Source organism: Melioribacteraceae bacterium (genome assembly GCA_030584085.1).
Classification (GTDB): domain Bacteria; phylum Bacteroidota; class Ignavibacteria; order Ignavibacteriales; family Melioribacteraceae; genus SURF-28.
Genome location: CP129490.1, coordinates 2,306,857 through 2,364,527, shown reverse-complemented (window position 1 = coordinate 2,364,527; position 57,671 = coordinate 2,306,857). Strand labels below are relative to the sequence as shown.

Genomic DNA, 57,671 nt, shown 5'->3' with positions numbered 1-57,671 from the left:
GGAGGTGTTGATTGTACTTTACGAGAAATTACATACTTTCAATTTTCAATCTTCTCTATTTACTTGGATATACAGAATTACTTCAACTAGAAGTTTGAATTTTATTAAAAAGAAAAGTATTAAAAAGTTTTTGATGCTTGATGATTCTGATACAACAGATTTAGCTTCGAACAATGATATTATGCAAAATATAGAAGACAAAGAAAAATTAGATAAATTAAATAATGTTCTTCAAAAATTACCGGCTAAACAAAGAGAAATATTTATCATGCGCCAATTTGATCAATTATCGTACGAAGAAATTGCCGAGATAAAAAACAAAAGCATTGGAACACTTAAAGCAAATTATTTCCACGCAATTAAAAAAGTTACGGAGATGATGAACAATGGATAGCGAATTAATTCTAAAATATTTATCCGGTTTGTTGGATGAACGTGAAGTAGAAACTTTTAATGAAAAGATTAAAAATGATTTAGCTTTCTCGGAAGAATTTGAAAAAATAAAATTATCACTCGATACTTTTAATAAGACTTCAGATATCGAAGTAGAGGAAAAGTATTTCATTAATATTACTCCTAGAGTTAGACAAAAAATTCAAAATAGAGCACAAACTCGTTCACTTAGATTTGCACCTGTATTCTCATTTATTATTGCTGTAATATTGATAATCATATTACAAATTCCCAATAATTATTCTCTTCAAGAAAACTTCACATCAAACAATAATAGCTTATCAAACATATTTGAGAATATCGATCTCTCAGAATCCGAAGACTTTTTTGAAACCGGAATGATTGATCAATCTGATTACTATAGTTATGAATTTTCAGCCGAAAACTTGAATGAGTTTATTAATAGTGAAATTTTTAGTGAGATTGAAGATGTAGATGACTTAAGTTACACCGGAGAGATTTATTCACTCTCAAATTATGAAGATTACAGCACGGAAGATGTAGCCTACGTTTACGAAACTTTGATAAATAAAAAAATATTATAGGTATAAATATGAAATCTAGAATTATATTTTCGCTTTTTTTGATCTTGTCGATTTCGGTTTTTGCTCAACCGATGATGAAGCATCAAAGAGGTCCCAAAGAGCGGCTCGAAGAATTGGAAAAAATCAAACTCCTAGAAACCTTACAATTGAGTGAGGAAATAGCAGGGCGATTTTTAGTGAGACAAAAAGAGTTTAGAGATTCTCAGCGTGAAATTATGGATCAAAGAGATGCAGTCTTAATAGAAATGGAGACAGCACTCCAAAAGGGAAAAAATGTTGATGAATATAATTACGGAAAAGCGGTTAATAATCTTTCCGAAATGGAAAATAGTTTATGCACTCATCGTGAAGAATTTATTAAATCGCTATCGGATATTCTAACTGTGGAACAAATTGCAAAGCTTATCGTTTTTGAATCAAAATTTAAGCAGGAATTACGTGAAGCCTTAAGAATGAGGAGAAAAGGGCAATAGGATAAAATTTTACCTTTTATCTTTTGTTTAGCATTCCCTATCTTAACACACAAATTAGAGAAATGTGGTTAGGACTTACTCAAGGTTGCATTTAACTTTGGTTTCAACTATTTTCGGTTCTGTTTTTTGCGGAAGTGGTGGAATTGGTAGACACGCTATCTTGAGGGGGTAGTGCCGTTCGCGGCGTGCGGGTTCAAGTCCCGCTTTCCGCACCACAAATCATTAGCTTTACAAACAAAATCGGGTCAAAAAATGAAAAAACTCTTATCTCTTCTTGGGATCGCTTTATTTTTAATCACACTTAATATAACGGCACAAGATTCTGAAATGGATGCCGAAGCAGCTAAAGCCTATAACGAAGGAAATAAACTGCTTAAAGCCGGTGATTATACCGGTGCTGTCAAACAATACGATACTGCATTGCAAACATCCAAAGATTACAGAATCTTTTATCAAAAAGGTGTTGGTCTCAAGAATCTCAGAAAGTATGATGAAGCTATTGAAGCATATAAAGCCGCGTTAAAAGCTAATTCAAAATTTGGGGCTTCTTACAACGGTCTTGGCGGGATTTATTATGCTCAAGGTAAATTTATTGAAGCAGCAGATAATTTTAAGAAATTCAAAGAATCAACCGACAATAAAAAACAGAAAGAAATGGCTGATAAGTACATTTCATTATCTTACACAAAACTTGGTGTTGAAGCAAAACAAAATGGCAATTTTAAACAGTCTGAATCTTATTTGCTTCAAGCAGTAGAAAATTATAATTATGATGCTGCTTATTTAGCTCTTGCTGAAATTTATGTTGATAATGCCCAATTTGAGAAAGCTTTGGAGGCAGCCGACAAAGCAGTTAATCATAGAGATAAAATTTCTAAAGGAGCTCCCTACTATTATAAGGGAAGAGCTTTCCAAGGTTTGGGTGATATTACCAAAGCCATTGAGAATTATAAACTCTCCGCACAAGATTCACAGTACAGAGAATTAAGCAATCATTACTTGAAACAAATGCAACAGTAAGAATTAGGAAGTGTATTAAGGAAAAACCCCGTTATATAAAATATGGAACGGGGTTTTTTAATTTTAAAATCCAAAAAATACAGAAGCAGAAAGATTTATTGTTGAAAATGTATCCTCACCATCCTCTTTCCCGATTAAATTGTTGATATTATATTTTGCAGAAACATCAATATCAATTAATGGAATAATCCCGATCTTTAATCCGGCACCAAGACCAATACCTGTTCTATTTTCACCGTCAAAGGTTTGTTCGCTGGTTGTTCCCATTGCGGTAGCTGTGTACTTGAAGTCACCGGAATTTGCATAAAAAATATCAAAGGCTGCATATGGAGAGATTGGTCCGGGAACAAAATTATATTCAGCACCTACACCAAAAATTAGTAGCGATGATTCTGTTTCTACGGCAGCGTTAATTCCCATAACAGTTGTATTACCTTCACCTGTAAATTTTGTGTACAAGACTTGCCCGGTTATCGCTAAAGGAATTAGTGGTAAACTAAATCTGCCCTTAACACCAAAATGTGGTGCACTTGAAAAACCCGCTCCACCGTCGCTTATATCATTTGTTAACGCATCTGGACCGGAAACCATCGTTAAACCGCCGGTGGCACCAAATGAAATACCTTGAGCGTTTGATATACCGACAAAAACAAAAAGAATGGTAATTAGAGTTAATGCTTTTTTCATGAATCCTCCTCAATGTAGAGTTGTTTTGTAAATTCAATTTAATAAAAATATTTCATCGATAATACATGCTAATTGCATCTTTATGTTAAAATTACATTTCAGTATATTTGACCCAACAAACCAAAAAAATGCGATTCATAAATTGATAACAGCATTAATCCTTTTCTCAATTGTAGGTGTATCGGCTGTCATTTCCGAATTATTAGGAAGAGATAGGATCCTTGATATTGAAGTCGCTAGAAAATTATTTCACTTTACTGCAAGTATTTGTGCTGCATTTTCTGTTCTATTAGTTGAGACTCAAGAGATTTTATTATTATTTGGTGCAGCTTCAATTCTTATAAGTTTACTGCTCATTAAGTTCGATTTTCTTAAATTACTAAAAAGATCAAAAACAAAAAATTGGGGACTGTTCTTTTTACCTCTCTCTTTTACTGTTCTAGTCTTATTCCTATTCCCGATCAATAAAGAAATAATTTTTTTATCAATGCTATTGCTTGGAGTAGCCGATGCTTCGGCGGCATTATTCGGCTCGTTTTTTTCAGACAGTTATTTCTATCTTACCTCTGATAAAAAATCTTTTATTGGTTCGTTCGCATTCTTCGTCACTTCTATTGTGATCTTTATACTCTTTTTTGCCGGCGTTGTTAATGTTGATAAAATCCCAGATTTCTTTTTTAGTCTTGCCGATATTCTATTGTTTGCTGTAGTTACAACTATACTTTTAACAGTTGTAGAAGCAATGTCCTCCAGAGGATTTGATAACTTCACTATACCAATTTTCACGTCGATAATTTTTTACGTTTTTTCTCTTGGAAATAATTTCCTGTTAATAAATCAGTTTGCATTAGGTGTTTTTTTAGCCGCAGTTGTTGCTCTAGTTTCGATCAAATTTAAATTTCTGACCGCAAATGGAAGTGCCGCTACTTTTATTCTTGCTTCTTTTATATTTGGTCTTGGCGGTTGGAAATGGAGTTTACCGATAATGACATTTTTCATACTTTCTAGCCTTCTTTCAAAAATTAGAAAGAGAGAGAATGAAAGAGTTGAAACTTATTTTGAAAAAACCGGGACAAGAGATTATCTGCAAGTTTTAGCCAATGGCGGGATTGGAGGAATACTTGTTATTTATAATCAAATTAATCCGAATGAATTAAATTATTTTATTTACCTTGCTGCAATGGCGGCAGTATGTGCCGATACATGGGCGACTGAGATAGGAACATTACGTAAACGTCCCACGTATAATGTACTTAACTTCAAAAAAATTGAACAAGGTGTTTCCGGTGGAATTTCGGTTGTAGGAGCTTTAGGTGCCATGCTCGGCAGTTTTGTTATTGCTCTTTCAGGAATTTTGTGGATTGAGTTATACTGGGTTTATTATCTAGTGCTTATAATTGGAACGGGATTGATAGGCAGTTTTTTTGACAGTATCTTAGGGGCGACTATTCAATTACAAAGCAAATGCGAGGTCTGTGAAAAAATTACCGAGAGAGAAATTCATTGTGGTGAAACCACAAACTACTACCGTGGTTTTAAATGGTTAAATAATGATGCAGTGAACTTTTTATCAGGTATCGCGTCTGCTTTATTTTTAATACTTATTTTTTATTTCTAACTTTATAACCTATGCTCAAATTGAGATCATATATAATCATATCAATCATAATTTCCTCGGTGATTATTGCCCGGAACTCACAGCCGGGTGATATTTACAATGATGCATTGCTTGCCTTTAACCAACATGAATATTCAAAAGCACAAAAATTGTTTGAAGTTATTTTGAGTGATCCTAATATTGAAGCAGATTTAAAATCAACAGCTTTTTATTACAAAGGTGAATGTCATTTTAGTCTGAGTGAATATAACGCGGCAGCCTCAACATTCGAAGGATTCATAAGTAAATTTCCATTCTCATCTCTTAAAGATAGAGCATTATATAGATTAGGAACTATTTACGTTAATGATAAAGAATTTGAAAAAGCCAGAACAAAATTAAATGAATTAGTTCAATTTTATTTTGCTAGTGAATTTCTTGGCTCAGCCTATTATCTAATAGGAGAATCATATTCAGCACAACGAAGATATAAGGAAGCCGCTGAAAATTTTAGACTTGCGATCAATTATGCTAGTACAAATTCTTTTGAGGCAAATACAATTTATTCACTCGGTAACGCATATGAACATCTCGGCGACTATACCAAAGCTGTTGAACAATATGATGAAATATTATCCTATTATAGAGATAGTGAACTTGAATCATTAGCTCAGCTTCGAATCGGTGCAACATATTATAACTTGAAAAAGTATGATAATGCCGTCATCGAACTTTCAGATCCCAAGATTAAGCGATTAAATTCTCAAAAAGAAACCGAAGCATTGATGCTGTTAGCAAATTCCTTTTTCAAATTAAAAGAATATAAAAATGCGCAGGATATTTTTAATGAATTAATTGAAAAGAATCCCGAGTTATCTAACGAAGAGCAAATAAAATTTTCGCTGGCAAAAATAAATTTCCAAAGTGGAAATTATGATGATGCTTATGATACTTTTATCGAATTAGTTACCTCTGATGTAGATTCGGTTGTCGCAAATTCAGTATACTGGGCTGCTGAATCAAAAAGATATTCCGGACAAACAAACCAAGCTGCCGAGCTTTATGAAAGATTTTTGGAAAACTTTCCCAATCAAAAACTTGCTGAACAAGTATCCTTCAATCTAGCTTCCATTTATTATCAAGAGAAAAGAGAACTAGAAGCGGAAAAGTTTTTATTGCCATTAAGTAATTCACAAAATCCGAATATTAAAATAAGAACTCTAAATCTACTTGGTGAAATCAATTTTAACAGAAAAAAATATGAAGAATCGAATGAGTATTATAGATCGGCAGTCAATATCGGGGAAGGATTCAATAACGAATATTATCAAGCATTATTAGGAAAAGGTGTTTCTGATTATTACTTGGAAGATTTTAATGAATCAATAAAATCACTTGGAAGATTAATTGAAACGGCTCCAAACTTTGAACGCAGTAAAGCTAATTTTTATTTAGCCGAGGCAAACTTTGCTGCAGGTGAGTTTCAGCGATCAATTACATACTTCAACCGTGTGAATACAGATGATTCGCAAGTTGGACTTCAAACAATTTTTGGAAAAGCATACGCGTATTACAACTCGAAAGATTATGCGAACGCAATATTTTATTTCAACGAATACATCAGTAAGTCAAGAGATCCAAACAAAATTGTTGAAGCAAATTTACGATTGGCAGATAGTTTTTACGGTACTAAAAATTTTGTGAGATCAAGCCAAATTTATGATGAAGTCTTCTCAAAATATAAAAATGCATTAAATAATGATTATGCACTTTATCAATATGGACAGGCTTTGTTCTATGCCGAACGTCCGTCAGATGCGATAGCTAAATTTCGGGAATTGCAGCAAAAATTTCCAAAGTCCCGTTACACGGATGAATCTCAGTATTTAATCGGCTGGATTCAATTCCGAGAAGGGAATTTCAAAAGTGCTGTAAATGAATACAAAATAATGTTAGGTAAATATCCAAATTCGCCGGTTGTTCCAATTGCGTTATATTCTATAGGTGATTCATATTTCAATCTTGCGGAGTATGATAGCTCAATCGCTTACTACAATACAATGATTGACAGATTCAAAAACTCGGAATTTGTACTAGACGCGATCAACGGAATTCAATATTCTTTCATTGCAAAAGATCAACCAGAATATGCAGTTGAATATTTACAAAGGTATGTTTTACTTAATCCCAATAGCAGCATTAGCGATCAAGTAAAATTTAAGCAAGCTGATGTTCATTACAGCCTCGGTGAATACGAAAAAGCAAGGAAAGTATATACTGAATTTGTAAACCAATTCCCTAATAGCTCACTCGTCCCAAATGGTTACTATTGGATTGGGAAATGTTCCGAATTATTAAATCAAGATCTCGATGCCATAACAAATTTTAAATTGATTATCGATAGATTCGTAAAATCTGAGGTAGGAGTAGATGCGGTAATTGAATTGGGTAAAACCTATCAAAGATTGAAAATGAATAAAGAAGCTTTACTTATGTATGATTCGGCATTAGATAAGATAGGAAATAATTCGCGCATTCCGGAAATTTTATTTGAAAAAGCAGATTTACTTTTAGAAGAGGATAACGTTGCCGATGCTTACGAAACTTTAGATTATATAATTAATTATTACGATGGAACATTGTTCGCTGATAAAGCAAAAGTGGAACTCGGCGTACTTGAATTGAAACGCGGGGGATATCAAAACGCTGAATTATTATTCAGTGAACTTGGAGCAAAGAGAACAGATGATATCGGTGCTAAAGCGCAATATCATTACGGACTTACTCTGCTTGAGCAAGAAAAACTTAATCAAGCTATTTCTGCATTTGTTAGAGTACGTTCTGTGTTTGGAACCTATGATGAATGGTTAACAAAGTCATTATTGAAACTCGGTGATATTTATGTAAAACTTAACGATAAAAATAATGCAAGGGATATGTATCGCGCGGTTTTGCAAAAGCATAGCAATGACGAATGGGGAAGAGAAGCCAGAAATAAATTGAACAGCCTATGAAAAGAATAATTTTAATATTATTTATATCGTTACAACTATTTGGTCAGAGTGATAATCAAAGTCAAAGCATAGAATTACCCGACTTTGTAATAACTGGTAAGCAGCGTATTGATTTGCCGGTTATGAAAAAATCGAAAGCAGAACCAATTTCGCTTTTATCTAATGAATTTTTCTTTCCTACTTTTACGCCGGAGCAGTTTTCGCTAGCAACAGTAGCTAAACCTGAACAACTATTACCTGTAATTCTGCCTCAACAGAAAAATTATAATGGTCAATTAATTTTGGGTGCGGGACAATATACATTGCCAGCCGGAGAATTTTATTTCACTCAAAAATTTAGCTCGGGTAAATTTTATTCTGCACTTGCCGGAATTAATAGACGAGATTATGTGGACTACGCTGATTTTAATAAATCCAGTATAAATCTCGGTAGTGAATTTTATGTAAATAGAGAATCTCCATTTTTACCCGGAGCTATTATAAATGTTGATGGAAAGTTTGTAAGGAAAGAATATAATTTTTACGGGATTTACAGAGCTTCTAATTTAACTCCGACTCAAAGAGAAACACAAAACATTATTGGTACCATTTCTCTTGAAAATTATTTGAGTGATGTGGTAAAATATAGAATGAGTCTTGGGACAGATTATATTGACATCAAGGATGCAAGTGCTACAGAGTTGAATTACTATTTCGATGCAAATATAAAAGTAAATTTCGGGGACTTTGGCTTCCTTCTAAATGGAAAGTATCAACGTCAAAATGTTTCGAAGATTGGGGCAGATGACAACTATAATTTTTATAAAGTTATCGGAGGAGTGGAATACAAACCCTCACGAAATATGATTTTTAGAGCAGGCGCATCATACTATTTCACAAATTTAAAAGAATGGCGTGATCAATGGAATCCTAGATTCTATACATCGGAAAATTTAATTGCACCTTGGGGAGAATTTGAGTTTGCCTTCAATAATGCTCTGACTTTTACTGCCTCATATAAACCCGAAATTGAATTCTCAACTTATAGCGATTTCCTGCGATTGAATCCATACATAATAGTAACTCAACCAAATGATTGGAAATCTGTGTATGATAACGGTACGGCAATTCATAATCATAAAATTAATGTAGCTCTCAATTATGGTTACAAAAAATATTACGAATTGACAATCGGTGCAGAGTATTTCCAAGCAGATATGTACCCTTACTTCGATTCTAACTTCAGTTTTGATTGGCCTCAACATATTAGCCAATTTTCAATTAATAGACTTAATAATGTAACATCCTTTTCGATTTATGGAAACGCTCTTTATCATCTTGGTCCGTTTGGCTGGTTTTATGGGGATGCTAAATATCAGATTTTTAATGTTGATTATATGTACCGTTCTGCAAAATCGATCCCATATAAACCGGCGTTCTCAGTTTCTGCTTTATATGGATATAAATTTAATTTCGGTATTTCTGCAGAAATAAAAATTCAGTATCATAAAGAAACTTATGCTGATGTTGAAGAAACAATTTTACTGGATGATTATATTAATCTTAGTGCCAAGTTGCGTTATTCATTAACACAGGACTTTGATTTTACACTTCATCTCAATAATTTACTGAATAGAGATAATTATCTTTGGTTGGGTTTTGTTGAATCACCTTTTGATATAACTGCCGGTATTGATTTTAGATTTTAGCACTTGAGATAAAATAATGAATAAAGAAGAATTACAAAAAGCTTGTTCGAATTTGATCGGAGTATCTTCGAGTGAGAAAGAACTTGCCTTTGAAGTCTTACAACAAAAAATTTTAGAAGTAATACATAAAGACGGCGAAGCAATTCGCATTGATGAATTAGGAGTTTTCCAATATAAAGAGAATCCGGAAACTAAAACTGCCGAGTTAATCTTTTCTCAAATTTCAAATAAACCAAATTCAAAGACATTATTTATCCGATTACCTGTAAAAAAAACAGATTATTCTGAAACTTCCTTGGAAGATGTTTTCAGTTTGAGTGTTGGTAAACCGGTTGTACCAATTAATTCTTCATATCAATCCGGAAGTGATTCGGAAACTTCATTTATTTTTATCCGGAAGAAAATTGAGGAAAGAGTTTCTGAAATTCTTCAACAAAGTGAGATACTCAATGATTTTAATCTATGGGATGATTACCTAAAAACAACAAGTGATAAAAAGGAGTCAAAATCGACAGAAGAAAGTAGTGAATCTGTTCTCAATGAATTAACACAACCGGATGAAGAACCTGAATCAAAGAGTGATGATGAATCATTGCTTGAAGCTTTTGTCAGTGAATCAGAACTTTATTCTTTCCCAACAGATTCTGCTGAACAAGAAACCGAAATAGATGAATTATTTGACGATTTAGAAACATTTAAAAATCTTGAAGCTCAAGAAAGTATATCCACACAAGAGATATTCGATGAAACTATTTCTGAAGTTGGAATTAGTGATGACGAAGTTGATCAAGATATTCAATCTGAAGGTAATCAATCATCATTTAGTGATGATGACGCATCCGAAATTAAATTGAATAAAGATGATGTGTTTGACTTAGATAGAGCAATTTTCAGTGAATCGGATGATTCGAAAAAATTTGATTGGAACTGGGGTGATGAACTAAAAAAGGATATTCCCGATTTTGAGGAGACGAATTCTGAACCTGCAGAAATAAAAAGTAAAAAAGTTACAACTAAAGAAGTAGAACCGATTAGTAAATCGACTCAAGAATCGAGTGAAATTGATAACGATCCATTCGGAACATTAGAACAAACTCTCCAGCTTGATCCGGAATTCAAGAAATTAACCGGTGAACTTACTGACGATATTGATTATGGGAAAATGAGAGATGATGAATATAGAATTACAAATTTAAGTAAACCACGCCCGGTTCCTCCAACTAAAGTCAAGACAAGATTTACTAGACTAACTAGTCCGCTCGAAGAATACAATTCTCCCCAAGAGGAAACTCTTTCTAAAAAGACGACAGAAAAAACAAAAGTTTCCACTAAAAGTTATAGAAGTTTTCGGGATCGAAATTCAACTGCAAATATGTTTGTCATCGGAGGTATTGTAGTCATATTAGCTGCAATTATTTATTTTGCCTTTTCAATGGGTGATGCACCGACTAAGGAAGTTTTGACCCCAACACAAAACAATATAATAAATTCTGAAAGAGAGACTGATGTTGTAACAAGTGAACCAAGGCAAACAGTCACTTCGCAGGAGGAAAAACCTGTTCAACCAACTGATCAACAGAGAACAGCAGCAGCAAGAGATAATACATCGCAGGTTGAAGAAATAAGAATTTCGAACTTAATATTTAGAAGAGGAAATGAATATAACGTACAAGTTTCATCATGGCGAAGTCCGATAAAAGCGGAAGAAGAGATGAAACGATTGAAAGCCCGGGGGTATAATGCATTCATTGTTCAAGCATATTTGCCCAGCAAAAGCGGAACCTGGCACAGAGTAAGAATCGGTGGATTTAAATCCGAGTCGGAAGCCAGGAACTTTCTTAACAATACCCAACTATAATCAAAAATTAATTACGGATATACTATGAATTTACTTTCTGTTTTATTTAAAGGCGGATGGTTGATGCTGCCGATTTTTATTGCATCCATAATAGCAGTTGCAATCATAATTGACAGATATATTGTTCTCAGAAAATCCCGTTTAAATGCACCGGCTTTTTTAGTCAAAATTAGGAGTTTGCTAAAAAGAAATGATATAAATGGTGCTGTAAAATATTGTATGGAAGAAAAATCTCCTGCTGCTAATATTATTCGGAAAGGTTTAAAGAAACATAATTTGGGGCACGAACGTGTAACCGAAGCAATCGATAATGCTGGTAAACAAGAAATTAATAAGTTGGAAAAAGGACTATCAGTTTTAGCAACAATTTCCGGTGTTGCTCCATTGCTTGGTTTTCTTGGAACCGTAACCGGTATGATTTCTGCGTTCATGAATATTGAAAGCCTTCAAGGCGCGGCAAATCCATCCGATTTAGCCGGCGGTATTTGGGAAGCATTATTAACAACGGCATTCGGTCTTGCTGTCGGTATTATAGCATTTACTGCATATAATTATTTGGTCGCAGCTATAAATAAACTTGTTCTTGATATGGAAGTAATTTCAAACGACGTTATTGATATTTTAGAAGAAGTGAGAACTGGTACATCAATAAAAGATGATAATGATATTATAGAGTTGGATAGGTAGGTGAGAATATGAAATTTCAAATGGCAAATAAACCTTTATCCATATTCAATTTTTCATCTCTGACGGATATTGTTCTTCTACTTTTAATTTTCTTCTTGCTCACTTCTCAGTTTGTTGTACAGACGGGAGTTAAAGTGCAATTACCAGGTTCAAAATTTAATGAACAATCTACTCCCTCAAGATTGATTGTCACTATAACATCAAGCGAGAAGTTTTATTTCGGACAGGATGAAACAACAATTCAAGAATTACCGGGTAAACTTACTCAAGCTTTGGATAAAGCACCCGAGAAAAATTTAATCATTCGTGCCGATAAAAATGTTCAGATTGACTATGTTATACAAGTCATTGATGCGGCGAAAGGTGTCGGTATTGACAAGTTTACAATTGAGACCGAAAAAGAAATTATATAATGAAGTACAACAATTCTAAAAATAGCTCATATGTGTTTTCGTTCGGATTGCATGCATTCCTTTTATTGATTTTTTTCTTTGTTAATTTTAATGTCGAATTCAATACCGAAGATTATGTGACAATTGGTTTTGGTGCAATTGGAAGAACAGGTTCTTCAGGTGCAATCGGTAAAGAAGTAACCGAGAAAAAAAATGTTGCAGAAGTTGAAAAGCAAAAGCAACAATCGGAAGTAGAAAATAAAAAAGTCGAACTTCCTCAAGTTGTGAACACCGATGATGAAAATAAAATTATTGCAGCCGATAAGAAAAAAGAAACCGTAGAAGCTCCGCCACAAAAAGTTGAACCAATTAAAGAAACTGAATCTGATAAAAAAGGCAAGGAGTTTGATGGTTCCGGTGAGGGAACCTTCGGGTTTGATATTGATTTCGGAGGAAAAGGACAAAGAAAAATTTACAGCTATTCACTTCCGGCATACCCGGAGGGTGTTTCTAAAGAAATTGATGTGAAACTGAGATTCACAATTTTACCAGACGGTACAGTCGGTAGAATTATTCCCTTGATTAAAGCGGATGGTAGATTAGAATCTGCGGCAATAAATTCATTACGGCAGTGGAGATTCGAACCGTTATCCTCAAATCAAAAACAATTGGAACAAACTGCTGTGATCACCTTTCCTTACCGGCTTCAGTAATTATCTCACCATAATAAAATTTATAGAAGAAATATTCGGCTATTGTTAAAAGAGTAAGACTCATGGCATCCCTGTCGAAATAAATCCCAAAGCCTGCTTGCTCGACAAAAACTTTTAGAACCATCGTAGAAATTGACCAGCCTACCGAAAACAGAAGAACAATTAAACCGGCATTAATAAATGCGGATTGAAGTGAATCCTCCTGCCATTTTTTGGTAAAAATGTATAGAATGAAAAATAAGTGTCCGGCAAATATTAATGCGCTTATCATCTGTTTTTATATTTTGCATTTGTTACTTGTAAACCAATTACACCACCGACAATACCAAAAATTATATCTACTAAGAGATTATTAAACAGCAGTGTTATAGAGTAAAGAAATGAAAAGCCCTTAGTTCGAAGGTCAACTACAACATCGTTCATCATATCAATTACTTGCTGTTTAATTGCATCATCAATCGGGAAAGAGTTGATCATTCCTTGCAAATTTCCAAAAGCTTCAATCAAATCATTTTGTTTAGTAAAAAGTGTTATAATAATCTCAAAGGAAGTTGTAAATAAAGCGGCAAATAATCCTGTAAACAAACCTAAAAAAATTGCTTTGCCTGTTTCAATTCTTTCATCCAAATTATTTGCGCGTTGATAAAGAACTATAGATAAATAGGCTGCCGCTGGAACTATCAGGCAGCATGCAAAACTTTTTAATACCGGGACTACCGATAAAACACCGGCTCCAAAACCAGCGACAAGCGACGGAAGATACTTCTTCATTTATTTATCCTTTTCTCGTACAAAAATATTTCAATTCCATTGTAAAAATAATAAAATGCAGCCGATCCGAAAATAAATCCGGTTAATAATGCAATTAATTTTAAATAGCTATAAACACCTAAGGAAATAAAAATAACATCAAGTAATAGAGGAATTGAGAGTATAAACAAATATTTAATTGGAATTACATTCTTCGGTTCAATAAATAGTAATGCGAACGATGTAATAAATACACCTAAATAAATACCAACACACCTTGCGCAAAGTAACGAGCATGAAATATCTACACAAATTAACTTATCAACATTCTGATGACAAACAGGCGAATATAAGATATAAAGGAATGGTACATACTCAATAAAAATATTTTGTGTGAAAGGAAATAAAGGTAATAAACTTCCTGTTAACCAAAGGAGTGCAATCACAGTTAATAAAACTTTGTAAACAGTTCTCAAATTATTCTTTAGGTAATTTATAGACCGATATATAATTCTCCGTTAACACAAACAATTGATTCCGAAAAACAAAACTATCCATAATGGGAGAATCTTCATCCAATTTATATTTCTCAAAATGGGTTAGACTCTTTTGAGGATCAAGAAGCAGAATTTTCTTTTCATAACTAATTGTTGCCGCATTCATTGAAAGCTGAATATTTTTAGCTCCCTCTTCAATTTTAATTTTGGTCAAACCTCCGCCAAATTGATCGAATATTTTAATTTCACCTTCATCAAGCACAAATAGTCGAAGATCGGAAGAGATATCAAATTTAATTGGATTACTTAAAGAAAAATTCCCGGCATCATAATTTCCAACTTCCAGAGAAAAATTTCCGTTCAAATCAAATTTCAGAATTCTGGAATTATCCGAATCTAGAATAAACAAATCTCCTAAAGGAGAAATTACCGCACTTGTCGGGTACCTGAATTCATATTGATAATTATCGATTCTGTCTGAACCAAATTGAGAAATGTAATTCAGATCTTTATCAAAAAATTGAACGCGATCATTATTTTTGTCTGTCACATAGACATTTAAAGTAGAAGCGAAAATATCAACGGGCGAATCAAATGCTGATTCACTCCATCCGTATCCGCCTAACGACTTAAGCACATTACCGGTAAGATCAAGTTTGTAGATTTCATTTGTCTCAGAATCCGTTACATAAATAAATTGATTCTGTGCTAAAGAAAATGATTCTGCTTTAGAAAAATTTCCAATTTGGTAATCCAATACTAATTGTTGACTGAAAACCATACTTGTTAATAAAATTGCTCCAATAATCAATTTTTCTTTCATAAACTTATTCCGGACAAATATACATGTCATTTTTACCGATTGGAAAAATACGATATAAGAATTTACAAAAATAGGGGTATATTTTTAGCATAATTTTTGACGATACAATCAATTAGCTCGGTTGATTAAAGAAATATCTTAAAATCAATTATTTTGTTATATTTATACGATATAAAACTATCTTAAAAAACTAAGAATGTTTTGAGGATCATATGCAAAGAATTTTAATAGCCCTAATCATATTAATGCTCGCCTTAGTCTCCTGTAAATTAAAAGAAGAAGTTGTTGATCCGGGAGATGATGACGATCAAGAAGAAGAACTTACCATACTTTTCCCAAACGGGAATGATTCTCTTATGGTTGGATCTGATTACGATATATTGTGGGAAAGCAAATTGCAAACCTCTTTAGTTCTTGAGTTTTCCACTGATAATGGGTCAACCTGGACTTCAATTTCCGATAGCGTTTCTAATACAGGTTCATTTACTTGGGGACCCGTTCCGGATAGACGATCGACTCGTTGCCTGATGAGAATCAGAACTGCGAATGGTTCGCATTCCGATCAAAGTGATTCGACTTGGAGTATCATTGAAAATATTAACAAAGTTTTATTTCTCACTTCACCTTCCGGCGGTGAAATTGTTCCTCAAGGGACATCTTTGGATATTACCTGGATCTCAAGCAAAGTTCAGACGGTAAATATTGAGTTCTCTTCGAATAACGGAAATACATGGCAGCCGATAGTAAATAATTTTGATGCAACAAAAGCTAAATATACTTGGGAAAATGTTCCCGCAATTAATTCATCAAATTGTTTAATAAGAATTACAGATGCTGCGTCACCGACTGTAAGTGCGATTATGAATTCCACTTTTTCAATAATCATTGATGTCAATCTTAAGATACTTACACCAAATGGCGGTGAAGAAATTGAGGGTGGGTTGGATTACGAAATTAAATGGTACAGTAAAGATATTGCTTCGGTTAAAATTGAATACTCAATTAACAATGGTCTTAATTGGAATACAATTGTAAATAACTTAACCAACACCGGTGTGTATTTGTGGAATCCGGTTCCATCAACACCATCAAGTCTATCAAAATTGAAAATTACAGACGTAGATAACCCGGCTAATGTAGATGAAAGCGATACTACATTTTCAATTTTACCGGAAGCAAGCATTACAATCTTAAGCCCGACTTCCGAGTCAAAATGGAAATCTGGAACAAGCGAATTTATTCAATGGAATTCTAAGAATGTTGCGAATGTCAAAATTGAATACTCAACAAATAACGGTGCTGAATGGAATGTAATTTCTAACAGTACTCTCAGTGACGGATCATTTGAATGGAATCCAATCCCTACATTAAATTCGTCCTTATGCAATATTCGAATTTCCGACGCCAGCGATGGAAGACCTGTCAATATCATGGATAATCCGTTTACAATTTATACAGGAGAAGATATACTTGAAGTCTATACTCCAAATGGAGGGGAGAGCTGGGAAATTGGTACGGATCAAGAAATTAAATGGTTTGCGCATGGCGTAACGAGTCTTCGAATTGACTATACAACTAACAACGGTCAATCATGGAGCACAATTGCGAACAGTGTTGCAAATACCGGAACTTATGTTTGGAAGGGAATTCCAAATACACCTTCATCTTTAGCTAAAGTTAGAATTAGTGACGCTGCAGATGACAATCCAAAAGATGAAAGTGATGGTACATTTACAATATCTCAAGAATCACAAATAGAAGTTATTGAGCCGAATGGCGGTGAACAACTTCAAGCAGGAAGTTCCGCTAATATTAGGTGGACTTCAACCAATGTTGAAAATGTAAAAATACAATTCACAACTAACAACGGAGCTACTTGGACTACTATCACGGAAAGTACACCTAGTATCGGTTTCTTTGTCTGGGATGGAATACCTGATATAAGTTCACAACAATGCCGTGTTAAAGTTAGTGATGCGATTGATGGAATTCCGAGTGATGTTTCTGATGGTAATTTTACTATAACTAATCAAGTTGTTCAAACACTTACCGTAATATCTCCTAATGGTGGTGAGGTTTGGCAGTCGGGTGTATCCGAACTTATAACATGGCAATCAAGTGGAGTTGATTCTGTTAAAATTGAATATTCACTGAACAATGGCACAACTTGGACAGTCATTGAAGAATCAATTGAAAATGCTGACGCATTTACTTGGAATCCAATTCCAATTGTAGATGATTTTAAGAGATCTTCAAAAATAAGAATAAGTGATGCGGCCGATGGTAAACCAATTGATGAAAGTAACGGTACATTTACCATTAAGCCAATTCCATCAATTACTTTATTAAGTCCGAATGGTGGTGAAGAATTTGTCGCCGGAGAGTCATTTGATATAACTTGGACTTCAATAGGCATTGAGCGGGTTCATATAGAGAAAACATCAAACAACGGATTAAGCTGGGATACAGTTGCGGTTTCTATATTAAATACCGGTACTTATGAAACCGAGTTTGCTATCCCTTCCACAGAATATAAAGTTCGTGTTCGTGACGCAGCTACGGGTTCACCGGTTGATGCATCGGATAATACATTTACTATTTTACCGAAACTTACAAAGACTATAACTGTTACACGACCTAATGGTGGCGAAAATTGGTTAACAAGCAAAGATCCAAACAATCCTAACTATCATGAAATCCGTTGGGAATCAACCAACATAGAACAAGTTGATATACAATATTCGCTAAATGGTGGTGCTACATGGACGAATATTACGACCGGTGTACCAAGCAACGGATTATATAATTGGAGAGTTCCTGAATCTATTCAGTTCAGAACTGATCTCGCAAAAATCAGAATACGGGAATCAAATAACGAAAATTTATTTGATGATACCGATGGTTTCTTTACGATTCACCCACAAGTTAAACTATTGCGGGTTGAGCAGCCATTTGGAGGAGAATATTTCTTCTGTCCGGATGATGATCCGATGCTAACATTAGTCACTTGGACATCAGCTGGAATTTCACATGTTAAAATTGAATACTCTTACAATAATGGAGCAACTTGGGAAGTTCTTGATCCATTCTATGAATCGAGCGGTGCTTATGGAATCCCGGCTAACTTAGTAGGTCAATTTTTCTATGATGAAGACAGTACATTAGTTTTTGTAGCCGATCATCCTACAACCTTGGCGAGAATTAGAATCACTGATGTCACTCCGAACGGAGTTCCTTACGTTCCACCAGCTGATCCGACAATTAGTGATGTAAGTGAAATATTTAATTTAGGTATATGTGAAGGTTCAAGCGCAACCGGATTGAAACCAAATAATGAAGCAGTTGGTAGAAATAGAAATAACAAATAATTTTGATCGATCAATTGTCCCGTGGTGTAATTGGCAACACGTCTGACTCTGGATCAGAAGAGTTCAGGTTCGACCCCTGACGGGACAACTTATAAACCTTGATTGTAATTTATAATCAAGGTTTTTTTATATTGATGCGATTAAAAGAATAGATTAATGAAAAAATTAATTGCATACCTAAAAGAAGAACCCAATAAAAATGGCGTTAAGAGGTGGGAGTTTTATGCCTCAATAGTATTTGCAGTGATTGCAATATTCTTTCTGATGGCAATAATCTATACCGTTTTATCCAAAGTTATTTAGTAAGAGAATACTTAGTAATAAAGATTTACTATTTTTAAATAATCATAATCGAGAACTTCTTACATGATAGAAAAGAAAGCATACAAGTTAATAAACCAAATCCAGTATTATGATTGGGGTACAAAAAATGAGAATGCTTTCATCCCCAAATTGCTTGATCTAGAAATTGAAAGAGATAAGCCTTATGCGGAATTATGGATTGGTGCTCATCCGAAAGCACCATCTTATCTTTTTATTAATGAACAAAAAATTAGTCTGATTGAATTGATCGAAAAATATCCCGATCAAATTTTGGGTAAGCAAGTTACCAGAAAGTTCAACAACAAACTCCCATATTTACTGAAGATATTATCAAGTAGCCAAGCACTTTCAATTCAAGCGCATCCCAATAAAGAGTTAGCGAAAAAACTTCATAAAAAAGATCCAATTAATTACCCTGATGATAATCATAAACCCGAAATAGCAATTGCCGTTGATTACTTAAATGCCATAGTAGGTTTTAAGCCAGTTGATGAGTTTATAAAAACTTGCAAGAATTATAATTCACTTTCAAGTTTGCTTGAAAGTTGTAAATCGAATAAAGAAGGAATAATAAAAGAATATTATTCGATTATAATAAATTTATCACAAACTGAATTAGTAAAAATTATTGATCAGTTACTTAACCAAATTAAGAACACTAAACAGAAGTCAGATGAAGAATTAGTTTTCATTGAGCAATTCGAAAAGTTTGGATACGATGTCGGACTGATTTCTATTTTATTATTCAACTATGTCCAACTTAAAAGTGGAGAAGCTATTTTTACTGATGCCGGTATTCCCCACGCATATATTAAAGGAAATATTATTGAGTGTATGGCAAATTCCGACAACGTTGTTCGAGCCGGATTAACTCCTAAGTTTAAAGATGTGGATACACTATTGGATATGATGAAATTTGAAGGTGGTAAAGTTACTATACTTTCCGGACAAAAAAATAATGGAGAAAGAAACTATTCGATCCCTATAGACGAATTTGAAATCTCTATTATTGAGTTAGAAGCAGGAGAGACTAAGCATTTCGAAGATATTGGATTAGTAACCGGACTTTTATTGGAAGGCAACTTACAAATCAATTGTGAATCTGGAATTGATAAATTTAAAAAAGGTGAAAGTTTTATCATACCGGCACTCATTGAGAAAATTGAATTGAAATCCAGTATAAAGTCTAAACTAGTTTTTGTGACAATTCCGAGTTCTTCTACTCAATAAGGGAAAATTTTTGATTAGTCTTGAATTACTTTATACAAATTTTCTATAGCTACTTTCAACTTTTTTCTACATTTTTATACTTTAATACAACATTAATTCTGAAAAAAATTGATAAAAAAAATCTTCCTTATAATTCTTCTTTTTGCTCTCTTCTTGTATGCTCAAGATGAAGCTTTGCCTGGAACGACACCCCCTGGTGTCATTGTTTCCCATTCACCGATAAAGAGCAAAAAATTCATTGGATCACCAAGTTTAGTGATTTTACCGAACGGAGATTTCTTAGCGTCTCATGACTATTTTGGGCCCGGAATTTCAATAGCCGAAACTTTTATTTACAAATCGACCGATAAAGGATTAACATGGCGATTGATATCTAACATTAAAAACCAATTTTGGTCGAACTTGTTTTATCATAATGGTAGTCTATACATTATGGGCACTACAAAAGAATATGGTTATGTTGTCATTCGGAAATCTATTGATGGTGGAGTTACATGGACAACTCCGACGGATAAAAAGAACGGTCTTATATTAGATGACGGTGAGTATCACACAGCTCCTGTTCCGATGGTAATTCACAACGGAAGAATTTGGAGATCTATGGAAGATCGAAATCCGCCAACCGATTGGGGAAAATACTTTAGAGCATTCGTAATGTCAGTCCCTGTTGATGCAGATCTTTTGGATGCTACAAGCTGGGAATCAACAAATAGATTGAGTTATGATCAATCTTGGCCAGGTTCTGCTTGGTTGGAAGGTAATGTAGTTATTACTCCGCAAAATTATCTGTGGTGCATTTTAAGAAATCATACAGATGAAGGGAACAGAGCTGCTATAATTAAAGTTGGTTTAACTGGGAAAGTTGTTACCTTTGATCCGGAAACCGGATTTATTAATTTCCCGGGAGGCAGTGTTAAGTTTACAGTCAGATTTGATGAGTTAACGAAAAGATATATTTCATTAACAAATTATATTCCTCAAAGATTTAGTCAAAATAATCCGGAAAGAACTAGGAATACATTAGCATTAATTTCATCTGATAATTTGGTTGATTGGCCAGTAAATAAAATTATCCTCGAAGACCCAAGTGTTTCGAATGTTGGATTTCAGTATGTGGATTTCCAATTTGATGGAGATGATATCGTATTTCTCTCTCGTACTTCGTATTTCGAAAAGGATGGTTTAGCTTCATCTCAACATGATGCGAACTACTTAACTTTTCATCGTATTGAGAATTTTAGATTATTATTAGCCAAGTAAATTTATATGGCAGACAAAATTAATCTTACATTAACAAAAAAGTATCTCGCGGTAGGCGTAATCGGCTTACTCGGGATTATTATCACTTTCACCATTATTAACACCAATTACCAAAATGAAAATTTACGTGAGCAGCATCTCAAACAAGCAAAAAGTTTGTTGACAATATTAAAGGTATCAACCGCAGAAGATATTTATGCATCCAATATATATCAACTCCGTCAAACTATTAGTTTTGTGAAAAGAGATAGTGCTGTTGTTGAGATTCTAATTATCGATACAAAGAATAAAGTTATAACCAATGGAGAAAGAATAAGCGAGGAAGAAGTTTTTATAATTGATGACCCACTTCTAGATGCTTCAATAAACGAGAAGAAGATAAGTTGGGAATATAGAGGAAGCACATTACATTTGTTCGTTCCGGTTGAGTTGCCAAACATACATTTGGGATCGATCAAAATGGTTTATTCTCTTCAAGAATTAAGAGTGGCGGAATTATCTGTACTGCTGAACAACTTAAAATTTGGCAGTGTCATATTTATTGTCGGATTTCTGCTGGTTTTGTTTTTCGTCAAGAAAATTGTTAATCCTATTAAGGAACTTACCGCCGGAACCCTTCAGGTTGCCTCAGGAAATTATGATCTTAAAATAATTGTTGATACACGAGATGAGCTCGAGGCACTTTCCGAATCTTTTAACAAAATGGTTGAGGAAGTAAAACTATCCCGTGATGAAATGATTTCTGCCAAGGAAAATGCCGAAGCGTCGGATAAACTTAAAACAGAGTTCCTGGCTCAGATGTCTCATGAAATTAGAACTCCTATTAATGCAATTGTAAATTTTACGCGACTACTGAAAAGCGAATTTGAATATAAATTATACGGAGAAGTTAAAGAATCATTCGATATAATTGAACAGAGTAGCAATAGACTCATTAGAACTATTGACCTGATCTTAAACATGGCAGAAATTCAGACCGGTAATTATAAAGCACTTTTTGAGGAAATCAATTTATATAAAGAAATTATCCTACCACTCAAATCAGAATTTGAAATTTCTGCTAAAGAAAAGAATCTTGAATTAATATCAGAAGAAAGTGAAAAAGATATAATTGTAAGAGGAGATAAATATAGTATAACTCAACTCTTCTCTAATCTTATTGACAATGCGATAAAATATACAAAAGAAGGGACAGTAAAAATTGTAGTCGGAAAAAACAAAACTAATGTTTTTGTCGATGTCATTGATACTGGTATCGGAATTGCAGATGAATTTCTACCGTTTATTTATGAACCATTTTTACAAGAAGATAAAGGTTATTCTAGAAAATTTGAAGGTACGGGACTTGGACTTGCGTTGGTAAAAAAATACTGCGAAATAAATAAAGCCGAAATAAAAATTGATACTATAAAAAACAAAGGTACAACATTTACTATAATGTTTTTTAGAACTGTTATTTGAAAGATCAGATAATTTCTCTAAGTAGGGTAGTTTTAGTATTTTTGAATAATGGCGCATTCGTCTAGTGGCTTAGGACGCCGCCCTCTCAAGGCGGAGATCACGGGTTCGAATCCCGTATGCGCTACAAAATTTTCTCCAAAAATAATTTAACCCTCGTTCACAAATTATGAAAAGATTTGAAAAGCACATATTCGTTTGTGAAAATCAACGCCCGGCAGATCATCCTCGCGGATGCTGTAAAGACAAAAATTCTGCAGCTATAAGAGAGAAGCTTAAAACTAGACTTAAAGAACTAGGACTTAATTCTCAAATAAGAACTAATAGCTCAGGATGTTTAGACGCTTGCGAATTCGGTCCTTCTATAGTTGTTTATCCCGAGCAAATATGGTACGGTGGTGTGAGTGAAAATGATGTTGAAGAAATTATACAATCACATTTAATTAACGATGTACCGGTTGATAGGTTGAAGATTCAAGACAAAAGGTTTAATAGAGATGCCGGATAAAAAGGAAAGAGCATTGAAGATAGTTGAGCTATTAAAGCTCGAATATCCAACTCCCAAACCAGCGTTAGAATATAAAACTCCGTTCCAACTTCTAATTGCTACAATTCTTTCGGCTCAATGCACAGATGAAAGAGTGAACATTGTTACTAAAGAACTATTTAAAAAATACAAATCGCCTAAGGATTTTGTTAGCGCTGATATTGATCAACTTAAGAAAGATATTTTCTCTACGGGTTTTTATAATCAAAAAGCAAAGAGCATAGTTAACTGCTGCAATGAACTGATTGAAAAACATAATGGCGAAGTTCCTGCTGATTTTGAAAAACTTAATTCGCTTTCCGGTGTGGGAAGAAAAACTGCTTCCGTTGTTGCTGGCAACGCCTTTGGTATTCCCGCGATTGCTGTTGATACACACGTAAAAAGATTATCAAATTTGTTGGGATTAGTAAAATCTCAAAACCCTGATAGAATTGAGGAAGAACTGAAAAAACTAATTCCTCAAAAATATTGGGTGAGAACATCTCACTGGCTTGCAACGCATGGTAGAAAAGTTTGTATTGCAAGAAGACCCAAATGTTTTGAATGTGTTATCGCAAATTTTTGTCCATCATTTAATCCGAATGCAAAAAAATAGGAGATAATATGTCAGAAATAATGCGAAATAGAGATTATTGTTTATCACTTCTAAAAGAATACACTCAAAGCGACAGTTTACTAAAGCATGCGTATGCAGTTGAAGCTTGCGTTAAAGCTTACGCGGCAAAATTTGGTGAGGATGTGCTGTATTGGAGTAATGTTGCCCTGCTTCATGATTTTGATTATGAGCAATTTCCGACTGCCGAGGAACATCCATTTAAAGGTTCAGAAATCTTAAAAGAAAAAGGATTCGACGAGGAATTTAGAAGAACAATTCTATCCCATGCCGATTATACCGGAGAACCGCGTGACACGCTTCTTAAAAAAGTTCTATTTGCATGCGATGAACTTGCCGGGTTTATAACTGCAGTTACATACGTTCGTCCGAATAAAGACATAAACGAAGTCGAAGTGAAATCCGTGAAAAAGAAAATGAAGGACAAAGCATTTGCAAGAGCAGTCAGTAGGGAAGATATTATAAAAGGTGCGGAGGATCTCGGTGTTCCGTTAGATGAGCATATACAATTTTGTATAAATGCAATGCGAAGTGCCAAAGAAAGTTTAGGTTTGTGACTAATATTAGTAAAATGAAAATACTCATTTGACTAAAAATCGACTAATTTGCTTAAATTCTAAAACTGAATAATTACACCTAAATGACTTGACAAATACCCAATTTTCTGGGTATTTTTTACAGTTCAAAATTAACAAGGAAGTATATCGCGAGAATTTTCTACGATTTTTTGGTATTGATTTTTCAAACTCATATTGTTTGTTTCAGATACTGAAATTATACCAATTAAACAAGGTCAGGTTTATGCTAAGAAAATTCTCAATATTGTATTTCCTTTTTTTATGTCTTTTTCTGAGTGCCCAAACTCAGCAAGATATAAAAATAATCTCATCGAATACTAATTCCATTTTAATTGAATATTCTCCCGTTTATACAAACACTTCTCATATAACTCTGGATGGTGTTAAGTATTATTCAATTGATATATTAAATGGAGTTTTTCATCCCGATGAAGGAAAAGGTATTCCTACTATTCCGTTAAGAAGTCTAAATATTGGTGTACCTTCTGAATTCGGAAATACAATTCAGGTTTTAGATGCTCAATATGAAGTTATTAATGAGACCATTGTGCCCGCTCCAATTTCTGAAAAAGAAAATGGAGAAATAAAATTTTCTTATAAAGTAACTCCGGAATACAATTCTTTCAAAAATGAAGAATTAGTAACCTTCGGTGAATACGGGTTGGCAAGAGATTTGCCGGTTCAGAAAATTTTAATTAATCCTGTTTTCTATGATGCTGCAAGCAGAAATATTAAAAAATATTCAAAGATAAGATTTAGAATAAATTTTGGTCGCCCGGCACAACAAACGAAAGCAATTCAAGATGATTTAAGTGATATAGTAATCAACTTTGAAACGGCTAAAAGTTGGGGTCAACAAAGTAAGTTGAACAAGGTGCAAGCCAATATTCAAAATTCGGTATTAGCAAACGGAACGTGGTATCGTTTTGAAGCTCCTGAAGAAGGAATATATAGAATAGATAGATCACAATTAGCTAGCCTAGGAATTGATGCCGCAACCGTTGATCCGAGAACAATAAAGATTTACAATAACGGCGGTTATCAATTAAATGAACAAGTTACTTCATCTAAGACTGTTGACTTACTTGAAAATGCAATTCAGGTTATCGGCGAAGAAGATGGTCGATTTGATCAAAATGATTACATATTATTATATGGTAGGGGAGTTGATTTCTTTGAGTACGATCAGAATTCAAACACAATAAAAAGATTCAAACACGCATTCTCAAAAAGTAATTATTATTTCATTACTTCCGGTGGTGGGAACGGAAAAAGAATGACACTTCAAGAATCGCTCAATTCTCCTACTGCGGTTTTACAAACTGAGACTGATTCGTATTTGTCACATGAAGAGAATTTAATAAATATTGGCAAGAGCGGAAGAGATTACTGGGGTGAAGTTCTTAACTCATCGACAAGCAGCGTAACTTTTATAAACACTTTAAATGAGATGATCCCAAGTTCGGTAATCAATTATAATTTTAGAGTCGCAAATACAACAAGTACCGGATTTTCAAATCCAATAAATCTTCTCATTGAAGAAAATGGTGTAAACGTTTACTCCGGAACGATAACCGGTTGGGGTAATACCTCTTATGTTTTCGGAAGACAACTTGTAGATAAAGCAACTTTTACGGGAACTTTACCAAACAATAGAAGCGCGTTGAAATTCGCAATAAACAATCCTACTTCAAATTCGCAAGCTCATATCGACTATTTCGAAATTCAATACAAAAGAAGTCTTCGGGCAGTTGATGATGAATTTACTTTTTATTCAGATCTAACAAATGATTTTATTCGTTTTAATTTATCTAATTTCACAAATTCTTTAATAGCTGTTTATGATGTTACAGATCATAGAAATGTAAAAAAGATCAATCCATTGGTACTGAGCGGAGGGGATTTCCAATTTATTGTTCAAGGAACACAGACTCAAAGAAATAAATATATTGCTTTAACAAATTCAAAGTTTCGATCAATATCGAATGCTGTAGCCGTACCCAATTCTAATATTCGTGGAATCGAACAAGGTTCTGAATATATAATTATTTCGCATAGAGATTTTTCATCTCAAGCTCAGAGACTTGCTAACTATCGTTCTGGGGAAGCACTTCATCCAATAAGCACAACATTAGTATTTATCGATCAAATTTATAACGAGTTTTCTTGTGGTGCTTTAGATCCAACCGCTATTCGTGATTTTATAAAATATGCTTACGATAACTGGCAAATTCGTCCTGGACTTGTGTTACTATTTGGTGATGGGGATTACGATTATTTAAACGTGGAAGGGAAGAATCAGAACTTTATTCCTACTTTTCAAACACCTGAATCATTGCAGGAATTGAGTTCTTATCCATACGATGATTTTTATTCTAGAGTTTCCGGTGATGATAAGTTAGCTGACATTGGGGTTGGGCGAATAAATGTAAATAATACAAAGGAAGCAGATATTGTTGTAGATAAAATTATTGAATATGAAGCATCTTCGGATAGATCACTCTGGAGAAATACATTGACTTTAGTAGCCGATGATGGTCCAACTTCGCAAGGTAATGATGGAGCAATTCATACAAGACAATCTGAAGATTTATCACGAGTTTATATACCCAAATCATTTGATCAAAAGAAAATTTATTTAGCCGCATACCCGACAGTTGTAACAGGTGCCGGTAGAAGAAAACCTGCAGTGAATCAAGCGATTATTGATGCGGCTAATAACGGTACATTACTTATCAATTTCATTGGGCACGGTAATCCTGATGTTTGGACACACGAAAATGTTTTCCTAAAAGATATTACTATACCCCAACTACAAAATGAAAATTATTTCTTCTTAACTGCGGCTACATGCGATTTTGGTAAGTATGATGAGCCGGATGATCCTAGTGCGACAGAATTAATGTTGCTAAAAGAAAAAAGTGGTATTATTGGTGCTTTTACTGCAAGTCGACCTGTTTATTCTAGTCTAAACGCAGCTTTGAATAACATCTTTTTCTCAAACTTATTAGGTGTTAAAGATTCCGGCGGATTACCGAGAAGACTAGGTTACTCTTATATGTATACTAAGATTACAGGTTCAGCGGATAAAGCTAATGATGAAAAATATTTGTTATTTGCCGATCCTGCACTCAGATTAAACCAACCAGAAAATCCAATTAGTATTGATAAAATTAATGATTCGGATTTAAGTGTTGCAGTTCAAATAAGTGCACTTGGTAATGTTAATGTAAATGGATCATTTTTAAACCTCGACGGCAGTAAAAGCAATTTTAACGGTGAAGCAATTATATCCGTTTTCGATGCAAATAGAACTATGGAATTAAAAGAAATGAACTATACCATAACTCAGCAAGGCGGTCTCTTATTTAGAGGGCGAGTTACAGTTTCAAACGGTTCATTTGATGCAAATTTTACTGTCCCCAAAGATATTTCATACCAAAACGCAAATGGGAAAGTAGTTGCTTATGCCTTTAATAATAATAGCGACGGTGTTGGTTACACCGATAGTGTTATTGTTGGTGGTACGGATACATCTTCTGTGAATGATGGGAAAGGACCTGCTATAGAGATTTACTTTGATGATCTTGCATTTGAAAGCTCTTATTTGGTTAACTCCAATTTTACGCTACTGGCAAAATTGGAAGATGAAACGGGAATCAATACAACCGGTTCCGGTGTTGGTCATAATCTGGAAGCAATACTAAATGATGATGATGACAACCCGATTGATTTGACTACCAGCTTTGTCGGTGATTTGGATGCCGGTGGTAAATCCGGTATTGTCAATTACAAATTTTCTAATTTTGAGGAAGGCGATTATAAGATAAGAATCAAAGCATGGGATGTTTTTAATAATTTATCTTCGGAAGAAACATATTTCTCGGTTGTAAATAGTAATAATCTTACTTTGCGTGAAGTTGTTAATTATCCAAATCCATTTGCTTCGAATACAACATTTACCTTCCAGCAAAACTTGAACAAAGCATTGAACGTAAAAATAAAAGTTTATACAATTGCAGGAAGATTAATAAGAGAAATTGAACAATTCAGCATACTCGACAAGTTTGTAAGAATTCCTTGGGATGGAAGAGATCAAGACGGGGATGAACTTGCAAACGGAACATATTTGTACAAATTAATTGTAGAATCAACCGAGGGTGAATTTAGAGAAACCGTTTTAGGTAAATTAGCAGTAATCAGATAGAATTTTTTAATAACCCTTATTGGAGGTATATCAAGATGAAAAAGATCTTGTTAACATTTATAATAATGATGACATTTTTCGGAGTAATGAATAGATCGTATGCTCAAGGTGAAGCAGCAGTTCCGTTTTTATTACTAGCTCCTGATTCAAGAGCAGGCGGTATTGGTGAATCCGGTTCCGGTTTGGCGGATAACTCAGCAGCCATATTCTGGAATCCGGCAGGTATAGCATTTCTAACCGGTTCAGAAGTTAGTATTACACACAGTAATTGGCTGCCGCAATTCAATTTAGATCTATTTTATGATTACTTAACTTACAGACAATTTATTGAAGATATAGGCGGTAGTGTTACTGCCAGTATCACCTACATGAACTTTGGTGAATTCGTTCGAACATCATCAAGTTCACCTGATCCTATTGGCACTTTCCGATCATTTGATGCTGCATTAACACTCGGTTATGCGACAAAATTGAGTCAAGATTGGGGTGTTGGTTTTAACTTCAGAATCATTCATAGTAGACTTTCCGATCAACCGACCGAAAATGAACAGGGGAGCGGTGTTGCAACTTCTGTCAGTTTTGACTTAGCCGCAATGTGGCGACCTTCCGAATTAGATATTCCTTTGATTGGTGACATGAGTAATAGGCTCTCAATTGGTGCCAATTTAAGTAACCTTGGACCAAAAATTACTTATATCGATCAAGCTCAATCTGATCCTATTCCAACAAACTTTAGACTTGGTTTTGCTGTTCGTATTTTTGAAGATGATTATAACTCATTGACCTACACATTAGATTTTAGCAAACTTTTAGTAAATAGAGTAGATAGCGGTGAGACAAAAGCCGAATTCTACGAAGCAGTTTTTACAGCTTGGGCTGATCAACCGTTGAGTGAAGAATTAAGAGATATTGTAACTTCCATGGGATTAGAATATTGGTATGGTAAACCTGAAGATTTCATGTTTGCGCTACGAGCCGGTTTCTTCTATGAAGACCCTTCTTACGGTAATAGAAAATTTGTCACTCTCGGTGCCGGTATCCGTTATGATATGTACGGTTTTGATTTCAGTTATATAACAACAGACATGTTCCAAGATGGTGAAAACCATCCATTATCAGATACGCTTAGATTTACACTTCTCATAGGCTGGGGTTCAACTCCTTCACAAACAAAAGGATTTCCTCGCGGGATATAATAAATTATGAAAAATATTCTCTCTCTTTTTCTGTTAAGTTTGTTTGGTTTGGGCATGTTAAGTGCCCAAATTAATTTTAAGCTAAATCCAAATCCAAGAAGCGAACCTTTAAAATTGAATTCGCAAGATACACTTAAGATTCTTGCAGTGATGGTTGAATTCCAACAGGATAATGATGGAAACACATTTGGAAACGGGAAGTTTGGTTCAATTTATTCGAAGGATTATGGTAATACAATATTAGATCCGCTTCCTCATGATGCAAATTACTTTAGTAGTCATTTAGAATTTGCAAGAAATTATTTTACGAAAGTGTCAGATGAAAGATTAAAATTAGATTTCACTGTATTGCCGAATATTGTAACTGTTTCTAAAATAATGAGGGAATATTCACCTCTTCCCAGAACTAATGATTTAACTCCTCTTGGGTCATTCGCAGAAGAGGTTTGGGCGATCGCTGATCAATCTTTTCAAATTGATTTTAGTGAATATGATCTATTTACAATATTTCACGCGGGTGTCGGAAGAGAAATCCCTACTCCTGGAAGTATTGGTTTGGAACGAGATTTACCTTCGGTTTATTTGAGTGAAAAATCTCTTAAAGAAATTTACGGCTCTACTTTTGAAGGATTCTCTGTAAACAACGGTAATTTTTTAATTAACAATACAGCAATTCTTCCTTCAACGGAAAGTAGAGAGATTGAAAGTTTCGGTGAAGTTTATCTGCAAGAGTTTTCGATAAACGGTTTGATTGTGGGAACTGTTGCTTCATATTTGGGATTACCGGATTTATTCAACACCGAAACCGGTACTAGTGCAATTGGAAGATTTGGATTAATGGATGGTCAGGCATTATTCGCTTATAGCGGATTATTTCCACCCGAGCCATCAGCTTGGGAAAAAATCTACCTTGGCTGGGCAGAACCAACCGAAATTTCTTTAAATGATCAAACTATCAGCTTAGTTGCTCCTCAAGTTGCAAACCCCGGAGATAATACGATTTTGAAAATACCAATCAATTCGAATGAATATTATTTGATCGAAAACAGAAAACGTGATGCAAACAAGGACGGTGCAATAATCACTTACAAAGTCGGTAACTCAATCAACACAATAACATTTTCAAAAGATGAAATTAGTTTTTCTCCGTTTGGCGCTGATACTTTGATTGGTGTTATAACCGATGTTGATGAATTTGATTGGGCTGTCCCGGGTTTTGTAGAAACTCAAACTTTCGATGATCCCTTTGAAGATATCGGCTTTATCATTTGGCATATTGATGAACAAGTAATAAGAGAGAACCTTGAATCAAATACCATAAATAATAATAGAGATAGATTAGGTGTAAGAGTTGTTGAAGCAGATGGTATATTTGATATCGGTGAAGAGTTTTTAAATATTTTTGGTGAGACTGTTATAGGCGAAGGTACTAAACAAGATACTTGGTATAGCGGAAATCCTTCCGAGTTTTACGATAATAAATTTAATGCAAATACAAAACCGGCTGCAGTTTCTAATCTAGGAGCAAATTCACTTGTTGATATAAGCGATATCTCTACCATTGGAAATGAAATGTCATTCAAAGTGAGTTTCAAGAATAGTGCTTTATCTAAACTAGCGCAGAAAAAATTAAACATTGATGCAGAAATCAAAAATGTATTTGGATTAAACGAAGTACTCGCAGTTCAAGCCGGGAATGATTTACACATATATGATAGTGAAATTGAATTGCTTCATACAATATCCGGAATAAGTGATGTAATGCCATCGGTTTTTAATAAAGATGGTCGGACCTATATTGTTGGTTCATTCAATAGTACATTAAACATCATTTCATTTACCGGACAAAATGTTATCGCACATTCTCTATATGAAACAACAATTTCGGAAAATATCACCTCACCAATTGTTGTCGCTGAAAACGGAGCTACTTTTGATGTGTACCTCGGTGGTGAGAATGGTAATATCTTTAAGTATAATTTCAATGAAAGGGCAAGAGTGAAATTTACCCCAGTTGGGGCATACAATGTGTTCAACAATGTTGCTGTTACTCAAATAGTTTATAATCCTCACCAACAAGTAGTCTTTGCAATAGCTGGTAATCAATATTGGAACTCGGTAGAAAATCAAGCAAAAATATTTAGTAATCCACTTAAGAAACTTTCTGCATCTCAATATGTTGCTGATGATATTGTTTCCAGTAAAGTAGTGTTAATGGATGAGTCGAACAACTTTTCGATTCTTCCGTTAAGTGCAAGTGCAACCAATATTGAAGTTAAAAGTACTGAATCAATTAATGACTTTTTATTAACTGATTTAAAAAATGACAGACAACTATATTTTGCTTTCTCTCATGGGAACTTAATTGATGCAAGAAACCTTAGTGGATATAATGCTGATTACTTCCCAACAGAAGTAAATAACAGAAATGAAATTCTCTTCGGTGATCATAATCTCTCAATAAAATTAAATAATAATGAATTTTATGATGTGATAAGCTTTGATGAAAACGGATTGATTTATGCAGTCGATGGCGAAAAGGGAAATGTTATTACCGGATTCCCGGTTTCTTCCGGTTCAAGAAGTATAGTTCATCCGGTTATTTTTAACAGCAACGGTGCTCGTTTAACATTGATTAATGAGGATAAGGAATTAATCGTTTGGGGAATTGAAAATATTTCTGAAGTCAATGGATGGACAAGTAAATATGCAAATAAATACAATAACGCTTTTATGGAAGCTTCAAGTCAAGGAAATGTTATTGACGAATTTTTCCCGAAAGACAAAGCATACAACTGGCCTAATCCGGTGTATGGAGATGAGACTAAAATTAGATTCTTTGTTAAAGAAAACTCCAGCGTAGTTGTTAAAATATTTGATTTAGCAGGTGACTTTGTTGCTGAATTAAACGGAAATGCAACAGGTGGAATGGACAACGAATTAACTTGGAATGTTCAAAATATTCAAAGCGGTGTTTACCTTGCTCATCTCAATGTAGAGAGTGTTTTTGGAAAATCGGATAACAAACTTATTAAGATTGCTGTTATAAAGTAAACTTACATTCATATTTTCAAACTGTAGGATACATTAAATTAATGAAGAAAATTTCCAGAATTATTTTGCCTTTGATAATTGCCGCAATAACATTGAATGCACAATACAACGAATACGAACCTGATTACGAATGGTTAACTATTGAGACCGAAAATATATCGGTACATTATCATCCCGAAGCTGAACGAACAGCAAGAGTTGTAACTCAAATTATGGAAGATGTTTGGGATCCGATTTGTAAACTCTACAGATATGAACCTGATAGAGTTCATTTTGTAATAAAAGATATAGATGATTACGCAAACGGTGCTACATATTTTTTTGATAACAAAATTGAAATTTGGGCTTCATCATTAGACTTCGATTTACGCGGAACACACAATTGGCTGCGAAACGTTATTTCTCATGAGTTTACTCATTTAGTTCAAATCCAAGCATCGATGAAACTAACCAGAAATTTGCCTGCTGTTTATTTACAATTTCTAAATTATGAAGATAAACGTCGACCCGATATACTTTATGGCTATCCAAACTTCATTGCCTCCTATCCAATTCCAACAATAAATATCCCGGCATGGTTTGCAGAAGGTACAGCGCAATATATGCGTACCGAATTTGATTACGATAATTGGGATACTCATCGGGATATGATCCTTCGTTCCTATGCACTTGATGGAAAAATGCTCACCTGGAATCAAATGGGTGTATTCAACAAAACAAGTTTAGGTAATGAATCGGTTTATAATTCCGGTTTTGCTTTGACAAGATATATCTCACAGAAATATGGTGAAGATAAACTTAGAGAAATATCTAACACGCTTGGTAAAACATTCAACTTTACTATTGATGCTGCTTTTGAAGATGTTTTAGGAAAAGATGGTAACGAAATCTATAATGAGTGGTCATCTTATATAACAGAAGATTACGAAAATAGAACTAGTGAAGTTAAATCAAATTTGGTTACCGGAGATATAATTCGTGATGAAGGTTTCGGAAATTTTTATCCAATATTCACTGAAGATGGAAAACGAATAATTTATATATCAAATAAGAACGCCGACTATTTTTCTCTTTCATCGATATTTGAATATAATCTTGAGACAAAAGAAGAAAAATTAATTGAATCGGGAATTCGTTCCACAATAGGTCTAATACCCGGAAGCAATAAAATTGTTTACGCAAAGTTGGATGATGATAATGATAACTCCGTGGAAGTGCACGATCTTTATATTTACGACATTGATGAAGAAGATGAAAAAAGACTAACATATGGATGGCGTGCTAACAATCCATCAGTATCTAATGACGGCAAAAAGATTGCATTTCTAATTCAGCGTGACGGAACGACTAATCTTGCAATCTGCGACATTGATGGTAAAAATTACCTGAGATTAACAAACTTCAAAAATGGTGAGCAAGTTTATAATCCAAAATTCTCAAACGATAACTCTCATATCATTTTTGATTATTCTTATCATCACGGGAGAGATATAGCTAAAGTTAATATTGACGGTACCGACTTCGAGTTTCTTGTTCAAACCGAAAAAGATGAACGCAACGCGGTATATGATTTAGATAATAATTTGATTTATGCTTCTGATGAGACCGGAATTTTCAATCTATACAAACTTGATAAAGTCTCCGGTGAACGAAAAAGAATCTCAAATGTTACCGGTGGCGCTTTTATGCCTTCGGTTAATCCGGATGGGGATATTGTTTATTCAGGTTACAATTCTTCCGGTTATAAAATATTTTATCTAGGTAAAGATGAACAAACTAAAGTTGATGAATCAAAACAGTATAGTTGGATAGGCAACCCGCCGCTCGATATTTCGAAACCTGATGAATCAGCAATAATTACCAATATTGATCGATTAAAGAACTTTAACGATTATGATATAAAAAAATATGATTCTAAAAGTTACACGGGATCTTTTACTAATTTGTCATTCTATCCTTTTATTCGTTATGATAACTATAATACATCGAATGATTTGACAGATAGAATTAAACCGGGTGTTTACATTTCGTCTAATGATATTTTAAACCGTTTCGGTTTCTTTGCCGGCGGCTCGATTAATAAAAGATTAGAACGCGATTTGTTTTTAATTTTTGATTACAGAGATAAACTTCCGTTAATATATAATCTAGGATTAAAGCCTGAGCTTTCAGTTGAACTTTATTCTATAAGCAGAGAAGCAAATGTTGATCTTGTTTTCGATTCCCTGGATGCTGCTAATAATACAGTAGCAACCGATGTAACTTACAATCTCTTTGAGGTTGATTTTGTTGTTAAGCATAAAATATTTAAAAGTATAAATGATTTTGAATTCAGATATATCTTTAGTCAATATACCGCGACACTTGGTAGTTTCATTTTTCCCAACACGTCAATCCTATACCCGACAACAAATGACAAATATTTCATTGGAAGTAATTTCCAATTTAAGCTTCGTTTTGATTCAAAGATTCCTACGATCGATAATGATATTAATCCTGTCGGAAGAGAAGTGGATATTCAATATAACTATGAAATGAATCGCTACAATGATGAAGGACAATATGAAATCGATGACGGAGTTTTAAAACCGCTTTATAATGATTACACGTTTCATAGACTCGAATTAAATTATAGAGAACATATCGAAACATTTAAAAATCATACATTATCAGCTAGATTGAGAACCGGTACTATAGTCGGTCCGGCCGTTCCGGATTTCTTCGATTTTTATTTAGGTGGGTTAACCGGTATGCGTGCATATCCCTTTTATGCTCTTAGCGGAAATGAAGTTGCTTGGTTAAACGTAACTTACAGATTTCCATTATTCAGAAATATTGATACGAGAATAGGGCATCTTTACATCGATAAAATTTACTTGGCGGTTCATGGTGATATTGGAAATGCTTGGAACGGTGATATACCTTCGTTCGATACATTTAAGAAGGGTGCCGGCTTTGAGGTAAGAATTAAAATGAATTCATTCTATCTTTTCCCGACAAGTATCTTTTTTAACGCAGCTTATTCTTTTGATCAATTTACTACTCGTATTTTGAACGAAGATATTTCATATGGTAAAGAATGGCAATTTTACGGCGGACTATTATTCGACTTCAGTATATAAAGGAGTAAATTTGAAAATGAAAAAAATCTTGTTAATAATATTAATTAGTTCAGCAATTTTTGCTCAAGTCGAAAACGAATTTTTATTCACAGGCGATATAAGAATTGATTCAAAAAATATTTATTCTCAACAACAGCCTGAATTAGATCAAGAAGAAGTTTATAATCAGCATAAGAAATCTGCTTTCCTATCAGCACTGATGTCAATTGCATTACCCGGTTCCGGTCAATTTTATAATGGTGACTATTGGAAGTCTGCAATATTTCTAGCCGTGGAAGCAGCAGCAATTACATTGGGTGTTATCTATGACGGAAAAGGTGATGACCAAACGGATTTTTATGAAAATTATGCCGATCAAAATTGGGACGTGAAACAATATGCACAATGGACTTTGGATAATGCTAATAGAATTAATTCATTAGTTGATCCAACCGAGTTTAATCTCTTCGATAATCAAGGAAATCTTATTTGGTCTGAATTAAATCGTTTAGAAAGTGCAATCGGTAAATGGTACTCACATCGTTTACCGAGACAAGGTGATCAGCAGTATTACGAAATGATTGGGAAATATCAACAGTTCAATGCCGGCTGGGTTGATTTTACAGAAGATCCAAATGACCCGTATGATTATGGTGATCCTCTAACCAATAATTTTCTCTATTATTCCGAACAACGCGGTCTTGCTAACGATTATTATAACGTTGCAAAATGGGCGGTTATTGGAATTGTAACAAACCATATTTTAAGTGCGGTTGAAGCAGCCTTTGCAACCGGTGCTTATAATAGAAGACTTGAATCACAATTAAACATCAAGCGAGAACAAATCGGTTTTCATACCGAATATTATCCTGAATTATCGCTTCGAATTAACTTTTAAACTTCACAGCTTATCCATAGATTAGGATTATGAAAACACCGCTAGTTGTAATTGTTGGCAGACCGAATGTAGGTAAATCCACATTGTTCAATCGTTTAACAAAATCGAAGGATGCAATTGTTGACGATATGAGCGGAGTTACGCGCGATCGAATCTACGGAGAAGCTGATTGGAATGGAAAAGTTTTCAGAGTTATGGATACCGGAGGTTACGTACCCGATTCTGAAGAACTTTTTGAAACAGCAATACGTGAACAAGTTGAAATTGCATTAACCGAAGCAGATGCGATTCTCTTTGTGACCGATGGAAAGCTTGGAGTTTCGCCTATCGATAATGATATTGCAAAGCTTTTAAGGTCTTCATCAAAACCTTCCTTTGTATTGGCAAACAAATTAGATAGCCCCGAAAGCGGAATTAATAAAAGTGAGTTCTATGCTTTTGGTCTTGAGGACGTATTTGATATCTCAGCATTAAGTGGAAGAAATCTCGGTGATTTTTTGGATGAATTAATTGAGAAACTAGATTTTTCCGAAGCTGATTATGAAACGGATGAAAGATTAAGACTAGCGATAATCGGAAAACCAAATGTTGGTAAATCGTCTTTAACAAATGCATTACTTGGCTTTGATAGAAGTATTGTCACAAACATTCCCGGAACAACTCGTGATAGTATTGATTCTGTTCTAAAGTACTACGGAAAGGAAATTGTGCTTGTTGATACCGCCGGGCTTCGCCGTAAAAGTAAAATTCAGGAAAGTGTGGAATTTTATTCAAACGTTAGAACTTATCGTGCTCTTTGGGAATCCGATGTCTCGGTTATTATGCTTGATTCATTACTTGGTTTGGAAAAACAAGTTCAAAGAATCATTCAAGAGGCAGTAAGAAGAAGAAAAGGAATTATACTTGCCGTAAATAAATGGGATTTGATCGAAAAGGATACTAAAACTGCAAAACATTACGAAGATGAATTGAGATCTCAACTCGGTACAGCAGATTTCGCTCCGATAATTTTCATTTCAGCACTTACTAAGCAAAGAATATATAAACTAATTGATCTTGCTCTTCAGATTTATGAAGAACGATCGAAGAAAATCCCGACTCAAGAATTGAACGATACAATTTTAGAAGAAGTAAAAAGAATTCCTCCGCCTTCAACCCCTACTGGTAAAGAAGTGAAAATAAAATATATCACTCAAGTTGGTGATTACTATCCTATTTTCCTTTTCTTCACAAATGACAGCAAATATATCCCAGACAGCTACAAACGATTTCTCGAAAAAACTATTAGAAGTAAATATGGATTTTCGGGAGTACCGATGACGATTTCCTTCAAAGAAAGTTAAAAAAGAAGTTTACTTAAAAAACAACTTTCTTACAAAAAGCTTATATTATCTAACTAAACAAAACAATTTTCCCGAATTATGAGAAAACCCCAAATAATTATTATCGGTGGAAATGCAGCAGGACCGAGTGCCGCAGCCAAAGCAAAACGTGTTAATCCGGAAGCCGATGTAATTTTATTTGAAGCTAGTCCTTTCATATCCACCGGGACCTGCGAACTCCCTTATCTTTTCAGCAATGTTATTGATGACTATAAAAAATTAGTATTCTTTTCCCCTGAACAGTTTTTTGATGAAAAAAAAGTTAGAGTTAATGTTAACCATAAAGTTGAATCGATTAATAGAAGAGAGAAAACAGTTCAAGTTGTGAATCAAATTGATAAGTCTAGTATTAGTGTTCCATATGACAAGCTGATAATAACAACAGGGTCAGTTGCAAAGATGCCTGCTAATCTCAGGTATGCTAAGAATCTATTCACTTTGAAAAGTATTAGTGACTATATAAGAATAAGCGAATATCTGTGTCAAAATAATGTAAAGAATATCATAATTCTGGGTGCCGGTTATATTGGAATTGAAACCGCGGAAAATCTCAAAGCAATGGATTATAATGTTCATCTTATTGAAAAAGATTCGGTTCCAATGCCAAGCAGTGAGAAAGAAATTTCGGCATTGATAAAAGATAAATTGGAGAAAGAAAAAGTAGAAACCACTTATGGTTTTGCGGGATTAAAATTTAACTTCCGGGATGAAAAAATTACTACCATTAATATCGACGGAAGAATTATTGACACATGTCTTGTGATATCGGCAATTGGTGTCGAGCCTAATTCATCACTTGCAATTTCAAGCAAACTAAAAGTTGGAAAGTACAATGGAATAACTGTTGACGGAAAATTAAAAACAACTGACCCAAATATTTTTGCTGCTGGTGACTGTATAGAAATCAAAAATACTATCACAAATAAACATGATTATTTACCACTTGCTACATTAGCTCATGAACAGGGACATATTGCAGGTGAAAATGCTGCCGGTGGAAATGTTTTTTATGATTCCGTTGTAAAAAATGTTGCCGTAAAAATATTTGATAATGTTTTAGTATCTGTTGGTCTTACTTCAATAGATGCATCATCAAATAATTTTAGAGTAAGATCTGTAGATGCAATACTCCCCAACTTGGTTAAGGTTATGCCTGAAAGTAAAAATACTTATGGAAAAATTATATACGAAGAGGGAAGTAGAAGAATACTCGGAGCTGAATTTTATGGTCAATCAGAAGTTATTGGATATGGTGACTTAATTTCTGCATTGATTTCAAAAAATGATAAAATTGATTCCCTAACAAAAATAAATTTTAATTACACACCACCAAATTCACCATTTATAAATATTTTATCATACTTAGGTAGGAAGGCATTGAAGTAATGAATAATCTTACAGTTGTAAAGAACCCACTGGTATTAAGAGATATTACTATTCTTCGAAATAAATCTACTGAGGAATATGATTTTCGGCTTGCGTTAAAACGAATTTCTTATTCATTAGTTACAGCAATATCCGAAGATTTTGAGGTCGAATCCGTAAACGTCGAAACACCATTAGAGATTACGGAAGGACATAAGATCAAGCATCAGATAGTACTAATCCCTGTCTTAAGAGCCGGACTTAGCATGGTTAGCGCATTTATTGAAATGATTCCCACAGCCAAAGTAGGACATATAGGGCTGCAAAGAGATGAACAGACTTTAAAGCCGGTTGATTATTATTATAAAACTCCGAAGAATTTAGAAATTTCAAAAATTATTGTACTTGATCCCATGCTTGCCACCGGAGGAAGTGCTTCCGCTGCAATCTCACATCTTAAAAGTAAGGGAGCAAGAAATTTAATTTTAGCCTGTTTGATTTCAGCACCCGAAGGTGTTCAAAAAATGGAGCAAGATCACCCGGATGTTAAAGTTTTTACAGCAGCATTAGATAGAGAACTTAATTCAGTTGGATATATTCTTCCCGGATTGGGAGATGCAGGAGATAGAACATTTGGAACGCTATAAGATATTATTAATACTGATTTTAACTCTTTCACTTAAAGCTGAATTACCTACCAATATCAAGTTTGCTGCAAAGGTTTATTCAGGAATAACAAATGTCCTAAACGAAAATTATGCACAGGCAAAAAAGGATTTTAACTTTTTCAAAGAAAAGAATCCCGATTCTCCACTCGGGAGCATATTGTATGCCGGAGCATTAATTTTTGAGAGGGAGCATCTGAATTACTATCTTGAAACAAAAGAAATCGATTCTCTCTTATACTCTGCACAAGATTTTTGCGAGGATAATTTAGATGTTGATCCAGACGACTTATGGAATAATTATTTAATGGCATTAACCAAAACATATCAAACTTATTGGAAACTCTTCCAATCAAATTATGTTGATGGTTTTGCAGACGGGTTTATTGCGTTGCAGTATTTTGAACGCTGTTTAGAAATTGATTCATCTTTCATTGAAGCTCAAGTTGTGATTGGTAACTATAATTACTGGAGCAGTGTGAAAACAGAATCACTTCATTGGCTCCCATTTATCGAGGATAAAAGGGAATCTGGATTAAAATCTCTTGAATTAGCATTAAAACATAAATTTCTTACTAGAGATTTTGCTCTGATCTCACTTTGCTATGCATATTTAAATGAAGAAAGATATCTCGGAGCAGCAAATTTAGCTGAAACTCTGCGAAAAAAATATCCTCAAAGCAGTAAAATAAAATTATTGTTAGCAAAGGCTAATGAAAAGCTTGAACCTCAAAAGTCTGTTCAACTTTATAAAGAATTAATCAGACAATACGAGAAAGACAATTTTGAAAACCCATACAAGTTGATAGAACTGAAAAGCAACCTAGCAAATTTGTATTATAATCTTGGCAGATTCTCCGAAGCTAATAAAATTTGTGAGGATGTTCTTTCAATGCCGAGAATTGACGTAAAATATCAAATAGAAGTATTACCTCTTATTCAACAAATTGTCGAACTAAAGGATTCTACAAAAATTCGTCTTGAAACACTCCCCAAAAATTAATATTGATTTTCTGATATTTTTAGAATATTAATGCAAGTATGGAATCTGTAATTACCGGCATAAAGCAACAAAAAATGCTAGAAGAGCTGCTTACAGTTTGTAAGGAGCATCTTCCGGTGGTTAATGAATCATTAATCGCAAAAGCATTCCAATTAAGCTACGAATCACACAAAAATGATTTTAGAGCTTCCGGTGAACCATATTTCAATCATCCCTACGAAGTTGCATTAATTGTAGCTAAAGAAATTCCATTAGACGATGTTTCTGTAATCGCTGCATTGCTTCATGATGTGGTTGAAGATACAGAAATTGGTTTACAATTTTTGAGCAAAGAATTTGGTAAAGAAGTAGCCGATATCGTTGATGGTGTTACAAAAATTGGCGGTGTTTTTAAGGGTCAGGATATATCTCAAGCTGAAAATTATCGCAAACTTCTTCTATCAATGGTAAAAGATGTTAGAGTTATTTTAGTAAAATTTGCCGATAGGCTACACAATATAAGAACACTCGAATTCGTAAATCCACAAAAACAAAGAAGAATTGCAAAAGAAACTCTCGAAATTTATGCTCCCTTTGCTCATAGATTCGGATTGGGCCGTGTTAAGTGGGAGTTGGAAGACCAAGCATTTAAATACTTAAACAAAGAAGCCTATGCAGACTTAGCCAAAAAAGTAAATGAGAAAAGAAGAGAACGAGAAGCATATATTGCAAAATTTTCAAAACCGATTGAAGAAAAATTAAAAGCTCACAATCTAAAATTTTCGATTGGTGGAAGAGCAAAACATCTTTATAGTATTTATCGAAAAATGATAAATCAGCAGAAATCATTTGAAGAAATTTATGATCTATTTGCGGTAAGAATTATTCTTGAAAACGAAGATCCCAATGAATGTTACTATGTACTGGGGATAATTAATCAACACTACAAACCAATTCAAGATCGTTTTAAAGATTTTATTTCGATTCCGAAGAAAAACAATTATCAGTCTATACATAATACCGTGATTGGTCCTGATGGCAGGTTGGTTGAGATTCAAATTAGAACACGCAAGATGCATGAAATTGCAGAGAAAGGTGTTGCTGCTCACTGGAAATACAAAGAAAATCTAATTTCAGATGATACGGAATTAGAGGAATGGGTTAACTGGGTTAGAGATATTTTTGAAAATTCTACGAAAGATGAAGCAACAAAAGAAATTCTTGCCAGCTTTAGATTGAATCTTTACCAAGATGAAATTTACATCTTTACTCCAAAAGGTGAATTAAAAAGATTGCCGATTGATTCAACCCCTGTAGATTTTGCTTTTGAAATTCATACAAAAGTCGGTAATCATTGTATTGGTGCAAAATTAAATGGAAAAATTGTTCCACTCGATACAATTCTTCATTCCGGTGATCAAGTTGAAATTATCACTTCAAAAAATCAGCATCCGAATAAAAGCTGGCTTCAATTTGTTAAAACTCATAAAGCAAAATCCGCAGTTAGAAGATATTTGAATAAGGAAGAGGACAAACTTGTAGAACAAGGAAAAGAGATTTGGGATAAAAAAGCCAAAAAACACAAAAAGAATTTATCGATCGACGAAATTAATCGACTCGCACATAAATTGCGTTATGATAACCCTCGTCAACTATTTAAGGATATAGCTATTGGCAAACAAAATCCTGATGATATTTTAAACCCAGTTCAAGAAAGCGGAGAAGAAGAATCGAATGAATTGTTTTTTGATACATTTGTTGAACAAGCTAGAGGTGTATCGGGGGGTAATGTTGTAGTTGAAGGAGAACATAAAGGAATTCAACATAGCTATGCTAAATGCTGTAATCCAATTCCCGGCGATCCAATAATTGGTTTTATTACTACGGGGGAAGGAATAAAAATTCACAGGAAGGATTGTATTAATATTATTCAAATGTCTAAAAGTCAACCGGATAAATTAGTACCTGTCAATTGGCCCAGATCAAATGGATCGATGTTCGTGGCCGGAATTGATATTCACGGTGAAGATATGCCGGGAATTCTAAAAGACATTTCGAACATAATAACTACATACAAAAACACTAATATAAAATCAGTTAATATTTCTACAGGTGATTCGATGTTTCATGGCACAATTTCAGTCTTTATTTCAGATCTGGAACATCTAAATAAAATAATTGAAAGATTGAAAAAGAATAGGGGAATCTATTCCGTAGAACGATTTGAAATCTCAAACTAATGATTACAAAAGAAGAAAGAATCCTTGCCATAGATTTTGGTACAAAAAGAATTGGATTAGCTTTAACCGATCCACTAAAAATGTTTGCAATCCCATTTCAGACAATTCCCAACGATACTAAAACCTTACAGTTCATATTGAATTTAATAAAAGAAAAAAATGTAGTTACAGTAATACTTGGCAATCCGGTAAGTGAAGACGGAAATGATACTAAACTCACATCATTGATAATTAAATTCAAGAATGAGCTTGAATTAAAATCCGGATTACAAATTGAAATGTTTGACGAACGTTATTCATCCACAATAGCATCACAAAGAATTTTGGAAACCGTATCATCAAAAAAGAAGCGTAGAGACAAGTCACTAATTGATAAAAACGCCGCTGCTGTAATCCTAGAAGATTATTTAAACCACACAAAATAATATGCGAATAATCGACAAATAATAATTGACATTTTTGCCCTTAAAAGGTATTTTCGAATAAAAATAAACCAATAATTGGGAGCACACCAATGACATTAGACGCACTAGGAATGATCGAGACCAAAGGATTAGTCGGAGCAGTTGAAGCTGCCGATGCCATGGTAAAAGCCGCAAAAGTTGAATTGATTGGAAAAGAAACAATCGGCGGCGGATATGTAACTGTTATGGTAAGAGGTGATGTAGGAGCAGTAAAAGCTGCTACAGATGCCGGCGCAGCAGCAGCTCAAAGAGTAGGAGAGTTGGTTTCTGTTCACGTCATTCCGCGCCCTCACTCTGATGTTGAACTTATTATACCGAAACGTTCAAAGTAATTTAGATTATGCATCTCGCACTAGGATTAATTGAAACCAAAGGTTTGGTTGGTGCTATTGAAGCAGCAGACGCTATGTGTAAAGCTGCTAATGTAAAACTTGTGAGCAAAGAAAAAGTCACCGGCGCATTGATTGTTATTAAGATTGTCGGTGAGGTTGCCGCGGTCAAATCAGCCGTTGATGCCGGAAGCGCGGCAGCTCAAAGAAGTGGTCAACTTGTTTCTTCCCACGTTATTCCTAGACCCGATGATCAAATTGAATCAATAGTTTATGAAAAGGATTTAGAGCCTGTTAAAAAGAAAGAAAAAGCTACTCCAAAAGTTGAAGAAGTTGAAATAGAAGACGATGAATTAACTTTAACTGATGAATTAGATGATGAAGTTGAAGAAATTGATATTGAAGAAAAGGATGAGATTGACGAAACCTTAACGGAAGAAGAAACTGATGAACCAGAGGATCAATTTGATTTTGGTGTTCAAGAAGAGACGGGAGATATTCCTGCAAAATCTGAGTTGCAAAAGTTGAACGTTCACGAATTAAGAAAATTGGCCAGAAGTTTCGAATCTTTTCCAATTAAAGGAAGAGACATATCCAAAGCAAATCGACAGGAACTGATAGATCATTTTGATTCGTTGCGGTAAATAAATTTCAATGTATCTTTTTTTTTGAACTCCACTCTATGTGGAGTTTTTTTATATTTAGACTATAAATATAGCATGCCTTTTTTAAGCGTTTTTACACTTTTTGATTTATTGTGATTTATTGCTCTAACTTCATACAATACAACGACTTACATATACTTTTTCTTATGATCTGTTTTTACTTGTTTTACTAATTTTTGTTACTTATTTTGTTACTCATTCGTTACTCGACTAATTAGAGGTGAAAAAATGAGAGTGATTGAGAGACAAAAAGTTTTAAAAGATGGTACCATTTCTTACTACTTAGATATTACCGAAACAAACAAAAACATTCCAACACCAACAGCCGAATTGAAAAGAAAGGATCCTGATAGATATAGGGAGCTCTTTAAGCTCAGGTATAAAAGACGGTATGAATTTTTGAATAAGTATATCTACAAATGGATGACAAAAGAAAAAAAAGCAGAAATTAAAAGCGAAGTCCGAGCGATTAGGATTAAGAGAGAACAAGAATTAAATAATGAATTGAACGGAATATCTACAAAGGATAATTCAAAATCTTTCCTCCAATACTTTACTACCTATACAAGCAATCTTAAGGTTAAGGATAATGTTGGTGTCCAAAAGAAAGAAAGAGAGAAGCCGAAAACTACCCATAAGAATTATGAATCTACTTTAGGATGGTTAACCGATTTTATTAAAGTAGCCTATAAAGATCAGTTGATAAAAATCCGAGATGTTAACCGCGACTTTGTTAAAAACTTTGTAGCCTTTCTGAGTGCACAAAAATTACATCGCAATACGGTGCACATGTATTACAGCAAACTTAACAGGGTATTGAATGAGTTAGTCCTGGAGGGTTATATTACAGAAAATCCAAGTAAATATTTGGGTCGAGTTGATAAACCAAAAGCACCAAGTAAGTCAAATAAAAAGCTAGAGTCAAAATTAAAATTTCTTGATGAAGATGAATTGAAGCAATTAATTGAAAAACCATTCACCCGAAAAGAAATAAGAGATGCATTTTTATTTTCTTGTTTTACCGGATTAAGATGGTGCGATGTGGAGGCACTTAAGTGGAAAAATATTCGCGATGGTAGATTTAATATGACAATCCAAAAAACCGAAACAGAAAACTTTGATGCGCCTCTAGGTGATTCAGCACTTGAAATATTAAATATGAGATTGCCTTTAAATGTGAAACCGCTTCCGGATAGAAAGGTTTTTGATCTTCCAACTCTTCCAACTGTAAACACTCAATTAAAAAAATGGGCTAAAGCTGCAAAAGTTAATAAAGAGTTATCATTCCATTACGGCCGTCATACCTTTGGAACCAGTTTAGCTAGGATAGTTGATAAGCGGGCTGAAATAATACAAGAATTGATGTGTCATAAGAAATACGAGACTTCTTTAAAATATATCCATGTTACTGATCAAGAAAGAAAAAAGGCTATTTCAAAATTGCCAAAATATGATTTAGGTGGTTAAACAGAATCGCACCATTTAAATGGGGAACGCTGCAAGGCTGCAATTAAGTGAGCACATGAGAGGATTTCCTAGTCCTCTCGAAAGATCGAGCCTTAGAAGCGATTTAAAAGCGAAATTTGATTTGAGATTATTGACTTAAGAAAAAAGAATTGGTATTAAATTTTATTGTTGACACTGTGTCAAAAGATTTTTATTATTGAAATGAGATATGGGAAAAGTTAATTCAAAATATTACACTGTCAGAGATTTTGCAAATCACAAGGGATTATCAAGACAAACTATTTACAATTGGATTCAGAATAATAAGCTTGAAGTTAATCGAGATTATATCAGACTGTCGGATGGGTCGATTGCAATAATTATGAATGAAAGAACAAAATCAATGTAATCTATTTTTTTGCTTAATTATTTGACACAGTGTCAAGTAATGAATATAAGTTTTCTTCTATGGGATGTAATAAATATAATTTAACAAAAACAAATGGAGGCTTTATGTCAACAAGTATTGAAACACAAAACACGTTAATTACTGAAAACAATTTAGATCCTGCAAAAATTAAAGACCTGCAGCGTGATAACTTTTGTGCTATTGAACAATTAGAAAATGTAAACAATACTCTATTAGCACTCAGAAGTCATTTAGCACATTTAAGCAATGAATTTGGATTTGAAAATATTTTCGATTTTACACCTTTTGAAGTTTCTGAAAGCCGAATTCATAATGTTATTGATTATCTAGAAACGGGAGAACTCAAAGAAGAGATAAAAATCAATGCTTAAGTTGAAAAATAACGAAAGAGGGTGAGATATGAGAGCACAACTAAAAAGAGTAAACACAGCAAGGAAACAATATAACTTTCTATATGAACCAAAAGACCGGGATATACTTCAAAGTCCGTCTTTAACTCATGCAGCTAAAAGAAATAAAAGACATAAAGCAATAATGAAAAAACCTGCTGAGATATTAGGTGAGAGATTAAGAATAAAAAATGAAATTGCTAGGGAAAACGATTTCCTTAATTTTGTTGAATCACTATTGAACAGGCAAGAGTTTTCACCAAGTCCAAAAGACATATTTGAACATGATTTAACAAAAGCAGAGATTATTAATTTTCAAAAAATGGCTTTTCAAAAAGTGAATGGTATTGAGTGCAAAATTTCAAATGGTTATAATGCCAGAATAAAAGGAAAGTCAATAAGTGAAGCGTATCAAGAAGCATTACACCAAGTATTATTACAAAGGAGAACTTTATCAGAGATAGAAAAAGAAATCGATAAAATCCGACATCAAACTTTTAGCATGTTACTAACATATATCGATGATACGATAAAAGAAATGTTTGTTGAAGAGGTTAAAATATAGCTTTACATTTTCACCTTAAATATTAATTAACTGTTTTTTGTGCTGAAATAAACATTATGACCGGATAAGTAACAGAGGGGTAACAGCATTGAGAGAATTACCAATAAAAAAAATGTTATTAATAATTTTACTCTAAAAAAATACTTATCTATTTTCTTGTGTTGATATTTTTTAACGAAAGGTTATACAATTTCCCATGCTACCAAGAATAATTTTATATAGCTCGTTTGAATCTTCCGGAAGAAATTCCGGTGCTGCGGGAAACAGCATAACCGAGATTCAGACGGGCTTTTTTATTTGGTGGTGTTATGAAAAATCAAACTTTTGAATTCAGCGTAAGTAAGATAAGAAAGCACTTAGAGCAGTTAAAAAAAGATTCGGATAAACTAGCTTATGTTTATTGGTTAAAACGTGAAATTGGAAAACGAAACATTGATGATATAATTAAAGAACATGAGGTTAATAATAATCGTGTTGACGATGAAGCCAACAGCCTTTACAGATCATACAAATTGTGTATTAATGAAATTGAGTATTATGAAAAAAAACTTCCTGATTTAAAACAGCAGCTTGATAATAAAATTAATTTCGATGGTAAGATTAAAGATTTTGCTTTTATTATGGATAGGTTAATCAGTGGTGGTTACATTAAAAAAGACTTAAAAATGCTAGCTAGTCATTTCACGATTCAGGGTGATAATGTAAATAATAAAGATATATCGGATGCCATGAGCAAAATCAGACTCAATACTGAGGGTGCAATGCCAACAGAAAAAATGGAGAATTTATTTAAGTAAAACCATTCGATTTTTTTCGATTTTTTTCGACTAACACTCCTTAAAAATACATCTTATTTTTTCGCTAGAAATCACAATAAAAAATGATGGAGCGAAAAAATGCCAAACCAAAAAGAAAGCTTCTTAACAGTTGATGAAGTTTCACAACTTCTAAGAATCCAGAAAAGTACAGTTTACAAAAAGTGCTTCCTAAAAGAAATCCCTCATTATAAAATTGGGTCGCGAACTTTATTTAAAGAATCCGAGCTCATGGATCAAGTCAACGGTAATCGAGTTTCCACAAACTCAGAAATCGAAGCTAAAGCAGCGGGTTATTAAGATGGCTAAAGATCCTGCTTTCCTTTTATACTATCAAGATTTTATAGTTGGTACAACTTTCCTTTCAAATGAGCAAGTCGGAGCGCATACCAGAATACTATGTCATCTAGCTGATAAATACTCATTACCTGAAAAAGATATGATCGTGATATGTCAATCACAAGATGTTTGGGATGCCATTAAGGATAAATATGTAAAGGATAAGGATGGAAAATTTTATAACAAGCGATTAAGAGAAGAAGTAATAAAACGCAAAAAATATGCTGAAAGTAGAAGGAAGAACAGAACTAAACAAGAAGATATGAATAACACATCAAAAACATATGATCCACATATGGAAAATGGAGATGTAATTGAAAATGGAGATGTAATTATTAATAAAGTTTTTAAAGAAAATGAAATTCATTCTCTTCAAAAATTCGTTTCTGAAAACTTACCGAATGTTTCAAAACTCGAAAAACAATTAACGCTTGATGAATGCAAAAAACTTTTAAAAGATTATTCTGAAGAAAAAGTAAAGGATAAACTTTTAGCAATGGAAAACCATGTAAACACAAAAAAGAAAAAATATGTAAGTACATATCTTACTGTTTTGACATGGTTAAAAAAAGATGGTGAATTAAATCAAACAAATTGGGAAAAGCGAAATGGTCATGGAAGCCGAAGCGAAAATGGGTCAGTCTTTGACGGAACTGATGAGCTCTGATGAGCTGCTTGAATCTTGTGTTCCGGAAATAAAAAATTTGCCTGAATATTATCGGGAAAAATCTTTTGATAACTTCATTCCGTTTGATGAAGAAACGAGAAAGAAATTAAACTCATGCAAAAAGTTTGCTGCAGGTAATACGGATAAAAAATCATTGGTATTGTTTGGAACAGTCGGTTCCGGAAAAACTCATCTAGCGATTTCAATTCTTAAAAAACAAAAACCACGCTATATGAATGCTTATCGTATCAAATCAGTTTTAGAAGAGGAGGACGGAAAATTAATAGCGGTGGTAAGATCAACAAAATGTTTATTTCTACCTGCTGAAGATTTCTTCCAGGAATTAAATGGATCGGTCGCTCGTTTTGAAAGTAAGTCATACGCGGTTAAAAAATATTTGGGATTTGATGTTGTTTTGTTGGACGATCTTTCACCTTTGAACTTCACACCGGCACGAGCTGAGAACTTATATAGCTTGATCAATGCTTTTTACAATTCTGAAAAAGACTTTATCATAACCACAAATTTTTCACCTAAAGAATTCGATTCACTCGATCCACGAATTGGGAGCCGGTTAGCTGCGACTTGCGAAATACTAAAGTTTGATGGTGAAGATTATCGTAAAAAGGGAGCACGTTAAGCATGGGAGCACAAACAAATTATATAAAAAACAAGCTTTTTATTTGGAGCTTAAATATAAAGTGAGATATGAAAACTATAATTAATAACATAAAACAAAGATTTAACCATCTTCCGAAAGATGAAGTAACAAAAGAGATACAAATTCCGACTAGGGAACAAGGGAGCACGCTTTTAATAACTGAGTGCCTCCAAAACCTTGAACAAATTAAAACCGACTTCCAAAGGAATAAAGTATCAATTCGATCAATTAGAAAAAAAGATGCTGCAATACTTGCACAAACCATAAATAAACTAGAATCATTATTCAAAACAGGAGAATAGTATCATGGATCCACGTATAATCGAACGCTCGAAATTAATCAACGATGGAGCACTTAGCAAATTGACAAATTCCATTCGTGGTTATAACAACGCTTTGGATCAATTAAAAAAATGGTTGTCAGATAACCAAAGCAAGATCATGCCGGCCGAACTAACAAAGCAAGCTGAGGCCAAGAGAATCCAACTCAGAGCAACTTACATTCCTGAGGCAAAGCAATTCATTGAAAAATTCGCTGAAGAAAAAAAATATCAACTTAAAAAACTAGCTCAAACTCTTTACCCGTTATCGAGTTCCGAACCATCGGTCACAAAACCATCGGAACGTACTGCAGGCGAGATGCAGATCAATGCAGCAATTAACTTGGTGCAAAAAGGTGCTAAAGATAAAAAACATCTCGAAAGAATTCTGGACGAGATTCAAACAGCGATGCAATTGGGACGAGTTGATTATGTCTCAGCAATCTTTAACGAACTCAATTTTCTTGATGACATTAATTTCAAGAACGAATCAAAATTAGTTGTACTAAATCAACAATTTGAAAATGAAATCGGAGCTACAGAAAGAAGAGTATCATACACAGTTAATTGTATTGGATATTCTTTATCTAGACAATTCTTAGAAACCGTCACCATCGGAAAGGACTATGCCTTTTTGCCTATACCGATTTCTGAGGTGCATGTGTTTGATGCAAGGAAAAACAAAAGCGAAGCCGATTATCTAGGCTTTTCCGGCAGTCCAGGTTATTGGGCTACCGAATCAAATTTTTCTTAAGGAGTTAATCAATGGTTAAGAGTGAATGGAATATTCCGAAAATCGAAGATCTTCTAAGGAGGATTTACAGAGATAGATTAGAATTAGCCGCTGAGTATGTAGTCAGTGAAGCTAAACTCAGGTGTCCAGTTGATACTGGACGCTTGAGAGATTCGATCAACTATCAAGTTGAATTTGAGGGTAATAAAATGACGGCCTCAATTGGTACGAATGTGACTTATGGAGTCTATGTAGAGCTCGGGACTCATAAAGTTGGTGCTAGGCCATATTTAAGACCGGCTTTATTGGAAAACATACCCAATATTAAAAAAATTCTTGGAGCTAAATAAAATGGACGAACTAGCAAAAATAAAAGTAATGATTGAGGGTGATGTCACTCAATTGAGAAAAGAAATTAACGACACTAAAAACAAAATTGATCGAGACGCTTCAAACATGGGTCGGTCATTCGGAAGTAAATTTAAAAGCGCATTGATTGCCGGTGCAGGTGTCTTAAGTTTTGCAAAGCTTTTTAATTTTTCATTACAGGCAAAAAATGCAGCACGAGACTTTGAAGAAATACGATCTAAGTTCAAGGTCGTTTTTGGTGATATGTCCGACAACGTCGAACAATGGGCAAAAGATTTAGGAAAAAGTGTTGGAAGATCAAACGCTGATCTTCTTAAATGGTTAGGCACTCTTCAAGATACGTTTGTTCCTCTAGGGTTTGCACGAGATAAAGCCTCTGAGTTCTCAAAAGAGTTGACAAAATTAGCAATTGATGTTGCTTCTTTTAGTAATGCTGCGGATGATGATGTCTTACGAGACTTTACCTCAGCATTGGTAGGAAATACTGAAACTGTCCGTAAATATGGTGTTGTAATCACTGAGGCAAATGTAAAAGAAGAGGCCTATAGTTCCGGCCTTGCGAAACTTGGTCAAGAGTTAAGCAATGCAGCTAAAGTACAAGCGCGAATGAATTTGATAATGAAAGGTACAACAGATGCGCATGGTGATGCAATTAGAACGGCCGGTTCCCTTGCAAATCAAGAAAAACGATTGAGGGCCGAATTTGATAATACACTTGTGACTATTGGAAATGGTTTAGTTCCTGCTTTCAATGAATTAATTAAGGCCGGTGTCGGATGGTTAAGAATTGCACAAAAGATTTTAGGAATACAGCAGCAATACAATACCACAATCGAAGCACAAGACGAATTCTTTAAAAATCTGATCAATACCACACGCGAATATAGAGAAGAGGAACTGAAATTATTACAAACTCAATTAGCCGCGACTATGGGTGAAATTGCTAGAATTCAATTGAGTTTATCCACAAGAAATAATTCAGCAGGCGGCTTGATTCAATGGTTGTTTGGTGATAGTAAAGAGCTTAAAGAAAAATCGAAACAATTAGAAATGTTATCTTCAGCACTAAAGACACAAATTAACCAGATAGTTAATTTTGATAAAGAACTTGCTAAGCGAAATAATAAAGATGGAACTAGTGATCTTGGCGGTGGGATAGATTCAGACAAGCAAAAAGATGCTTTTAAAAAGATGTTTGAAGATTTGAAATTTCTTGCAGACGGTTATTCAGAATATAGAAAAAAGTTGATTGATGAAGAGTATCAATCTATGTTGAAATTGACAGGTGACACTGTAAACGCTGAACGATGGAAAAATGAACAGCTAGCACAATTAGCTGAGGAACGAAAAGCCTTTCTAACTGATCCACTAGAAGAAAGTATGAACAGTGAATTTTCCTTTATGGATGGTTTGATTGAAAAAGACGAAGAGAGAGCACAAAAACGATTAGAACAAGAATTAGCCTTAGCAGAAGTGCGAAGAGCAATCGAAGAAGAAGATAAAGAAAATCGGGAACGTGCATTAGGTACTCTCTTAAACGAAAGTAATTCCATCGGTAGTAATTTAATGAATGCCTTTGATCTAGCTGGGGATTCATTCATCGGTAAAATGATGAATGCTCTTAGTGTAGTTCAAAGCATTGTTTCAATATTGCAAAGTGCCGCTGCTATTTCTGCAGCAATTTCCGGACTTACTAATCCACTAGGATTTTTAACCGGCTTTATTGTTCCTGGTGCTCATGCCGGTGGAAATTTTGTAGGAACACCAAGCGGGATTAAAAAAATGTCAACCGGTGGATCGTTTATAGTTCCCAAAGGATTTCCAAACGATTCATATCCTTTGATGGTCGAATCAGGTGAGAGGGTATCTGTTACACCTGCGAGTCAAGTTTTAAATAACGATCGACTTTTAAATCAAGTTGTAGGTAGGCTAGATGTTCTTAATATGCAAATGGTCGATATGCAATATCAAAAACAAAAAATTGAGGGTAACATAAATGTTTACGGTCATCTTGACGGACGGGATATGTTCATCCAGAATAAAAAGAATGGTCGGGTTTACAATCGCACGACATAATAAAAAAGAAGGGTGTCTAAAATGTTGACTGAAGATAATAAAAAAATGATGTACCAAAGTTTGGTGACAGCTAGAGGTTATATTTCATTGGGTATTAAAATTCTCGATAAATTACCGGAAGATCCATCAGGTCCGAAAGTAAAAGCGGAATTAAAAGAACTTATTGAAAATATCGGTAATGCTAATAAAGATTTGAGACAAGTTTTTCATCTGATTGAAATTACATATTTACCACTTATGGAATATCGCAAAGACACAATCTTTGAAAAAGTGAGCAGTTTTTTAAGCAATATTTTTAGAAAAATTCAGAAAAATTAAGATAATTCGCAATATTATTAAATTTTATGCAGCATTTACGACAGAGCACGAGAGAAAAAAGGCAAATTTAAGAGTTTTTTGATGGGTCATTTCTTACCTGCGTGGACACCTAAAAAGTGCATTTTGATGCAACAAAGGCGATATTTACCTTTTGAGCGATAAATGCACTTTTATTTTATTTAAAATGAGAATTGGCGAAGTGTGTCGATTTGCGCCATTCTAAAGTACGAAAACATTCGTATTTCATTCCTGGTATCTTCAAAAGCTGAGGGTTGAGTTTGAAAGACACGCGAATATTTCAACTTACGAACGAGTTACTAGAAGAGAGTGACGACGAAGCGATAAGATGTTTTCTCAGGGATATATTTCTCATTCGAGAATACTTTCAATCAGAGTTAACGGGTGATCTTGCCTATGGTCAAAAGTATAAGTTCCGAGTTGCATTAAGTGAAAAATATAACACGAGTATTAAAACTGTAGAGGCTGCTATATTCGGGACGAAGCGGGCAAAGGTAAGAAACAAAATTGTAAATGAAATTAAAAAAGAAATTAGAAAAGAGTCTCGATTAGGTAAATGAATTGACCTCAATAACCATTTCCGAAAGTTGATAATAATCGTTAAATTTAATCAGTAACTTAAGAGAAAGCTAATTTTTTGTTACTCATTTGTTACTTTATACTCATAAAATTTTGATAAAATTTGCGTTTTTAGCTCGTAAAGGCAATATTTAGGGGTCGGAAAAAACTGGTAAATATTTAGACTATGACTAAAAAGATTATTACAACAGTTTTCATTATATCCTTCTCTATCATGCTTTGGATATTTGTTTCGTTTTCGGGAGAATATTTCTATTCGGTGAAACTTCCTTTGAGCTTTACTGAGATCCCTCAAGGAATGGCTGTTTCAAATTATTCTACTAAGGAAGTTTCATTATCTTTAAAAGGTCAAGGGTGGCAGCTCGCTCAACTTTCACTTGGTTCACAATCTGAATTTATTATTAACGTCGAAGAGAAAATCGGTGAACATAAGATTTTAGTTAGAAACGCGATGGATCAAAATCGTTGGCTTTCATCGGCTGTCCAGATAAACGAATTTTCCCCAAATGAAATTCGATATAGGCTTGAAGAGATTGCCGAAAAAAAAGTTGAAGTTGTTCCTGATCTCTCGCTCAATTTTAAAGATGGATTCGGCTTAGTTGCTGATATCATCGTTCAACCCGATTCGATTGTAATTAGCGGACCAAAGAGCTTGGTTCAAGGCGTCGGTTTCGTTAGTACGGAACAAAAATCTCTGAACAACATAGATAATAGTGAGACTGAGAGTGTTTCATTATCAACAATTGATAATATAAATTTTTCCGAAGAAAATGTATTAGTGACTTTCGATGTTCAAAAAATTGTTGATAAAGAATTCCAAGATATACCTATTGAGATAATAAATATTCCGCCATCAAAAAACCTTACAATCTATCCTGAGAAAGTGAATGTAATTTTGCGCGGCGGAATTAATCTGCTTGGTAGATTAAATAAAGAAGAAATAAAAGTAACTATTGGATTTGATCAGGCAATTAAGGATTCACTTGGTTATCTAATCCCGAATGTAATCGCACCGGAATTCACAAAATTTGTTGATACAGTTCCAAATAGATTAGAATATATTATTCAGCAGCTTTAAAAAGTAAATGGGTAAAAAAATGTTCAAAAAATTATATATAAATACAATAATATTCTTGATATTATTTGTGCAGATAGCTGCACAAAAACAAAATGATATCTATTATGATATAGCAAAGTCAATTGATCTTTTTGGACGCGTGTATAAGGAAATTACTTTACGTTATTTAGAAGAAATAAATCCTCGTGAATTTATGCTTGCCGGAATAGAAGGAATGTTAGGAACACTTGATCCTTACACTGTTTATCTTGATGAATCCAGCCAAAAGGATATTGATTTAATGACAACCGGAAAGTATGGTGGAATTGGGGCAACAATTGGCTTGCGAAACGATAAAATTATTGTTGTCGATTTAATTGAAGGATATTCTGCACAGAGACAAGGTATTAGAATTGGTGATGAAATAGTTAGAGTAGATTCCATCTCACTTAATAAAAATAACTACGATCAATTAAGTCTTTATATGAAAGGGAATCCGGGAACTTCTGTCTCTGTTACAGTTCTTCGTGATGGAATTTTCGGTGAGCTTGTATTCGATTTAATCCGTGAAGAAGTTGAAGTAAAAAACTTGACTTATTTTGGTTTTCTACCAGATGAAAGTAATACTGTCTTTTTGAAATTAAGCGGATTTTCAAGAACGGCTGGAGAAGAAATTAAAAATGCTATCCTGGAATTACGTAATGAAAGAGAAATTAAATCAATAATTTTAGATTTACGAGGAAATCCAGGCGGTTTACTAGATGCCGCGATAAGCGTTGCGGATAAATTTATTAAAAAGAATCAACTTATAGTAAGCGTTGTTGGACGCGACTCCGATGCAATGCAACAATATTTTGCAGTAGAAGAACCTATAGCCGGAGAAGCTGATTTAATAGTATTAATCGACGGCGGTTCGGCTTCTGCATCCGAAATAGTTGCTGGTGCGATTCAAGACCATGATAGAGGAGTAATTCTTGGAACTGATTCATTCGGAAAAGGTTTAGTGCAAAATGTAATTCCTTTATCCTCCGAAACGTCATTAAAAATAACTACGGGCAAGTATTTAACTCCAAGTGGCAGATCAATTCAGAAATTAAGCTATGCAAAAGAAAATCTTCTTGCATCCGATACGACTTTTGTAATTATTGAAGAATACCGTACCGATATGAACAGGAAAGTTTTTTCCGGTGGTGGAATTGAACCGGATACCAGTGTGACTAATGATTCTGATTCCGAGCTAATTCAAAAACTAATTGCGCAGGGTTTATTTTTCAAATTCGCTACAAATTATTTTAATACAAATGAAGTAATTTCTTGGAACGAATTAGATAAGGAAGAAATATTCCTCTCATTTAAGGATTACTTTCAATCACAAAATATTAACATAACGCATAATATTGAAAATCAACTTGAGCAGCTTAAGCAATTATTGGAAGAAGAAAAATTAGATGGTAAAATTACTCAACAACTAAGCGAACTCTCAAAGAGTATCAAAGATGCACGAATTAGCGAACTGGACACTTTCAAATATGATGTGCTTCAAGAAATTCATAAAGAAATATCGGCAAGAATTGACGGAAGAGAAGGAAGAATCCGTGCCTCTTTAGAATATGATGTACAATTAAAATCAGCGATTAGTTTACTGAAATCTAACGAGAGGTATCAGCAAATACTTGCTTTAGCGGAAGAAAAAAAATAGGTATCCAATGTTAAATTTGAAAATTCTTTATAAGACTGATCCCAGAATTCATTTTTGTCCCGATTGC

53 protein-coding genes and 3 tRNA genes (1 of these 56 running past the window's edge) are annotated in these 57,671 nt (G+C 34.0%); 51 read left to right on the top strand and 5 right to left on the bottom strand.

Annotated elements, in window-relative coordinates; translation table 11 throughout:
• The 5 genes from QY331_10765 to QY331_10745 all read left to right on the top strand — a co-directional run.
• Positions 1 to 394, top strand: the 3' portion of a protein-coding gene (locus tag QY331_10765) for an RNA polymerase sigma factor (GenBank protein ID WKZ68433.1). 182 nt of this gene lie to the left of the window's left edge; 394 of the gene's 576 nt are visible here — the last part of the coding sequence; its start codon lies off the left edge, out of view; the stop codon is at positions 392 to 394.
• Positions 387 to 998: a hypothetical protein gene (locus QY331_10760; GenBank protein ID WKZ68432.1), complete on the top strand. Its 612-nt coding sequence runs from the start codon at positions 387 to 389 to the stop codon at positions 996 to 998. The genes QY331_10765 and QY331_10760 overlap by 8 nt, the downstream gene beginning before the upstream one ends.
• Positions 999 to 1,111: 113 nt before the next feature.
• Positions 1,112 to 1,471 (top strand): hypothetical protein, encoded by a 360-nt coding sequence (locus QY331_10755; protein WKZ68431.1) that lies wholly within the window; start codon positions 1,112 to 1,114, stop codon positions 1,469 to 1,471.
• 128 nt (positions 1,472 to 1,599) lie between these two features.
• A tRNA-Leu gene (locus tag QY331_10750) sits at positions 1,600 to 1,686 on the top strand.
• A 37-nt stretch (positions 1,687 to 1,723) separates the two neighbouring features.
• Complete coding sequence (locus tag QY331_10745; GenBank protein WKZ68430.1) at positions 1,724 to 2,491, top strand: tetratricopeptide repeat protein; 768 nt, start codon at positions 1,724 to 1,726, stop codon at positions 2,489 to 2,491.
• Between the two features lie 63 nt (positions 2,492 to 2,554).
• On the opposite strand, the gene QY331_10740 is transcribed toward QY331_10745, so the two are convergent.
• A complete protein-coding gene (locus QY331_10740; GenBank protein ID WKZ68429.1) occupies positions 2,555 to 3,178 on the bottom strand; it encodes an outer membrane beta-barrel protein in 624 nt (207 codons plus the stop codon).
• 82 nt (positions 3,179 to 3,260) lie between these two features.
• Here QY331_10740 and QY331_10735 point away from each other — a divergent pair, with 82 nt between their 5' ends.
• The 7 genes from QY331_10735 to QY331_10705 are packed head-to-tail and all read left to right on the top strand — an operon-like array spanning position 3,261 to position 13,127.
• The gene (locus QY331_10735) at positions 3,261 to 4,796 is read left to right on the top strand and encodes a DUF92 domain-containing protein (protein WKZ68428.1); all 1,536 of its coding nucleotides are present in this window, start codon (positions 3,261 to 3,263) and stop codon (positions 4,794 to 4,796) included.
• 11 nt (positions 4,797 to 4,807) lie between these two features.
• Entirely contained in the window at positions 4,808 to 7,789 is a 2,982-nt protein-coding gene (locus QY331_10730; protein ID WKZ68427.1) for a tetratricopeptide repeat protein, read from the top strand.
• On the top strand, positions 7,786 to 9,477 hold the full coding sequence (locus QY331_10725) for a hypothetical protein (protein ID WKZ68426.1): 1,692 nt from the start codon (positions 7,786 to 7,788) through the stop codon (positions 9,475 to 9,477). The genes QY331_10730 and QY331_10725 overlap by 4 nt, the downstream gene beginning before the upstream one ends.
• 16 nt (positions 9,478 to 9,493) lie before the next feature.
• Entirely contained in the window at positions 9,494 to 11,335 is a 1,842-nt protein-coding gene (locus QY331_10720) for an SPOR domain-containing protein (protein ID WKZ68425.1), read from the top strand.
• Positions 11,336 to 11,359: 24 nt separating this feature from the next.
• Positions 11,360 to 12,022 carry a MotA/TolQ/ExbB proton channel family protein gene (locus QY331_10715; GenBank protein ID WKZ68424.1) on the top strand — a complete coding sequence of 221 codons (663 nt, stop codon included), beginning with the start codon at positions 11,360 to 11,362 and terminating at the stop codon, positions 12,020 to 12,022.
• Positions 12,023 to 12,030: 8 nt separating this feature from the next.
• The gene (locus QY331_10710; GenBank protein WKZ68423.1) at positions 12,031 to 12,435 is read left to right on the top strand and encodes a biopolymer transporter ExbD; all 405 of its coding nucleotides are present in this window, start codon (positions 12,031 to 12,033) and stop codon (positions 12,433 to 12,435) included.
• Positions 12,435 to 13,127, top strand: coding sequence for an energy transducer TonB (locus tag QY331_10705; GenBank protein WKZ68422.1), 693 nt, complete (start codon positions 12,435 to 12,437; stop codon positions 13,125 to 13,127). Before QY331_10710 ends, QY331_10705 begins: the two co-directional genes overlap by 1 nt.
• Here QY331_10705 and QY331_10700 read toward each other — a convergent pair.
• From QY331_10700 to QY331_10685, 4 genes are read right to left on the bottom strand one after another with little or no spacing between them, the layout of a single operon-like run.
• A complete protein-coding gene (locus QY331_10700) occupies positions 13,102 to 13,398 on the bottom strand; it encodes a hypothetical protein (protein ID WKZ68421.1) in 297 nt (98 codons plus the stop codon). The two genes, QY331_10705 and QY331_10700, sit on opposite strands and share 26 nt — an antisense overlap.
• Positions 13,395 to 13,898: a hypothetical protein gene (locus QY331_10695; protein WKZ68420.1), complete on the bottom strand. Its 504-nt coding sequence runs from the start codon at positions 13,896 to 13,898 to the stop codon at positions 13,395 to 13,397. Before QY331_10695 ends, QY331_10700 begins: the two co-directional genes overlap by 4 nt.
• Positions 13,895 to 14,353, bottom strand: coding sequence for a DUF2085 domain-containing protein (locus tag QY331_10690; protein ID WKZ68419.1), 459 nt, complete (start codon positions 14,351 to 14,353; stop codon positions 13,895 to 13,897). The genes QY331_10695 and QY331_10690 overlap by 4 nt, the downstream gene beginning before the upstream one ends.
• A 1-nt stretch (position 14,354) precedes the next feature.
• On the bottom strand, positions 14,355 to 15,197 hold the full coding sequence (locus QY331_10685; protein WKZ68418.1) for an NHL repeat-containing protein: 843 nt from the start codon (positions 15,195 to 15,197) through the stop codon (positions 14,355 to 14,357).
• Between the two features lie 212 nt (positions 15,198 to 15,409).
• On the opposite strand from QY331_10685, the gene QY331_10680 reads away from it, so the two are divergent.
• From QY331_10680 to QY331_10490, 39 genes are all read left to right on the top strand, one after another.
• Positions 15,410 to 18,565 carry a hypothetical protein gene (locus QY331_10680; protein WKZ68417.1) on the top strand — a complete coding sequence of 1,052 codons (3,156 nt, stop codon included), beginning with the start codon at positions 15,410 to 15,412 and terminating at the stop codon, positions 18,563 to 18,565.
• Between the two features lie 15 nt (positions 18,566 to 18,580).
• Positions 18,581 to 18,653: transfer RNA gene (locus QY331_10675), tRNA-Gln, on the top strand.
• A gap of 68 nt (positions 18,654 to 18,721) precedes the next feature.
• The gene (locus tag QY331_10670; GenBank protein ID WKZ68416.1) at positions 18,722 to 18,868 is read left to right on the top strand and encodes a hypothetical protein; all 147 of its coding nucleotides are present in this window, start codon (positions 18,722 to 18,724) and stop codon (positions 18,866 to 18,868) included.
• Positions 18,869 to 18,931: 63 nt separating this feature from the next.
• A complete protein-coding gene (gene manA, locus QY331_10665) occupies positions 18,932 to 20,119 on the top strand; it encodes a mannose-6-phosphate isomerase, class I (GenBank protein ID WKZ68415.1) in 1,188 nt (395 codons plus the stop codon).
• A 108-nt stretch (positions 20,120 to 20,227) separates the two neighbouring features.
• On the top strand, positions 20,228 to 21,379 hold the full coding sequence (locus QY331_10660) for a sialidase family protein (GenBank protein WKZ68414.1): 1,152 nt from the start codon (positions 20,228 to 20,230) through the stop codon (positions 21,377 to 21,379).
• A 6-nt stretch (positions 21,380 to 21,385) separates the two neighbouring features.
• On the top strand, positions 21,386 to 22,840 hold the full coding sequence (locus tag QY331_10655; GenBank protein WKZ68413.1) for a HAMP domain-containing sensor histidine kinase: 1,455 nt from the start codon (positions 21,386 to 21,388) through the stop codon (positions 22,838 to 22,840).
• Between the two features lie 50 nt (positions 22,841 to 22,890).
• Positions 22,891 to 22,964 (top strand) — tRNA-Glu (locus QY331_10650).
• Positions 22,965 to 23,006: 42 nt separating this feature from the next.
• Positions 23,007 to 23,345, top strand: a complete 339-nt coding sequence (locus tag QY331_10645; GenBank protein WKZ68412.1) for a (2Fe-2S) ferredoxin domain-containing protein — start codon at positions 23,007 to 23,009, stop codon at positions 23,343 to 23,345.
• The gene (gene nth / locus QY331_10640) at positions 23,335 to 23,979 is read left to right on the top strand and encodes an endonuclease III (GenBank protein WKZ68411.1); all 645 of its coding nucleotides are present in this window, start codon (positions 23,335 to 23,337) and stop codon (positions 23,977 to 23,979) included. The genes QY331_10645 and nth overlap by 11 nt, the downstream gene beginning before the upstream one ends.
• 8 nt (positions 23,980 to 23,987) lie before the next feature.
• The gene (locus QY331_10635) at positions 23,988 to 24,554 is read left to right on the top strand and encodes an HDIG domain-containing protein (protein WKZ68410.1); all 567 of its coding nucleotides are present in this window, start codon (positions 23,988 to 23,990) and stop codon (positions 24,552 to 24,554) included.
• A 244-nt stretch (positions 24,555 to 24,798) separates the two neighbouring features.
• A complete protein-coding gene (gene porU, locus QY331_10630) occupies positions 24,799 to 28,782 on the top strand; it encodes a type IX secretion system sortase PorU (protein WKZ68409.1) in 3,984 nt (1,327 codons plus the stop codon).
• A 35-nt stretch (positions 28,783 to 28,817) separates the two neighbouring features.
• Entirely contained in the window at positions 28,818 to 29,978 is a 1,161-nt protein-coding gene (gene porV / locus QY331_10625) for a type IX secretion system outer membrane channel protein PorV (GenBank protein WKZ68408.1), read from the top strand.
• Between the two features lie 6 nt (positions 29,979 to 29,984).
• Positions 29,985 to 33,032, top strand: coding sequence for a hypothetical protein (locus QY331_10620; GenBank protein WKZ68407.1), 3,048 nt, complete (start codon positions 29,985 to 29,987; stop codon positions 33,030 to 33,032).
• 41 nt (positions 33,033 to 33,073) lie between these two features.
• Entirely contained in the window at positions 33,074 to 36,154 is a 3,081-nt protein-coding gene (locus QY331_10615) for a biopolymer transporter Tol (protein ID WKZ68406.1), read from the top strand.
• A gap of 16 nt (positions 36,155 to 36,170) precedes the next feature.
• Entirely contained in the window at positions 36,171 to 37,031 is an 861-nt protein-coding gene (locus tag QY331_10610) for a DUF5683 domain-containing protein (GenBank protein WKZ68405.1), read from the top strand.
• Between the two features lie 29 nt (positions 37,032 to 37,060).
• Entirely contained in the window at positions 37,061 to 38,374 is a 1,314-nt protein-coding gene (gene der, locus QY331_10605; protein WKZ68404.1) for a ribosome biogenesis GTPase Der, read from the top strand.
• Positions 38,375 to 38,452: 78 nt separating this feature from the next.
• Positions 38,453 to 39,799, top strand: coding sequence for an FAD-dependent oxidoreductase (locus tag QY331_10600; GenBank protein ID WKZ68403.1), 1,347 nt, complete (start codon positions 38,453 to 38,455; stop codon positions 39,797 to 39,799).
• Complete coding sequence (gene upp / locus QY331_10595) at positions 39,799 to 40,425, top strand: uracil phosphoribosyltransferase (GenBank protein ID WKZ68402.1); 627 nt, start codon at positions 39,799 to 39,801, stop codon at positions 40,423 to 40,425. Before QY331_10600 ends, upp begins: the two co-directional genes overlap by 1 nt.
• Positions 40,394 to 41,446, top strand: a complete 1,053-nt coding sequence (locus QY331_10590; protein ID WKZ68401.1) for a tetratricopeptide repeat protein — start codon at positions 40,394 to 40,396, stop codon at positions 41,444 to 41,446. Before upp ends, QY331_10590 begins: the two co-directional genes overlap by 32 nt.
• Before the next feature lie 38 nt (positions 41,447 to 41,484).
• Positions 41,485 to 43,665, top strand: a complete 2,181-nt coding sequence (locus QY331_10585; protein WKZ68400.1) for a bifunctional (p)ppGpp synthetase/guanosine-3',5'-bis(diphosphate) 3'-pyrophosphohydrolase — start codon at positions 41,485 to 41,487, stop codon at positions 43,663 to 43,665.
• Positions 43,665 to 44,090 carry a Holliday junction resolvase RuvX gene (ruvX, locus tag QY331_10580; GenBank protein ID WKZ68399.1) on the top strand — a complete coding sequence of 142 codons (426 nt, stop codon included), beginning with the start codon at positions 43,665 to 43,667 and terminating at the stop codon, positions 44,088 to 44,090. Before QY331_10585 ends, ruvX begins: the two co-directional genes overlap by 1 nt.
• A gap of 89 nt (positions 44,091 to 44,179) precedes the next feature.
• Complete coding sequence (gene eutM, locus QY331_10575) at positions 44,180 to 44,461, top strand: ethanolamine utilization microcompartment protein EutM (GenBank protein WKZ68398.1); 282 nt, start codon at positions 44,180 to 44,182, stop codon at positions 44,459 to 44,461.
• Between the two features lie 8 nt (positions 44,462 to 44,469).
• Positions 44,470 to 45,102, top strand: coding sequence for a BMC domain-containing protein (locus tag QY331_10570; protein ID WKZ68397.1), 633 nt, complete (start codon positions 44,470 to 44,472; stop codon positions 45,100 to 45,102).
• A 249-nt stretch (positions 45,103 to 45,351) separates the two neighbouring features.
• A complete protein-coding gene (locus tag QY331_10565; protein ID WKZ68396.1) occupies positions 45,352 to 46,590 on the top strand; it encodes a site-specific integrase in 1,239 nt (412 codons plus the stop codon).
• A gap of 208 nt (positions 46,591 to 46,798) precedes the next feature.
• Positions 46,799 to 46,978, top strand: a complete 180-nt coding sequence (locus QY331_10560; protein ID WKZ68395.1) for a helix-turn-helix domain-containing protein — start codon at positions 46,799 to 46,801, stop codon at positions 46,976 to 46,978.
• Between the two features lie 104 nt (positions 46,979 to 47,082).
• Complete coding sequence (locus QY331_10555; GenBank protein WKZ68394.1) at positions 47,083 to 47,370, top strand: hypothetical protein; 288 nt, start codon at positions 47,083 to 47,085, stop codon at positions 47,368 to 47,370.
• A 28-nt stretch (positions 47,371 to 47,398) separates the two neighbouring features.
• Positions 47,399 to 47,953, top strand: a complete 555-nt coding sequence (locus QY331_10550) for a hypothetical protein (protein ID WKZ68393.1) — start codon at positions 47,399 to 47,401, stop codon at positions 47,951 to 47,953.
• Between the two features lie 308 nt (positions 47,954 to 48,261).
• Entirely contained in the window at positions 48,262 to 48,750 is a 489-nt protein-coding gene (locus QY331_10545; GenBank protein ID WKZ68392.1) for a hypothetical protein, read from the top strand.
• Between the two features lie 99 nt (positions 48,751 to 48,849).
• Positions 48,850 to 49,068: a helix-turn-helix domain-containing protein gene (locus tag QY331_10540; protein ID WKZ68391.1), complete on the top strand. Its 219-nt coding sequence runs from the start codon at positions 48,850 to 48,852 to the stop codon at positions 49,066 to 49,068.
• 1 nt (position 49,069) lies between these two features.
• On the top strand, positions 49,070 to 49,774 hold the full coding sequence (locus QY331_10535) for a hypothetical protein (protein WKZ68390.1): 705 nt from the start codon (positions 49,070 to 49,072) through the stop codon (positions 49,772 to 49,774).
• The gene (locus QY331_10530; GenBank protein ID WKZ68389.1) at positions 49,764 to 50,414 is read left to right on the top strand and encodes a DnaA/Hda family protein; all 651 of its coding nucleotides are present in this window, start codon (positions 49,764 to 49,766) and stop codon (positions 50,412 to 50,414) included. Before QY331_10535 ends, QY331_10530 begins: the two co-directional genes overlap by 11 nt.
• A gap of 68 nt (positions 50,415 to 50,482) precedes the next feature.
• Positions 50,483 to 50,737, top strand: coding sequence for a hypothetical protein (locus QY331_10525; protein WKZ68388.1), 255 nt, complete (start codon positions 50,483 to 50,485; stop codon positions 50,735 to 50,737).
• Positions 50,738 to 50,741: 4 nt separating this feature from the next.
• On the top strand, positions 50,742 to 51,509 hold the full coding sequence (locus QY331_10520; GenBank protein WKZ68387.1) for a hypothetical protein: 768 nt from the start codon (positions 50,742 to 50,744) through the stop codon (positions 51,507 to 51,509).
• 11 nt (positions 51,510 to 51,520) lie between these two features.
• Positions 51,521 to 51,838, top strand: a complete 318-nt coding sequence (locus tag QY331_10515) for an HK97 gp10 family phage protein (protein ID WKZ68386.1) — start codon at positions 51,521 to 51,523, stop codon at positions 51,836 to 51,838.
• 1 nt (position 51,839) lies between these two features.
• On the top strand, positions 51,840 to 53,933 hold the full coding sequence (locus tag QY331_10510; GenBank protein WKZ68385.1) for a hypothetical protein: 2,094 nt from the start codon (positions 51,840 to 51,842) through the stop codon (positions 53,931 to 53,933).
• 21 nt (positions 53,934 to 53,954) lie between these two features.
• Positions 53,955 to 54,251: a hypothetical protein gene (locus QY331_10505; protein WKZ68384.1), complete on the top strand. Its 297-nt coding sequence runs from the start codon at positions 53,955 to 53,957 to the stop codon at positions 54,249 to 54,251.
• 278 nt (positions 54,252 to 54,529) lie between these two features.
• Positions 54,530 to 54,829, top strand: coding sequence for a hypothetical protein (locus tag QY331_10500; GenBank protein WKZ68383.1), 300 nt, complete (start codon positions 54,530 to 54,532; stop codon positions 54,827 to 54,829).
• Positions 54,830 to 55,014: 185 nt separating this feature from the next.
• Positions 55,015 to 55,926, top strand: coding sequence for a YbbR-like domain-containing protein (locus QY331_10495; protein ID WKZ68382.1), 912 nt, complete (start codon positions 55,015 to 55,017; stop codon positions 55,924 to 55,926).
• A gap of 19 nt (positions 55,927 to 55,945) precedes the next feature.
• Positions 55,946 to 57,604 carry a S41 family peptidase gene (locus QY331_10490; GenBank protein WKZ68381.1) on the top strand — a complete coding sequence of 553 codons (1,659 nt, stop codon included), beginning with the start codon at positions 55,946 to 55,948 and terminating at the stop codon, positions 57,602 to 57,604.
• Positions 57,605 to 57,671 lie beyond the last annotated feature (67 nt).

Excerpts from the sequence above, each read along its gene's own strand:
- nth (WKZ68411.1), top strand. The coding sequence starts at position 23,335 with ATGCCGGATAAAAAGGAAAGAGCATTGAAGATAGTTGAGCTATTAAAG.
- QY331_10700 (WKZ68421.1), bottom strand. The coding sequence starts at position 13,398 with ATGATAAGCGCATTAATATTTGCCGGACACTTATTTTTCATTCTATAC.
- QY331_10505 (WKZ68384.1), top strand. The coding sequence starts at position 53,955 with ATGTTGACTGAAGATAATAAAAAAATGATGTACCAAAGTTTGGTGACA.
- QY331_10740 (WKZ68429.1), bottom strand. The coding sequence starts at position 3,178 with ATGAAAAAAGCATTAACTCTAATTACCATTCTTTTTGTTTTTGTCGGT.
- QY331_10530 (WKZ68389.1), top strand. The coding sequence starts at position 49,764 with ATGAGCTCTGATGAGCTGCTTGAATCTTGTGTTCCGGAAATAAAAAAT.
- porU (WKZ68409.1), top strand. The coding sequence starts at position 24,799 with ATGCTAAGAAAATTCTCAATATTGTATTTCCTTTTTTTATGTCTTTTT.
- QY331_10725 (WKZ68426.1), top strand. The coding sequence starts at position 7,786 with ATGAAAAGAATAATTTTAATATTATTTATATCGTTACAACTATTTGGT.
- QY331_10585 (WKZ68400.1), top strand. The coding sequence starts at position 41,485 with ATGGAATCTGTAATTACCGGCATAAAGCAACAAAAAATGCTAGAAGAG.
- QY331_10680 (WKZ68417.1), top strand. The coding sequence starts at position 15,410 with ATGCAAAGAATTTTAATAGCCCTAATCATATTAATGCTCGCCTTAGTC.
- QY331_10710 (WKZ68423.1), top strand. The coding sequence starts at position 12,031 with ATGAAATTTCAAATGGCAAATAAACCTTTATCCATATTCAATTTTTCA.
- QY331_10510 (WKZ68385.1), top strand. The coding sequence starts at position 51,840 with ATGGACGAACTAGCAAAAATAAAAGTAATGATTGAGGGTGATGTCACT.
- QY331_10715 (WKZ68424.1), top strand. The coding sequence starts at position 11,360 with ATGAATTTACTTTCTGTTTTATTTAAAGGCGGATGGTTGATGCTGCCG.
- QY331_10635 (WKZ68410.1), top strand. The coding sequence starts at position 23,988 with ATGTCAGAAATAATGCGAAATAGAGATTATTGTTTATCACTTCTAAAA.
- QY331_10560 (WKZ68395.1), top strand. The coding sequence starts at position 46,799 with ATGGGAAAAGTTAATTCAAAATATTACACTGTCAGAGATTTTGCAAAT.
- QY331_10535 (WKZ68390.1), top strand. The coding sequence starts at position 49,070 with ATGGCTAAAGATCCTGCTTTCCTTTTATACTATCAAGATTTTATAGTT.
- QY331_10695 (WKZ68420.1), bottom strand. The coding sequence starts at position 13,898 with ATGAAGAAGTATCTTCCGTCGCTTGTCGCTGGTTTTGGAGCCGGTGTT.
- QY331_10620 (WKZ68407.1), top strand. The coding sequence starts at position 29,985 with ATGAAAAATATTCTCTCTCTTTTTCTGTTAAGTTTGTTTGGTTTGGGC.
- upp (WKZ68402.1), top strand. The coding sequence starts at position 39,799 with ATGAATAATCTTACAGTTGTAAAGAACCCACTGGTATTAAGAGATATT.
- QY331_10545 (WKZ68392.1), top strand. The coding sequence starts at position 48,262 with ATGAAAAATCAAACTTTTGAATTCAGCGTAAGTAAGATAAGAAAGCAC.
- QY331_10720 (WKZ68425.1), top strand. The coding sequence starts at position 9,494 with ATGAATAAAGAAGAATTACAAAAAGCTTGTTCGAATTTGATCGGAGTA.
- QY331_10745 (WKZ68430.1), top strand. The coding sequence starts at position 1,724 with ATGAAAAAACTCTTATCTCTTCTTGGGATCGCTTTATTTTTAATCACA.
- eutM (WKZ68398.1), top strand. The coding sequence starts at position 44,180 with ATGACATTAGACGCACTAGGAATGATCGAGACCAAAGGATTAGTCGGA.
- QY331_10645 (WKZ68412.1), top strand. The coding sequence starts at position 23,007 with ATGAAAAGATTTGAAAAGCACATATTCGTTTGTGAAAATCAACGCCCG.
- porV (WKZ68408.1), top strand. The coding sequence starts at position 28,818 with ATGAAAAAGATCTTGTTAACATTTATAATAATGATGACATTTTTCGGA.
- QY331_10490 (WKZ68381.1), top strand. The coding sequence starts at position 55,946 with ATGTTCAAAAAATTATATATAAATACAATAATATTCTTGATATTATTT.
- ruvX (WKZ68399.1), top strand. The coding sequence starts at position 43,665 with ATGATTACAAAAGAAGAAAGAATCCTTGCCATAGATTTTGGTACAAAA.
- QY331_10590 (WKZ68401.1), top strand. The coding sequence starts at position 40,394 with ATGCAGGAGATAGAACATTTGGAACGCTATAAGATATTATTAATACTG.
- QY331_10495 (WKZ68382.1), top strand. The coding sequence starts at position 55,015 with ATGACTAAAAAGATTATTACAACAGTTTTCATTATATCCTTCTCTATC.
- QY331_10685 (WKZ68418.1), bottom strand. The coding sequence starts at position 15,197 with ATGAAAGAAAAATTGATTATTGGAGCAATTTTATTAACAAGTATGGTT.
- QY331_10555 (WKZ68394.1), top strand. The coding sequence starts at position 47,083 with ATGTCAACAAGTATTGAAACACAAAACACGTTAATTACTGAAAACAAT.
- QY331_10570 (WKZ68397.1), top strand. The coding sequence starts at position 44,470 with ATGCATCTCGCACTAGGATTAATTGAAACCAAAGGTTTGGTTGGTGCT.
- QY331_10670 (WKZ68416.1), top strand. The coding sequence starts at position 18,722 with ATGAAAAAATTAATTGCATACCTAAAAGAAGAACCCAATAAAAATGGC.
- QY331_10730 (WKZ68427.1), top strand. The coding sequence starts at position 4,808 with ATGCTCAAATTGAGATCATATATAATCATATCAATCATAATTTCCTCG.
- QY331_10525 (WKZ68388.1), top strand. The coding sequence starts at position 50,483 with ATGAAAACTATAATTAATAACATAAAACAAAGATTTAACCATCTTCCG.
- QY331_10735 (WKZ68428.1), top strand. The coding sequence starts at position 3,261 with ATGTTAAAATTACATTTCAGTATATTTGACCCAACAAACCAAAAAAAT.
- QY331_10610 (WKZ68405.1), top strand. The coding sequence starts at position 36,171 with ATGAAAAAAATCTTGTTAATAATATTAATTAGTTCAGCAATTTTTGCT.
- QY331_10705 (WKZ68422.1), top strand. The coding sequence starts at position 12,435 with ATGAAGTACAACAATTCTAAAAATAGCTCATATGTGTTTTCGTTCGGA.
- QY331_10565 (WKZ68396.1), top strand. The coding sequence starts at position 45,352 with ATGAGAGTGATTGAGAGACAAAAAGTTTTAAAAGATGGTACCATTTCT.
- QY331_10760 (WKZ68432.1), top strand. The coding sequence starts at position 387 with ATGGATAGCGAATTAATTCTAAAATATTTATCCGGTTTGTTGGATGAA.
- QY331_10540 (WKZ68391.1), top strand. The coding sequence starts at position 48,850 with ATGCCAAACCAAAAAGAAAGCTTCTTAACAGTTGATGAAGTTTCACAA.
- QY331_10600 (WKZ68403.1), top strand. The coding sequence starts at position 38,453 with ATGAGAAAACCCCAAATAATTATTATCGGTGGAAATGCAGCAGGACCG.
- QY331_10515 (WKZ68386.1), top strand. The coding sequence starts at position 51,521 with ATGGTTAAGAGTGAATGGAATATTCCGAAAATCGAAGATCTTCTAAGG.
- QY331_10615 (WKZ68406.1), top strand. The coding sequence starts at position 33,074 with ATGAAGAAAATTTCCAGAATTATTTTGCCTTTGATAATTGCCGCAATA.
- manA (WKZ68415.1), top strand. The coding sequence starts at position 18,932 with ATGATAGAAAAGAAAGCATACAAGTTAATAAACCAAATCCAGTATTAT.
- QY331_10520 (WKZ68387.1), top strand. The coding sequence starts at position 50,742 with ATGGATCCACGTATAATCGAACGCTCGAAATTAATCAACGATGGAGCA.
- der (WKZ68404.1), top strand. The coding sequence starts at position 37,061 with ATGAAAACACCGCTAGTTGTAATTGTTGGCAGACCGAATGTAGGTAAA.
- QY331_10655 (WKZ68413.1), top strand. The coding sequence starts at position 21,386 with ATGGCAGACAAAATTAATCTTACATTAACAAAAAAGTATCTCGCGGTA.
- QY331_10550 (WKZ68393.1), top strand. The coding sequence starts at position 47,399 with ATGAGAGCACAACTAAAAAGAGTAAACACAGCAAGGAAACAATATAAC.